This window comes from Pantoea sp. Cr_R13, assembly GCF_029222565.1.
GTDB classification, from domain to species: Bacteria; Pseudomonadota; Gammaproteobacteria; order Enterobacterales; family Enterobacteriaceae; genus Pantoea; species Pantoea eucalypti.
Genome location: NZ_JARHXL010000013.1, coordinates 1198935 through 1255987, shown reverse-complemented (window position 1 = coordinate 1255987; position 57053 = coordinate 1198935). Strand labels below are relative to the sequence as shown.

Below are 57053 nucleotides of genomic sequence, written 5' to 3'. Positions count from 1 at the left end.
TGAAGCGGCGGTGCAGCAGCTCTATCAGCAGGCATCTGAGCGCTTCGGTCAGATTGACGTCTCAATACAGAATGCGGGTGTGATCACCATCGACCGCTTTGACACCATGCCGAAGAGCGACTTTGAACGGATTCTGGCGGTGAATACGACCGGCGTCTGGCTCTGTTGTCGTGAAGCGGCAAAATATATGGTGCAGCAGCGCAGCGGCAGCCTGATCAACACGTCATCGGGGCAGGGACGCCAGGGCTTTATCTATACGCCGCACTATGCCGCCAGCAAAATGGGCGTGATTGGCATCACCCAGAGTCTGGCGCTGGAGCTGGCGCCGTGGAATATCACCGTCAACGCTTTCTGTCCCGGCATCATTGAAAGTGAGATGTGGGATTACAACGATCGCGTCTGGGGCGAGATTCTTAGCAGCGAAGAGAAAACCTACGGCAAAGGTGAGCTGATGGCGGAGTGGGTGAAAAACATTCCGCTGAAGCGCGCCGGTCAGCCGGAAGATGTTGCGGGACTGGTGGCCTTTCTTGCCTCGGACGATGCGCGCTATATCACCGGGCAGACCATTAACGTGGATGGCGGGTTAATCTTCTCCTGACAGAGGCTTTTCTGCGTTGGGCCTGCGTGAAATGCAGGCCTTATTGAGTGCGGATTTTTCTGTTATATGCACAATTTGCCGCTGCTGTCCTGCATCACCGTCACAATATGTTAAGGTAAGTGCTAATGATTTGTCTTTAATCACAGCAACGAACTGAACAATGTGCCGGGTGACATGATACGGAAAACAGGAGTTCTCTCTTTGATTGCGCTGTCGCTGACTGCGACGCAGAGTGCCCGCGCATTCCAGACTGAAACAGCGGTGTCCGAAACGCCCTTCGATGATCCGGCGCGCTACAGTGAATCGCTGCCGACGCTGGGCGGTGGCAGCGATCAGGATGAAGAGTGGAGCAAAAAGCTGGCGGCCGTGGCCAAAAGTATCGGTGAAGCCAGTAACAACAGCGACAGCAATGTCACGTTTGGTCAACAGGCGGGTGTCTGGGCGTTCAATCATCTGCGAGATGAAGTGGCGGGGCGGGTTGAGAGCGAAGGGCAGTCACTGCTTTCCCCATACGGCAACGCGCAGCTGGACCTGAAAGTCGATATGAACGGGAACTTCGCGGGCACCGGTGGTGATCTCTTCAGCGCCCTGTCCGATGAGAACAGCCTGCTCACCTTCAGCCAGCTTGGCCTGCACGATACCGATGATGGTCTGGTTGGCAACGCGGGGCTTGGACAACGCTGGGACGCGGGTGACTGGCTGCTGGGCTATAACGGTTTTATTGATCGCACCTTCAGCAGCGGCCTGCAACGTGCCTCGGTGGGCACAGAGGCGTGGAGCGATTCAATGCGCTTTTCTGCCAACTATTATCAGCCGCTTTCCGGCTGGAAAAACCTGAATGATTCACAGCAGCAGCGCATGGCGCGCGGCTATGACATCACCAGCCAGAGCTATCTGCCTTTTTATCGCCAGCTGGGTGTCTCGGTGAGCTATCAGCAATATCTGGGTGAGAATGTCGATCTGTTTAACAGCGGCAACCGTTATCACAACCCCTCCGCCATGTCGTTTGGCCTCTCCTACACGCCGGTGCCGCTGGTCACCTTTTCTGCCACTCACAAAGCCAGTAGCGCTGGTGAAAGCCAGGATCAGCTGGGGCTGAAACTCAATTATCGCTTCGGCGTGGCGCTGAGCCGTCAGCTTGATGCCGGTAATGTCGCAGAGGCGCGCTCCCTGCGCGGAAGCCGTTATGATACCGTGACCCGCAGTGATACGCCGGTGCTCTCATTCCGTCAGCGCAAAACGCTCTCCGTATTTCTGGCAACGCCGCCGTGGCAACTGAGCAGTGGCGAGAGTCTGCCGCTGAAGCTGCAGGTGCGCGCCAGCAATGACATCACGGCGGTAAGCTGGCAGGGCGATACGCAGGCACTGAGCCTGACGCCACCGGCCAATAATGCCGATCCGCAGGGCTGGAGTGTCATCTTACCGCAATGGGATCCCTCGCCAGAGGCCAGCAATGAATACCGCCTGTCGGTAACCCTGGAGGACAGCAAGCAGCAGCATGTGACCTCTAACTGGATCACCTTAAAAGTTGAGCCACCCATGGCCCTGGACACGGCTCCGCAGACCGAGCGCTATGATTTGATGGCGCCTGCTGGTGCAGCACTTTAGCGGGGAAGTTCTGCTAAAAGAGAGGAAGATGGGCGACCTGGAACGCCGTCAGGCAGAGTGATTTGATGATCAGTTAACCAGTTTTGTCACAACGCGAACGGCTTTGGCGTAAATCTCTCTCTGGCCGTTGAACGATCGTGCCTGTTGAGATTGCAGAAATGCGATGATTTCCAGTATACCCGCAGTCTGGCCTGACTTCAGCAGGCTTGATACAGCATGGCCTACAACGGCATGGACGTCATCCATATCCGCCGGTTTATCGCTACTCAAAAGAAACTCCAGCGGTAACAGGTTGGCTGAATAGCGCATAACGGAATACGCTGATTATTTAACTTGTACATTCGTTTATCAAAAGCCCTTTTCATGGCAGAGCCCTGAGCAGTTTTTCGCGCAGCATGGCGACCTGGGTTGTCAGCACACCGAGCTCACTACAGTCAGTATCCATTACCGAGACCATATCCGCCGGGACGCCAGCCGCGTCGATTTTAAGCTGGTGGCCCTGTTCTGTCAGAGAGATGAACACCCGGCGCTCATCGTTACCGGTGTCACGCTGGCGGCAGAGGATACCCGCACCTTCCAGCCGCTTCAGAAGCTGGCTAAGCGTGCCGGAATCGAGCCGAACGCGGGCACCAATCTCAGAGACGGTCAGGCCATCTTTTTCCCACAACACGAGCAGCACAAGATATTGCGGATAAGTGAGTCCCAGCGGTTTTAGCCGGGATTGATAGAGCTTTGTCATAGCAAGTGAGGCGGAATAGAGCGCAAAGCAGAGAAACTGATCAATGGTTTCAGGCGCTGCGCTGGCGGGAGGCGTCTCAGAGTTCCCCGCGGTTTCGTCATTCATACTTTTACTCATTCTGAGTCGGGGAAGATAAAGCCCGATGACGGGCAGTTTCCAGCCTTGAATTCTCGCTAAGTGTCTCAGGAGAAATGGATTGTTGCAGCCTCTCTTTCCCGGTGTCAGACATCAGATGTTCAGGCGCTATTGCGACCGAGGGAACAGGCTACAGTGCACGCCCAACTGAACGAAAGCACAGTATTGAGTCAAACTAAATTGAAGTCAATATAACCGGATGTACCTTCCGGCTTACCTCGCACGTATTGATGTAATACAGAGGAAATCGACTGCAAAATTTAAGCGTTTTAGCAGGATGACAGGAGCACATTGCCCGTGTAATCCAGCCTTTTAGGGAGACGGTTATGCTTTTAACGCGTCAGGGCGCAGCGTTCACCTGCTGGCGATTTTATTATTTCCGTTAAGTACCAGCGCGCACGAGTGTCCCGGGAAATGAGAGGTTTCACATCCTCCTGGCTCATGCGTTCCCCCTGTCGTAATCGGGTTGGTACAAATAAGCGGCCAATAGATTGATAAAACTATTTTTATCGTCTGATACCAGGGTGCGCTTTCCGCACAACATCCGCAGGCTGTGCACGCTGCATAAGCGGTTAAAACCGTCCGTGTTCACAAAATTAACTGGACTGGACTGTTAATTTTGCCAGCGCTGCCGATAGAACACTCAGTGGGATGGATGACGAAACCGACATGTTCGGGGCTCAGCCGATCGTTTGTCTTGCTGCCGTAAGGCTGAGAACGGGCGAGTGCTATGTTCAGACATAGCGGAGGCGTGCTTATTGCAGACGGCTTAACTGACAGGGTATGAGAAGTACGCCCCGGTTTTTACTGATTATTAAAACAAAACTCTGATACTTGCCATCACCGGGAACTAACGCATGCGCCTGAAACTTTTCTGGCTCGCAATGCTGAATATTGCGACCATTATTTTACTTTCCACACTGTGGGAGTTTGGGCTTGAAGCGCGGATTTGCCGCCTGCTTGGCCTGGGCTACGATACAAGTTTTGAAATCAGCGAACGATTGCGGTTTATCCTCACCTCCTCCTCGTTTGCCGGGCTGGCGATGGTTGTTCCTGCGCTGCTTATCGCGGGGCTGATTCGCAAAACCCGAAGGGCGGAGAAAAACGCACTCAGGCTAGCCGGAACCGATGAGCTGACCGGTGTCATGAACCGCCGATCTTTCAATGCACACATTGCTTCGCTTAAAGCATGCGGGGCGGCCTACACTCTGACTCTGCTGGACGTTAATCACTTCAAGAGTATCAATGATCTTAATGGCCATCGTCAGGGTGACGCGACCCTGATCGCACTGGCTGATCTGCTGACCGCTTCGGCAGGCAGCACGAGCAAGGTGTTTCGTGTGGGCGGGGATGAATTCGCCATTGTTGCCGAAGATTCACAGGCTGAGCAGGCGCAGACTTTCGCCGAAAGTTTATGCGAACAGGCAGCATCGATACGGACGGGGCCGCACACCTTTCTGAGCCTCTCAGCAGGCATTGCCAGTTCCGCCTGTACGGGGCAGGCTGATGTCATGCGGGCGGCCGATCTGGCGTTATATGAAGCGAAGCAGGATAAGTGCTCTCATCTGGCACGATTCTCCCCGGACATGGAGCTGCGCTTTCGCCAGCGTGAATGGCTGGAGCAGGAGGTGGTGGCCGCCGTCAGCGGTCACGCCATCGTTCCCTTTCTCCAGCCGCTGGTCTCTTTGCGCACCGGAAACATTACCGGTTTTGAGATACTGGCACGCTGGATCACTGCGTCAGGCCAGACGGTTTCACCCGCAGAGTTTCTGCCGGTGGTGGAGCGACTGGGGCTTATGGACAGTATGACCGTGGCGCTACTGCAGGATGCGGTCAGTGCCACCCGTGCATGGCCCGCCGGGCTCTGCCTGTCGCTGAACATCACTCCGGAACAGCTGCTGAGACCGTCACTCACCAGCTGTCTGTCTCGCATTATGCAGCATGCCGGACCGGTAATGCTGGAACTCGAAATCACCGAACAAAATGTTATGGCCATCTCCGATGATGCCCGCGAGGCGATTCGTCAGCTGAAAGAGACAGGTATCGGCGTGGTACTGGATGATTTTGGCACCGGCTATTCCAACCTGTCGGTATTGCTGGGGCTGGGTATTACCAAAATCAAAATTGATCAGTCATTTATCGCCGGCATCGTGACCGGATCGGAGCAGCGGAAAGTCGTTGAAACGCTACTGGCGCTCTGTCAGGGGTTGAATGTGGTGATCACGGCAGAGGGGATAGAAGATGTCGCCACGCTGAGATGGCTGAGAAAACGCGGCTGTGATTACGGTCAGGGCTATCTTTTCAGTCGTCCGGTGCCTGCCGGACAGGCAACCACGCTGCTGGCGTCCGCCAATGTGGAAGAACTGATGCAGGAAGCGACGGTAGCCGTCAGCTTAGTCAGGGCACTGGGGTAACGCCGCGTGACGGTATCTGAAGTGTGGCGTGAGACAATAAACGGGCCTGGCGTGAAGTGCCAGGCCCGTAATGACATCAGAACTGGTAAATCAGACCCAGCGCGGTAATGTCGTCGGTCGCCAGACCCAGCGGATTTTTATCTTTCAGCAGGTTAATGCGGTATTCACCATAAACCGACATGTTCTTGTTGAAGTAGTAAGTCGCACCCACTGCGGTGTATTTAATGATGTCGGCATCGCCGATATTCTCAATATCCTTGCCCTTTGATGAGACGTAACCCAGGGATGGACGGAAACCGTTCAGGAACTGGTACTGCGCCACAGCTTCAAAATTCTGCGCTTTGTTGGCGAAGCCACCGCTAATTGGGGTGGCATTCAGGGTCTCACCGTACATGGCGGCCAGATAAACCTGGTTCGCATCATATTTGACCGACGTCGCCCAGTGCTGGGCTTTCTCGCCTTCACCACGTGCGGCTCTGTTTTGCGCGGTCGTACGATCAAGACTGGCAAACGCGCCAGCGAAGCTTAGACCGAAATCAAAGTCATAAGACGCGGAGAGGGCGAAACCATCACCGTTGGAGCGACGCACGCCATCGATATTATTGCTGCGGTCGTTTTTGCCCTGATACTGTGCGGCAAGGTTTAATCCGTCTACCAGACCAAAGAAATCACTATTACGCCAGGTGAGCACGCCGGTTGAGCGGCCAGAGAGGAAGGCATCGGTATAACCGGAGTCGCCGCCGAAGAATGGCAGCATATCCGTGTAGCTCAGCGCGTCATACACCAGGCCATAGTTGCGGCCATAATCCAGCGATCCCGCCTGACCAAACTTCAGGCCTGCATAACCCAGACGGGTACGGTTGGTCGCCTGCGCATCACTGCCTTCGGAGTTGTGAAGGCTGTACTGATACTGCCAGAAACCATAGCCAGTGAGTTGATCAGTAATCTTTGTCTCACCTTTAAAACCAAAGCGGGCGTAAGAGGAGGTGTCACCGTTGTTATTATTATCATCTGAAAAAAGGTGAGATACGTTAATCTTGCCGACCAGATCCAGCTTATTGCCATCCTTGTTATAAACTTCTGCGGCCTGTGCGGAGGAGAGACCGATCAGCAACGGCATAACAGCCGCCAGTAAAGTACGCTTCATCATTTAATTATTATCCTGTCTTCATTAATTATTATTCCCCTGATACGGGGCGAAAAGAAAATGACACAAAAAGATAAATTTACAAAGTGGAATATAAGTAACAAAATGTTATTTAGATATTCCGCAGGCATGAAAGCGAGAGAAAAAGAAGATTAAATGAAAAGATAATAAGATTTTCTTCTTATATTAAATTATGAGCAATTTTAATTTAACCCTTTTTAATCATACAGTTGATTAGTTATCGAGTGACATTAATAAATCCATTTTGTTCATTTTTAAATCAACACGTTCAATGCTTTAATTATGATTAACAGGTGTAGAAGAATAAAATTATAATGTTTTTATTCTAACCATTAGCGTGCATATTAATATCTGAACATATTTTAATGAAAAATATTTTTATTCCATATAATCACTCCAGAAATAATCTTTCCAGTCACTGATCAAATTATCGTCTGATTGCGGATTAATTAACCAGGTTCAGATGCACGGATCTCTGCGTCAGTCGCGATAAATGAAAATATTTTGTTAAATCTAAACGATCAGCGTCTTTTTGACGGATGACGCATCGATCCCGCGCTGCACCAGTGTGAGGCAAACCGCGCTAAAACAGGGCGCCGAAGGGGGTTTTCTGGAGAGATAATTTATCAGCGATCACAAAAGCGATATTTCATCCCGTGAATGCATAATTCCGCTGTTTAAAACCCGGCTATGCCGCTGCAATCAGACAATTATTCACTATATATGCAAATTAAGTGAATATTACTGGCTTTTAAGTTATTGATATTACGTTGTGAAGACCATTTTATGCATTAATTCTCTGGCTGGCACGTTAACTGCACTCTACAGTAGGGCAGCATTACAACATCTTTTAACAATTTTAAAACATAAGCTTTACCCAGCCGGTAAAGTCACGCAGGAGAATGGGTTATGGCACTGCACGTTTCACGTCACGATTTCGATCAATGGATGATGCCGGTTTATGCACCTGCGACCTTTATACCGGTTCGCGCGGAAGGCTCCACCGTCTGGGATCAAAACGGCAAGGATTATATCGACTTTGCTGGTGGCATTGCCGTCAATGCGTTAGGACATGCGCATCCGGCTTTACAACAGGCGTTGCAGGACCAGGCCGCACGGTTATGGCACACCGGGAATGGCTACACCAACGAACCGATCCTGCGGCTGGCCAAACAGTTAATTGACGCGACTTTTGCTGACCGTGTGTTCTTCTGTAACTCTGGCGCGGAAGCGAATGAAGCAGCCCTGAAACTGGCGCGTAAAGTGGCGCATGACCGGGTCGGCCCGCATAAAAGTGGCATCGTGGCGTTCAAAAATGCGTTTCACGGACGCACCCTGTTTACTGTGTCAGCCGGAGGGCAGCCCGCTTACTCAAAAGATTTTGCACCGCTGCCGCCAGAGATTCAGCATGCGCCATTTAACGATCTGGCCGCTGCGGCTGAACTGATTAATGACCACACCTGTGCGGTGATTGTTGAACCGATTCAGGGTGAGGGCGGCGTGTTGCCTGCCGATCCGGCGTTTCTCCGCGGACTGCGTGAACTTTGTGATAAGCATCAGGCCGTGCTGATTTTTGATGAAGTGCAGAGCGGCGTTGGCCGCACCGGCTCGCTTTACGCCTACATGCATTATGGTGTCACGCCGGATGTACTCACCAGCGCTAAAGCGCTGGGCGGCGGCTTCCCGATTGGTGCGATGCTGACTCGCGAAGATCTCGCAATGGTGATGGGCGTTGGCACCCACGGCACCACTTATGGCGGCAATCCGCTGGCGGGTGCGGTGGCCGGTAAAGTGATGGAGCTAATCAATCAGCCTGAAATGATGACCGGTGTCACACAACGTCACGCGTGGATTGTTGCGGCACTGGATGAGATCAACCAGCGTCTGCATCTGTTTAAAGAGGTGCGCGGTCTGGGGCTGCTGATTGGTGCCGTACTGAGCGACAACTTTGCCGGTAAAGCCAAAGAGATCAACCTGGCCGCCGCTGAGATGGGCGTGATGGTGCTGATTGCCGGTGCCAACGTGGTGCGTTTTGCCCCGGCACTGAATATCAGCGAGCAGGAAGTGAAGCTGGGCATGGCTCGCTTTGCCGAGGTGTGTGAGCGTCTGGTCCGAGGGTCCGCATCATGATGGTAATCCGTCCCGTTGAACGCGATGACTTAAGTCAGCTGATGGCACTGGCCGGCAAAACCGGTGGCGGGCTGACCTCGCTGCCCGTCGATAGCGCCACGTTACAGGCGCGTATTGATCGAGCGCTGCAGACCTGGGAGGGTACGCTGCCCCGCGCTGAAAAGGGCTATGTCTTTGTGCTGGCGGACAGCGAAGATAACCGCGCCGTCGGCATCTGTGCCATTGAAGTGGCTGTCGGCCTGCAGGAGCCCTGGTATAACTTTCGTGTCGGCACGCAGGTGCATGCCTCAAAAGAACTGAATGTCTATGCCGCGCTGCCAACCCTGTCACTGAGTAACGATCACACTGGCAGCAGTGAACTTTGCACGCTGTTTCTCGATCCCGATTACCGTGACGGTAAAAATGGCTACCTGTTGTCGAAATCCCGCTTCCTCTTTATGGCTAATTTCCGTGAGCACTTCACGAATCGGGTTGTGGCTGAGATGCGTGGCGTCAGTGATGATCAGGGGCATTCGCCATTCTGGGAGAGCGTGGGCAGCCGCTTCTTCTCAATGGAATTCAGCAAAGCCGATTTCCTCAGCGGCACCGGCCAGAAATCCTTTATTGCTGAGCTGATGCCGAAGCATCCGCTCTATATTGATTACCTGACGCCAGAGGCGCAGGCGGTCATCGGACAGGTACATCCACAAACGGCACCTGCCCGTGCTGTGCTGGAAGCGGAGGGCTTCCGCTACCTTAACTATGTCGACATTTTTGATGGCGGCCCGACGCTGGAGTGCGATATCGACCACATCCGCGCCGTGCGTAAAAGCCGTCTGCGCAGCGCTGAACGGGGTGAAAATCCGGCGGATGCGCCACTCTGTCTGGTTGCTAATAACAATTACCGCCAGTTCCGTGTGGTGCTGATCCCGGCCCATGCCGACAGCGACAGCGTGCAACTGACGGATGAACAGATGCGGGCGCTCCACTGTCAGCCGGGCGACAGCCTGCGCGTAGTGACGCTCTGCAAAGAGGAGAAAACAGCATGACGCACCTGATAAAGGGAGAATGGGTAGACGGTGACGCGGAGGTCCTGACGAAAGCGGATCCGGTCAGCGGCGAGACGTTATGGCAGGGCAAAGCGGCATCAGTCGCACAGGTCACGGCAGCCTGTGACGCGGCGCGCGCTGCCTTTCCGGGCTGGGCCAGACGCCCGCTGGCGGAACGGCAGGCGATCATTGAGAAATTTGCGGCCGGGCTTGAGGCCCACAAAACAGACCTGGCAGAAACCATTGCCCGTGAAACCGGCAAGCCACGCTGGGAAGCACTGACCGAAGTCGGTGCGATGATCAACAAAATCGGCTTTTCAGTGAAGGCGTACCATAGCCGCACCGGTGAGCAGCATGAGGGCGAAAGCTCGCTGCGCCATCGTCCGCACGGCGTGCTGGCGGTATTTGGCCCTTACAACTTCCCCGGCCATCTGCCAAACGGTCATATTGTTCCGGCGCTGCTGGCGGGCAACTGCGTGGTCTTTAAACCCAGTGAACTGACGCCGCTGACCGCCGAAAAAACGGTTGAGATCTGGCTGGCTGCGGGTCTGCCTGCAGGTGTGCTGGCGCTGTTACAGGGTGGTCGTGAGACCGGTCAGGCGCTGGCAACCTGCAGCCAGATCGATGGCCTGCTGTTTACCGGCAGCGCCCATACCGGCTATCAGCTGCATCGCCAGTTTGCCGGTCAGCCTGAGAAGATGCTGGCGCTGGAAATGGGCGGGAACAACGCCCTGATAGTGGAAGATCCGGCTGACCTGGATGCCGCCGTCAATATTACCGTGCAGTCAGCCTTTATTACTGCGGGTCAGCGCTGCACCTGCGCCCGGCGTCTGCTGGTTAAACGTGGTGATGCGGGCGATGCCTTTCTGCAGCGGCTGACAGAGGTGGCGGGGCGACTGCAGCCGGCCGCCTGGAATGCTGAACCGCAACCCTTTATGGGCAGCGTGATCTCTACCGGCGCGGCAGAGAAGATTATAGGTGAGTGGCAACGGCGGGTTGATGCGGGTGGCGAGGTGCTGCTGGCGATGCGCTGGCCGGATCGTCACAGTGCCATTCTTACACCGGGCATTATCGATTTAACCGGTGTGCAGGGCATCCCGGATGAAGAGGTCTTTGGCCCGCTGCTCGGCGTAATCCGCTATGACACCTTTGACGAGGCGATAGCGCTGGCGAACCAGACTCGTTACGGCCTGTCGTGTGGTTTAATCTCGCCTTCACGTCAGCAGTTCGATCAGCTGCTGCTGGAAGCCCGTGCCGGTATCGTCAACTGGAACAAACCGCTGACCGGCGCAGCCAGCACCGCGCCATTTGGTGGCATCGGCGCTTCGGGCAACCATCGCGCCAGTGCCTGGTATGCGGCGGATTACTGTGCCTGGCCGATGGCCTCACTGGAGACGCCGGACCTGACGCTGCCCGCCACATTGTCGCCGGGACTCGATTTCTCCGCGCCGGAGAAGCGCTCATGAAGGCAACCGAAGCCAACTTTGATGGGCTGGTAGGATTAACGCACCACTATGCCGGGCTCTCTTTTGGGAACGAAGCCTCGACCCGCAACCAGCTGCAGCCGTCGAATCCCCGTCTGGCGGCAAAGCAGGGGTTGCTGAAGATGAAAGCGCTGGCTGATATGGGCTACGTGCAGGGCGTGATCCCGCCGCACGAGCGACCCAACATTGCGGTGCTGCGTCAGCTCGGCTTCAGCGGCAGCGATGAACAGGTGCTGGCGTCAGCCGGGAAAACCGCGCCGGGTTTACTCTCCGCCGCCAGCTCCGCGTCGGCGATGTGGGTGGCCAATGCCGCTACGGTTTCGCCGTCCGCAGACAGTCTGGATGGCCGGGTTCACCTGACGGTGGCGAACCTGAACAACAAGTTTCATCGGGCGATAGAAGCGCCAGAAACCGCCTGGCTGCTGCGTTCCATCTTCCGTGACGATCGCCATTTTGCCGTGCACGATGCGCTGCCGCAGGTGGCGATGTTTGGTGATGAAGGGGCGGCTAACCACAACCGTCTCGGCGGTGCCTATGGCGAGCGCGGCGTGCAGCTGTTTGTCTATGGCCGCGACAGCAGCCACGAAGGCAAAGCGCCGCAGCGCTATCCGGCGCGGCAAACCCGTGAGGCCAGCGAGGCGATTGCCCGCCTTCATCAGCTCTCACCCGAAAGCGTACTGTTCGCCCAACAGAATCCTGCGGTGATCGATCAGGGCGTATTTCATAATGATGTGATTGCGGTCAGCAACCAGCAGATGCTGTTCTGTCATCAGCACGCCTTTGTTGATCAGCCTGAACTGCTCGCGCAGCTTCGGGCGCGCATCCCCGGCTTTGTCGCTCTGGAAGTGCCGGCAGACAGAGTCTCGGTGAAAGATGCGGTAGAGACTTATCTGTTTAACAGCCAGCTGCTGAGCCGTCCCGACGGCACGATGATGCTGGTATTGCCGGAAGAGTCACGTCAGCATCCGGGTGTGTGGCGCTACCTGTGTGAACAGGTCGAGGCTGATACACCACTGAAAGCTCTGAAGGTGTTTGATCTGCGCGAAAGCATGTATAACGGAGGGGGGCCAGCCTGCCTGCGTTTGCGGGTCGTGCTGACGCCAGAGGAGCAGCAGGCAGTGAATCCGGCGGTGCTGATGAACGATAACCTCTTCAGCACACTGAATAGCTGGGTTGACCGTCATTACCGCGATCGCCTGACCCAGGCCGATCTGGTCGACCCACAGTTGCTGCGTGAGGGACGTGACGCGCTGGATGAACTGACGAAGCTGCTAGACTTAGGAAATGTTTACGCATTTCAGCAGTGAAGCAGAAGGCAGCACAGTCTGCCGTCTGCTCAGGGCGCAAAGGAGGAATGATGCAGGACTTTTTACAGCAAACGCTTTCCGGCGAGGTGCCGCGTAAGCGTAGTGGTGAAACGGCGCATCTTCGCTGGCAGTGGTTGTATCACGGCATACTGTTGATGGAGCCGACGGTGCCGGTTAAACAGGCGCTGGTGCTCTCTGCCGGGATCCACGGCAATGAAACGGCTCCGGTAGAAATCGTAAACCAGCTGGTTAACCCGCTGCTGCGAGGCGAAAAGCCGTTACAGCAGCGCATGCTGGTCATTCTGGGTAATCCCTCAGCGTTACGCGCCGGTAAGCGCTATGTGCGTTATGACATCAACCGGCTATTTGGCGGACGCTGGCAGCAGATTGATGACGGTGATGAGGCCCGCCGCGTGTTGCGGCTGGAGCAGGCGCTGGAAACCTTCTGGCAGTTGGGTGAGTGCGATGAGACGCGCTGGCACCTCGACATGCATACCGCCATTCGCGGCTCTTATCACCCTCAGTTCGGGGTGATGCCGCATAACGAGCGTCCCTGGCCGCCTGCGTTTTTAGACTGGCTGGCCGCTGCGGGACTGGAAGCGCTGGTGTTTCATCGCTCGCCGGGCGGTACCTTCACGCATTTCAGCTGCGAGCACTTCGGTGCGGCCAGCTGCACGCTTGAACTGGGCAAGGCGCTGCCGTTTGGCGAGAACGATCTCAGCCAGTTCAGCGCGGCGCAGCAGGCGCTGGCTTCTCTGCTCTATGGCGAAGCGATGCCTGCCGCGACGGTGAAACCGCGTCACTATCGGGTTGCGCAGCAGATCACCCGACTGAGTGAGCACTTTACGCTGCATATGTCGCCGGAAACGCTGAACTTTACCGCGTTTCCTCAAGGGACGTTGCTGGCGGAAGATGGTAATACGCGCTATTACGTGCAGCAGGCGCGGGAATATGTGCTGTTCCCCAATCCTAACGTGGCCGCCGGGCTGCGTGCCGGACTGATGCTGATTGAAGAGGGTGAACAGACTCAGGCGCTGCCGGTGTGATAACCGTTCTTAGTGTTGCAGTTCATCGGCGCTAAAAAAATCGACAGGAAAAGCGGGAGATCGCCTTCCGCTTTCCAGTCGTAACCATTACACTTCTCCATGATTTCTGCCAAATTCGCTTTAAATTCATAAACTTTTTCAATTCCTCTCGCCTTTCTTCTTATTCTCTTCATGATTGCCCGTTTTTTATCTTTTATGCTTTCACGGCTTTACTCAGGCTCTGAGTAGTTGACGTTCAGCGTCGTATGCTTGTTTCCGAAGACGCGACAGAGTGCTGTCGTCATTATCATGAATTATAAGGACACTATTATGCGCAAACTGACTTCCCTTTTACTGGCTTCTTCGCTGGCGTTTGGTGCAGCCAGCGCCGTCCATGCAGCAGCAGATAACCTGACTCCACCGCCAGCGGGCAGCGAAAAGGCGATGCACAAACCGCCAATGCGCCACGGCATGGAGATGATGTTTAAAGGTCTGAACCTGACCGACGCGCAGAAAACGCAGATGCGCGACATCATGAAAGAGAGCCACAAAGAGATGAAACGTCCGTCACTGGACGAGCGTCGCGCGGCTCACAGCATTATTGCGTCTGACAGCTTTGACCAGAGCAAAGCCGAAGCGCAGGCAGAGAAGATGTCCGCCAACGCGAAAGAGCATGCGCTGAAGATGCTGGAAACCCAGAACAAGCTCTATAACGTGCTGACGCCGGAGCAGAAGAAACAGTACAACGCGAATTTTGAAAAGCGTCTGACTGAGAAAGCCCCGCACGACGGCAAAATGGCGCCGCCAGCAGAACCGGCTGAATAATATTCGTTAAGCGAACGGTCTGAGACCGCCGACGCTGTCCACTGAACGTGAGTGGGCAGCGTCGGCGGTTTTTTTTATAGAGGAAGAATAGGGTAGACACCCGACAGAATCGGGCGGCAGAGGATTTTATAGCCGTCGTGATCAAAACCGCCTTTGGGCCGCTGCAGTTTTCTGGCCTCATCCATGCTGCTCACCGAACCGAGATAGAACCAGTGATCGATAACATGGATCTGCGTCATCTCTTTGCCTTCCTCCACCAGACCTACGGCACCCTGCCACGGCCAGCAGAAGACCCGCACATTTTCCAGTGCCTCCAGCAGCCGATCCTGATGGTCGCTGACCGGCTCTTTACCGCAACAGGCTCCGGCGCAGCGGCGCAGAGCCGAGCGGAAGCAGCCGCGGCCTGCACTCAGCGCTTCCAGACCCAGCAGCCCATGACAGAGCTGATACTCATCAGCCAGTTGCTTGAGCCGTTCCAGCGCCGCAAAGCGGCTGCGATAAAGTCCAAACAGGTTGGGTGACTGACTGAAATCGAGATCTTTTGCGTAAACCACATTCGGTTTGCCGTCGGTAATCTGCAGCGAACAGAGCTGGCGATTTTTGCGCAGTCGCTTATTGAACAGCGGCTGCTGGGTTTTGATCATCTGCGCTTCCAGCAGCAGCGCACCGAGATCGCCTGCTGTGGGGATCCAGCTTACGCGCCGTGACTGGCGCAGCATTTTCGCCTCGTCCGGCGTGCGGAAATGGGACATCACCCGCGAACGCAGATTGACACTTTTACCGATATAAAGCGGCAGTGACTCACTTTCGCCATGAAAGGTGTAGACGCCAGGATGATTCGGCAGGCCTTCCAGCCATTCACGCAGGTGTTCGGGATATTGATAAATTGTATTCGCGTCGGGTTCGGGGCGAAGAATGGCAGCACGTCTGACCAAAATGGACTCCATTTACTGGTTGTCCATACAGCATAACAGGCAGGTGAAATGATCGCCAGTTGTCTGTTAAAGGCGTCGTGTCGCCAGCCAGCAAATCAGCGAGCCCAGTGTAATCATCGCAACGCCCTGCCAGAAAGCCAGCGGCGGCGTCAGACCCAGCCACAGCGATCCCAGCAGAGCCGACAGCACTGGCGTGAAGTAGGACGCGGTGGCCAGCAGCGTCAGATTGCCCTGCTGAATCCCATGATTCCAGGCGGAATAGGCGATAGCAGTGGAGAGGCCGACAAACAGCACCTCCATTATCGGTACCAGATCGAACGTTAACGGCATAGGACGATCGCTAAAGGCATATTTCAGCCACAGCGCCAGCGCGGTCATGATAAAAAACAGCGTGACGCCGTTCGAGCCGCGGGCAAAACGGCGGGTAAGGTTGTTGTAGACCGCCCATGTCAGGGCGGCGATAAAGGCGAGTGTATAGGCGACAGGGTTGCGCAGCATATTCTGCCACAGTAGCGCGGGCGAGCTGCTGCCACTGCCTTTCATCACCCAGACGATCCCCAGCAGCGACAGCAGCAGTCCGGGCCAGAGCCAGACACGGAAGCGCTGCTGATTAAACGGAATCGCCAGCACGATGGTCAGGCAGGGCCAGAGATAATTGATCATTCCCAGCTCCAGCGACTGGGTGCGATCGCTGGCCAGCCCGATAGCCAGCGCCAGGCAGATCTCGTAACCGACAAAGAGGGCACCGCCCAGCCATAGGTAAAGAGGAGGCAGTGCGCCAGGTCTGGGCAAACCGCGGGTCAGGCAAAGCAGGATCGCCGTGGTGGTGTAGATCAGCGCCGCGCCGCCAGTGGCACCAAAGGCTTCACTGACGCTGCGCAGCAGGCCCACGGTGGTGCTCCAGAGCAAAATGGCGATAAGCCCGATGAGGGTAGCGCGTGAGACGGTGGCACGCATGCAGCGTTCAACAAATTAAATGAGTGAAGCCTCCCTTGCCGGGGCAAAGGAGGCGCAGGATTACTTCCAGAAGTCGTCGAACACAGTGATCGGCGGACGACGTTTGTGCTCAGTTTTCAGATACCAGCCTTCGATAATACGGGCGCTGTCAGGATCGATGCTTTTGCCTTCCAGGTAGTCATCAATCATCTCGTAAGTGACACCCAGCGCCACTTCATCCTGCAGGCCTGGACGATCATCTTCCAGATCGGCAGTCGGTTTCTTCAGATAAAGATGTTCCGGGCAGCCAAGATGCTTCAGCAGCTGTTTGCCCTGACGCTTATTCAGGCGGAAAAGGGGATTAATGTCTGTACCGCCATCGCCATATTTGGTGAAGAACCCGGTGACCGCTTCAGCAGCGTGGTCGGTGCCGACCACCACCCCTTTGGTCATGCCGGCGATGCTGTATTGCGCCTTCATTCGCTCGCGCGCTTTTTCGTTGCCGCGCACGAAATCAGACAACGTGATACCGGCATCTTTCAACGCGCGCTCACTGGCCAGCACGGACTCTTTGATGTTCACCGCCAGCGAACGGTCGGGCTGAATAAAGGCCAGCGCGTCCTGACAATCCTGCTCATCCGCCTGCACGCCATACGGCAGACGCACCGCAATAAAGGTGTAGTCGTTATCGCCGCTCTCCTGACGCAGCTCGCTGATCGCCGTTTGCGCCAGCTTGCCCGCAAGGGTTGAATCCTGACCGCCGCTAATCCCCAGCACCAGCGTTTTCAGTCCGCTGTGACGTTTCAGATAGGCTTTAAGAAAATCGACGCTGACACGCACTTCCTGGTCGGCGTCGATAACGGGTTTTACACCCAGTGCTTCAATAATTTCCTGCTGCAGTGACATGAACTTCTCCTCAGGTCAGTGGCCAGTCGGCTCGATGCGAACGTTTTAGTAAAGCTAACGTGCCGAAGCGAAAACAACAAGCTTAAGCGGCAACTGATTGCGGCTAAACGTTGCGAAATCAGTGAGTTTTTAATTACGACAGCGGTTTTTTCGCCAGCACGTTAAACATCAGAATCGCCATCATAAAGCAGCCAAAAACGGTGGCGCACATGCTCAGTACCGAAGTACCGCCAATGCCGGTGACCGGCACGGTAATCGCACCCAGCGTGAACATGGTGACGCCAATGACCGCAGAGGCGCTGCCAGCACGGTGGCCCTGACTCTGCATCGCCAGTGACGAGGCGGTGGTAGCGATCACGCCGTTACTGGCGATGGTAAAGAACAGCGCCAGCAGCAGCAGCGCTAACGGTGCGTGTAGCAGCGCGGCCAGCAGCAGCAGGCCTGAGGCGACAAAAGCTAGTGTCAGACCGCCTTTCAGCACCCGATATTCGCCCCACAACGGACAGAGGCGAGCACTGGTCTGCGAAGCAATGATCAGGCCAAACCCGTTGGCCGCAAAGCAGAAGCTAAAGGCCTGGGGCGACAGGCCATAGAGCTGTTGCAGCACAAACGGCGAGGCACCGATATAGGCGAACATGCCGGACATCATAAAGCCCTGAGTCAGACAGAAGCCCATAAAGGGTCGATGGGTGACCACCTGACCGAGTGCCGCGTAGGCGGAGAAAATCGAGCCCTGGTTGCGGCGGGTTTCAGGCAGGGTTTCATGCAGCTTCCAGCGCGCCAGCAGGATCAGCAGAATGGCAATGCCGCCCAGTACCATGAAGATGCCGCGCCAGTCGACTATCGTCATCAGCACACCACCCAGTACCGGCGCGCCGACTGGAGCCAGACCGTTAACCAGCATCAGCAGCGCGAAGAAGCGCGTCAGCTCATGACCACTGTACATATCGCGTGCAATCGCCCGCGACAATACTGCGCCGCCCGCCCCCGCTAATCCTTCAAACAGCCGCGCCACCAGCAGTTGGTGGATGTCCTGCGCCAGCGCACAGCCGATTGAGGCGATAAACAGCAGTATCAGTGACAGGGTTAGCGGACGCAGGCGGCCGAATTTGTCACTCATCGGGCCAAACAGCAGCTGCCCAAAGCCCAGGCCCAACAGACCGGCGGTCAGACTCAATTGCGCGGTCGCAGTTTCGGTGTGCAACTCCTGCGCCATTTGTGGCAGGGCTGGCAGATAAAGGTCGATACAGAGCGGGCCCAGTGCGGCCAGCAGGCCCAGTGTAATCGCATAAACCAGGCGGTCAGAGTGAGCAGGGGTCATTGTTCCTCGGGATAGTCAGCGATGGGTGAACAGAAGCGGGCATGACAAGCGAACAGCGTCCGAAGGGCGATAATCTCACCGCTCTGCGCGGATACCCATGAGGCAGAGGGTGTCTGAATCGGCGGGGCTATCCAAACCCTGTTTTGGCGGAAAGTATACGGCCGCATTGACAACAAAACAGCCTTCTTTACGAAATCCTGACATTTGATGCACCACTAATTGTTCCTCATAAACTTGATAAATCAGCATTTATGTTCCAGGCTTGTTTCCACATGGACAATAAATGAGGAACAACAAGATGAATAAAGTGATGGGATGTATCGCTGCGGCGCTGACACTGGCTGCACTGTCTGGTTGTACGACTTACGATCGCGCGGAAAGCTACGTGACTAAGCCAGTGGTAAAGGATGTTAAAAAGGGTATGACACGTGATCAGGTTCGTCAGATCGCGGGTGCACCTTCTACTGAAATCACCATGGTCCACGCGCGCGGCACCTGCCAGACTTATGTTCTGGGTCAGCGCGACGGTAAAGCGCAGACTTACTTCGTGAGCTACAACGATACGGGTCGTGTGATGAACTACGGCTTCCAGAGCTGTGCGGAATATGACACCGATCCGCAGGTTCAGCAGTAAGTTTTCGTCTCTCTGAATAGTTAACGGCCCGTCAAATGACGGGCCGTTTTTCGTTGTGGCACTGACTACAATCCTGCCGGGCGCGGCACCTCAACATAATCACCGTCTATCTGCCGCTGGTAGAAATGACCTGCCTGCACATAGAAGCGTTTGCCGTTAAAGTCGAGTACCCGCATCTCACTGCTGACCCGCGACTCTGCTGGCGGCTCTACCACCACATATTCATCGCCGTGGCGCTGATAGTAACTGCCATTCAGCAGGTAGTAGGTCAGTCCGCCGATCAGCACCGCCGTTGCGGCTTCAGGCAGAAAGCGAATCGGTCCAGGTCCGCCCCAGTGATGTCCGGGACCGACCCAGTGTGGATCGGGTCCGCCATGTCCACCCCATCCCGGGCCCCAGTCGCCAGGATGGGCGAAAGCCAGAACGGGTGTCAGAAGCGTCAGCGTCAGAAGCGAGGCGATTATCTTTTTCATCAGGTGTTCTCCTCATAAGACTGGATGCAGAATTCGCCTTTTACCGGGCATAGACAAGCACTAAAGCGCGGATTTTTCGCCTGTTTACCATGCTTAACGCTTTCTTAACGGCGTCGCCATCAATGGGGGAGATTATGGAGAAGAGAGACGGAAAAAACCTGGCGCGGGCGCGCCAGGTTTAGGGCAGATTAACGGTGCGCCAGCTCGGCGTTGTCGTCACTTTCCAGTACGCGTTTATCGGTCATGCCTAACCAGCGGCTGGTCAGGGAACCTGCGGTCATTGAACCGTTGACGTTCAGCGCAGTACGGCCCATATCAATCAGCGGCTCAATGGAGATCAGCAGCGCTACCAGGGTCACCGGCAGGCCCATCGCAGGCAGGACAATCAGTGCAGCAAACGTTGCACCCCCACCAACACCGGCAACACCGGCTGAGCTCAGCGTGACTATCCCAACCAGCGTGGCAATCCACAGTGGATCAAACGGGTTAATCCCGACGGTTGGCGCAACCATCACGGCCAGCATGGTCGGATAAAGACCGGCACAGCCATTCTGGCCGATTGTGGCACCAAAGGATGCCGCGAAGCTGGCAATCGACTCCGGCACGCCAAGACGACGGGTCTGGGTTTCAACGCTCATCGGAATGCTGGCTGCGCTGGAACGGCTGGTGAAGGCGAAGGTGATAACCGGCCACACTTTACGGAAGAAGCGCATTGGGTTGATACCATTAACCGACAGCAGCAGGGCGTGGACACCAAACATGATGGCCAGACCGAGGTATGAGGCGACCACAAAGCTGCCCAGTTTGATAATGTCCTGCAGGTTTGAACCGGCAACCACTTTAGTCATCAGCGCCAGCACACCATACGGCGTCAGCTTCATCACTAAACGCACCAGCTTCATCACCCACGACTGCAGCGTATCGATCGCCACCAGCACGCGCTGACCTTTCACTTCATCATCTTTAAGCAACTGCAGTGCAGCCACACCCAGGAACGCGGCAAAGATCACGACGCTGATGATTGAGGTCGGACTGGCGCCCGTCAGATCGGCAAACGGGTTTTTCGGGATAAAGGAGAGCACCAGCTGTGGCACGGTCAGGTCAGCCACTTTGCCGACATAGTTGCTCTGGATCGCACTGAGACGCGCGGTCTCCTGCACGCCCTGTACCAGACCTTCTGCGCTCAGACCAAACAGGCCGGTGACGAAGACGCCGACCAGTGCTGAGATGGCGGTGGTAAACAGCAGAACGCCGATGGTCAGTACGCTGATTTTTCCCAGCGAAGAGGCGTTATGCAGACGGGCGACCGCACTCAGAATGGAAACGAACACCAGCGGCATGACGACCATCTGCAGCAACTGGACATAGCCATTACCGACGATGTTAAACCAGCTAATCGACTCTTTAACCACTGCGCTGTTTTCGCCGTAGATCAACTGCAACACCAGGCCGAACAGTACGCCGATCACCAGACCGGTCAGCACTTTTTTCGACAGGCTCCAGTTATGACGGCTGAAGCGGGAGAGCAATACCAGCAGCACCACAAAGGCCACGATATTAAGCGTAAGAGGAAGGTCCATGCTGAAACTCCAGAGTAATGCAGCCTTCTGTCATGGGAAGGCCGCATAATGTTAATCACGAATTAAGACAGCAGGAATGGTAACAGCAGGTGCAGAGGGTGCCTTATATCCAAATGGCATGGTTTATAACTAAATGACGTTTTGCGCGCTTTTATTGCGCAGTATGACTGGAAATTAATCGCCCGACGCCATTTTGTAGCGTATCGAACAGCTGAGATGGCCAGCCGTTTGCACCAAAAGATGGCATCCCTACCGGAAACCACAGCGCATAGCCCACCAGTCCCAGACACAATGCCCGCTCCAGCTGATTGCCCTTCTGGCTGCGCAGAATCGGCAGGCGGAAGCGCCAGCGGCAGGGCCACAGCAGCGGAACCCCGGCGGGCGTCAGCATATCAGCCACTATATGGCTCAGGTAGCCGAGCGTCAGACCCTGCAGCACATCCGGTGGAATCGGTGACGACTGAGGCAGGTTAATCTGAAAAAGCCACAAACCGGCGGCAATCGCCAGCAGACTGTGGGTAAATCCCCGATGGCCGAACGCCCTGGCAATAGGATGAGAGAGCCAGCTGAGTCGCTGTCCCAGCAGAGATTTAGGATGATCGATGTCGGGCAGCAGACAGGTCAGCAGGGCTGAGGGAACAAGATGCCACCAGTCGGCCTGTGCCAGCACAGGTGTCAGCTCAGCACGCTTGGCAAAAATAGCGCTGGCAATGGCAAAAATGATGTGGCCTTCGCCCGTCATGATAGAACCTGGTTACAAAGAAAACTGTCGATGCATCCAGTATAGGGATTTATCCAGTAAATGAGAACATGTGACGCTGTAACGAAGCGTGAATTTTATTAATAAAATGGACAGTGCCATGGCACTGCCCGTTGGGGAAATTAACGCGCCAGCCAGCCGCCATCGACGGCCAGGGTATAGCCATTGACATAATCAGAGGCAGCAGAGGCCATGAAGACTATCGGGCCCATCATGTCATCAGGCACGCCCCAGCGTCCGGCCGGTATCCGGCCCAGGATCTCTTCGCTGCGGGACGCGTCATTTCTCAACTGCTCGGTATTGTTGGTCGCCATGTAGCCGGGTGCGATGGCATTGACGTTAATGCCATGCTTTGCCCACTCGTTTGCCATGAGACGGGTCAGGCCCATCACGGCACTTTTCGAAGCGGTATAAGAGGGCACCCGAATTCCGCCCTGGAAGGAGAGCATGGACGCGATATTGATAATCTTGCCGCCGTGTCCCTGCGCGATAAATTGACGGGCAACATGCTGAGACAGGAAAAACAGGCTCTTGCTATTGATATTCATCACGTCATCCCAGTCCTGCTCGCTGAAGTTCAGGGCGTCTTCCCGGCGAATAATACCGGCATTATTGACCAGAATGTCAATTTTGCCTGCAGCGGCCAGCGCCTGCTCAACCACAGAGGCCACTACGCTGGTCTGCAACAGATCGGCCTGCACCGGCCAGAAGCGGCGACCCAGCGCCTCCACCTTGCTTTGGGTGTCATCCGGGCCGTTACGGTTAACGCCGACAATATCGCAGCCCGCCTGTGCCAGACCCAGCGCCATGCCCTGACCTAAACCGGTGTTGCAGCCGGTTACCATTGCCACTTTACCTTCCAGGCTAAACGTATTCAGTACCATGGTATTTCTCCTCTGCTTAGCGCAGTTCACTGATTTTGACGTGATCCATGTCATCAAAGACCTGATTCTCACCCACCATGCCCCAGATAAAGGTGTAACGCTGGGTACCGACACCGGCGTGAATTGACCAGCTGGGTGAGATCACCGCCTGCTCGTTATGTACCAGCAGATGACGGGTCTGCTGCGGTTGCCCCATCATGTGGAAGACGGCGCTCTCTTCGCTCATATCAAAGTAGAAATAGACTTCCATGCGGCGTTCGTGGGTGTGGCAGGGCATGGTGTTCCACAGGCTGCCTTCATCCAGTTTGGTTAAGCCCATGGTGAGCTGACAGGTGGGCAGCACATCCGGCACGATGAATTTATGAATGGTGCGGCGGTTCGAGGTCGCGGCATCGCCCAGCGTGGCAGTGGCCGCCTCCTGCAGCGTGATTTTCTTGTCCGGGAAGGTGCTGTGTGCGGGCGCACTGTTGAAATAGAATTTGGCGGGCTGAGACGGATTCAGACTGCGGAACAGCAGGTTGCGGGCACCTTTGCCGATGTAGAGCGCCTCTTCGTGACCGATTTCCCACGCTTTACCGTCCACTTCCACCCGCCCCGGCCCGCCAATATTGATCATGCCCAGCTCGCGGCGCTCGAGGAAATAGCTGACGCCCAGCTGTTTTCCCATTTCATCACCCATCGTCACGGGCGCGTTTACCGGCATGACGCCGCCAATGATGATGCGGTCGATGTGGCTGTAAGTCAGGGTATAGTCATCGGCAGTGAAAATCGTTTCAATCAGGAACTCACGGCGCAGCGCATCGGTGTCGAGTTGTTTAGCGTGATCGCTGTGAATGCTTTGACGAATGTCCATCTCAGGCCTCTCTGCAGGTCAGGTTTTTATGCCCCGAATGGGGACGCTTCGGGCATCTTAGGCAGAGTGGTACTGGAATTCAATAAAAATGAAACGTTGTTTTATTTTATTGCGAGTGAGATCAAGTGAGAAGATTGCCAGGCAAAAAAAAGCCCGCATCAGGCGGGCGGTTCTTCATCCCTGCAGATGCTGCAGGCTGAGCTGTGTCAGCGCATCCAGCCGGACATCCGCCAGCGCCCAGCGAGGGTCGTCACGGTGTTCAGCGGCGGGTACCACAATTGACCGCATACGCGCCGCTTTGGTGGCGATCATGCCGTTAAAGGAATCTTCCAGCGTGACACAGTTAAGCGGATCGATTGCCAGACTGTCGGCTGCGTTGAGATAGACCTGCGGATGAGGCTTACTGTAGGGCAGGGCTTCTGCGGAAGAGAGCACATCGAAATAGTGGCGCAGATTGAACATCTCCAGCACCTGCTCAAGCATCCTGAGCGGTGAGGCTGAGGCAAGGCCGATTTTCAGCCCCTGATCACGGCACAATTGCAGCGCCGTTTCCACGCCTGGCAGCAGGGGCCGCGTCTGATCCACCAGCGTCATCGCACGGGCAATAATACGGTCAGTAACCTCCTGCTGAGAAGGACCCTGCCAGGGCAGCGTTTCGTACCACATCCGTACAGTCTGATCGATGCGCAGACCCAGAGTGTCGGGCATTTCACTGCGACGTGACAGGTCAACATCCAGCGTTGAAAAGATATCCAGCTCAGCCTGATCCCACAGCGGCTCAGAATCGATCAGTAAACCATCCATATCAAACAGGGCGGCGAGGACAGGGCGGTGATACGGCATCAGAGTTCTCCTTATAAAGTCGGCTTTACCTTAACATCATTCTCTGCGGGCGCACTCTCTGCCCGATCGACCACGCTTTATTTGGGAAATTTCACCGTTGGCAGGTAGACTGACGGCAAATTGGATTCCAGGTTCAGGAGATATCATGACCTATCAACAGGCTGGCCGTATCGCCATCCTTAAGCGCGTGGCGGGCTGGGTGCTCTTTTTAGTGGCGCTGATGTCGACCATTATTTCTGTGCTGAGCTTTATGTTTAAGCACAGCGAAAAGCAGCCCGGCATTGATGCCGTTATGCTTGATTTCGTTCATGTCATTGTCGATATGCTGCGCTTCAATACGCCGTTCCTGAACGTTTTCTGGCATAACTCGCCGGTACCCGAATTTAACGGTCAGATGAACCTGGGCTTCTGGCTGATCTACATTCTGATTTTTGTCGGGCTGGCGCTGGAGTCGTCAGGCGCGCGGATGGGACGTCAGGCGCGTCACGTTAAAGAGGGCATTGAGGACCAGATGATTCTGGAACAGGCAAAGGGCCCGGAAGGGCGCACCCGTCAGCAACTGGAAGAGAAGGTGCGCGTCCCCCGCCACACCATCTTCCTGCAGATTTTCCCGCTTTATGTGCTGCCAGTGGTGATTGCGATAGCCGGTTATTTTGCACTGTCGCTGCTGGGTTTTATCTGACGGTAAACCTCGTCAGGCCGGCCTGGCCTGACTGTTGCCGAGTGCATCTTCATCCAGCAACTCGCCAATAGCGAACTGTGCATCGCCAGGCCAGTGCCCGCCAAACACGTTAGCCCGGTTCAGCAGATAGTAAAGCTGATAAACGGGCAGGCGCTGTGAAAACCCATCGGGTAACGGCCACACCGACTGATAACCGTCGTAAATCTGGCGAGGCAGGTCGGGGTACCAGCTTAGCATCGCTAAATCACATTCACGGTCACCCCAGTAGCAGGCGGGATCGAACAGCCAGGGGCCCTGGTCGCTGCTGGCGCAGTTAGCGGGCCAGAGATCGCCATGCAACAGCGACGGTTGCGGATGATGGGACGCGAGCACCCGCTGCACGGAGGCGATAATCAACTCAGTATCGCCATACTGAATGCCTTTTTCCGCCGCCAGCTGCAATTGCCAGCCAATGCGCTGTTCGGCAAAAAACACCGACCAGCGCCGCAGCCAGCTGTTAGGTTGTGGCGTGGTGGTAATATTATTGTCGAAATCCAGTCCGAACTGGGTCTGCTCGCTCCACTGGTGAAGGCGAGCCAGTTGTTGTCCCAACTGAAACGCGCTCTGTTCATCCAGCGGCTGTGGCCGGATATATTCCAGCAGCAGAAAGCTCTCCTCACGATGATGACCCACACCATAGACCTTCGGCACCCGAACTGTGCCGGTGCGCGCCAGCAAGGCCAGCTGATCGGCTTCCCAGGTAAAAAGCGAAAGCATATCGCGGCTGTTACTTTTGACAAAGACGTCGTGTTCACCGTAGCGGATATGCCAGGCAGGATGGATATCACCACCCGCAAGGGCGTGACGTTGAGTGATTTCGGCGTTGCCTAACTGCTCGCTTAACAGACGACTAATGGCTGACCACATTGGGCTATCCTCGTTATTCGCTGCGTAAGAACGATTGTATTGCCTAAATATTCACCAAAACGCGCACGATTGCACCTCTTATTCTGGCGCGGAGGTGGCGGGGCGAGAATTCGCCGTGTTGTGCAGATACTCTTCAGCGGTCATGACAGTCACTTCAGGTTTCTGACCCAACGCGCTTTCACCGGCCGCCGTGACCTGTTGTCGCAGATCTTCAGCCTCCAGTGAACTGACAATGCCATAGCTGTTCGTTCCCAGCTCATGGGGGTGACCGTCGTTGTCAGTCAGCGTGGTGGTAAAACCGGCGGCGGTCATTGCGCTGGTCAGTTCCAGGATGTCACTCAATCCCGACTCCTGATAATGAAAGGTCACAATGTAGCGGGTTAAATCATTGCTGCTCATGCGGTACCTCCAGGGGAAAAGAAACTGAACTGAGCGTAGACCATGGCGAAAAATCAGGCGAATTATGAAGGAGATGCCGGGTATCGGACGTGACGCATAGCGTAAATCTGTGTAAGGAGCCAGGAGGGTGATGAAAAATTCTTCTGCCGTTACGTCTGGCTTTTCATTTGTGCAGCACTATAATGCGCGACGTTAATAAGATGAGTCCCAATTAACAGGGGTTGTCAGGGCAATTCCAGGCATTTTGTGTAAGTTAATAATTTTTTACAAAACTTACCGTAAATTGCATTGAATGCCTGGCAAAACGCTTCAGACTCTCCGTTTTTTAAACAGTCGCACGGATCACATTTAATGAAAGCCTATAACAAGCTGTCTGCTGTTCTTTTGCTCTCCGCCGGAGCTTTTTGTCACCAGGCACTGGCCGATAACGCCGTATTTACATCAATGGATGACCCTTCTACCGCTAAAAAGCCATTTGAAGGTTCTGCTGCTGCGGGATACCTGGCCCAAACCGGTAACACGACCAGCTCATCCACAACGGCCCAGACCAATATGACCTGGTATCAGTCATCTATGGCATACAGCTTGTGGGGTAACGCAGCTAATACCTCTTCAAATGATGAGCGCTCTTCAGAGACCTACAACATTGGTGGTCGTTCACGTTACAACCTTAACTCGTATGACTACCTGTTTGGACAGGCGAGCTGGTTAAGCGATCGTTTCAACGGTTACGATTCACGCGACGTCCTGACTGCCGGTTACGGTCGTCAGATTCTGAATGGCCCGGTACACTCGCTGCGTGCGGAATTCGGTCCGGGCGTACGTTATGATGATTACCACGCCGGTGGCCATGAGACCAAGGCGCTGGGCTATGGCGCAGTCAGCTATCAGTGGCAGCTGACCGATACCACTAAATTCATTCAGGGTGTCTCCGTGCTGAGTACCTTCGGAGAAGACACCACGGTGAACTCCGAAACCGGTCTGCAGGTGGCGATCAACAGCCATTTCGCGCTGAAACTGGCTTACAACGTGAGCTGGAACAACCATCCGGCTGAATCTGCGCCGGATCGTACGGATACCAAAACCTCAATCATGCTCTCTTACGCCATGTAAGCGCATTTTTGCCTGGGGTGTATCCGGCGGCCTGACAGTGTGTCAGGCCGCTTTTTTTTGTCCTCTCCATGGCTTAGGGAAAAGGGGATGGGTTTTTCTCAACGGGGAAAACTGCTATTATCTGCCCCGCACTAAAATCCTGGCGACATTCCGACAATGTGGGTCTGATATCACGCCAGGTCACTCATTCTACATTACATTGCATGTAGGCTTTCGTGTGGCTTACCACTGCAAATAAGGATATGAAATGCCTGTAATTACGCTTCCTGATGGCAGCCAGCGTGTCTTTGACCGCCCCGTCAGTGTGATGGATATTGCGCTGGACATCGGTCCGGGTCTGGCGAAAGCCTGCATCGCTGGCCGCGTTAACGGTGAACTGGTTGATGCTGTCGATCCCATTACCGAAGATGCTGCCGTTGCGATTATTACCGCTAAAGATGAAGCGGGCCTGGAAATCATCCGTCACTCCTGTGCGCACCTGTTAGGGCATGCGATTAAACAGCTGTGGCCGGATACCAAAATGGCGATCGGTCCGGTCATTGATAACGGCTTCTATTATGATGTCGACATCGATCGTACCCTGACTCAGGAAGATATCGACCTGCTGGAAAAACGCATGCATCAGTTGGCTGAAACCAACTACGATGTGGTAAAGAAAAAGGTCAGCTGGCAGGAAGCACGCGACGTCTTTGCGGCGCGCGGCGAGATTTACAAGACCACCATACTTGATGAAAACATCAGCCATGACGATAAACCTGGCCTGTATCATCACGAAGAATATGTCGACATGTGCCGCGGTCCGCACGTGCCGAACATGCGGTTCTGCCATCATTTTAAACTGCAGAAGATCTCCGGTGCCTACTGGCGCGGCGACAGCAGCAACAAAATGTTGCAGCGTATTTATGGCACCGCATGGGCAGACAAAAAGCAGCTGGCAGCCTATCTGCAGCGTCTGGAAGAGGCGGCGAAGCGTGACCATCGTAAGATTGGTAAGCAGCTTGATCTCTATCACATGCAGGAAGAAGCACCAGGCATGGTCTTCTGGCACAATGACGGCTGGACCATCTTCCGCGAACTGGAAGTGTTTGTCCGCAGCAAGTTAAAAGAGTACCAGTACCAGGAAGTTAAAGGTCCGTTCATGATGGATCGTGTCCTGTGGGAAAAAACCGGGCACTGGGAAAACTACAAAGAAGCGATGTTCACGACCTCGTCTGAGAACCGTGAATATTGCATCAAACCGATGAACTGTCCTGGGCATGTTCAGATCTTTAATCAGGGTCTGAAATCTTACCGTGACCTGCCATTGCGTATGGCGGAGTTCGGTAGCTGTCACCGTAATGAACCATCAGGTGCGCTGCACGGTCTGATGCGTGTACGTGGCTTTACCCAGGATGATGCGCACGTCTTCTGTACTGAAGAGCAGGTACGTGACGAAGTAAACAGCTGTATCCGCATGGTTTATGACATGTACAGCACCTTCGGCTTTGAAAAGATCGTGGTGAAGTTATCCACCCGTCCTGAGAAGCGCATCGGTACAGATGATATGTGGGATCGTGCCGAGGAAGACCTGGCTGCCGCGCTGAACGAAAACAATATTGAGTTTGAGTTCCAGCCTGGCGAAGGTGCGTTCTACGGTCCTAAAATTGAGTTCACGTTGTATGATTGCCTTGATCGCGCCTGGCAGTGCGGCACAGTTCAGCTAGACTTCTCCCTGCCAAAACGCCTTGAAGCAACGTATGTGGGTGAAAACAATGATCGTCAGACGCCAGTGATGATTCACCGTGCGATTCTGGGATCAATGGAGCGTTTCATCGGTATTCTTACCGAAGAATTTGCCGGTTTCTTCCCAACCTGGCTGGCACCGCTGCAAGTCGTGGTAATGAATATTACCGATGGACAAGCGGAATATGTTGAGTCTTTGACGCGTAAGCTGCAGAATGCTGGCATTCGTGTGAAAGCAGACTTGAGAAATGAGAAGATAGGCTTTAAAATCCGCGAGCACACATTACGTCGCGTCCCTTATATGTTGGTCTGCGGTGATAAAGAGGTGGAAGCTGGCAAAGTTGCCGTTCGCACACGCCGTGGTAAAGACCTTGGGTCGATGGATGTCGATGTGTTTGTTGCGAAATTGCAACAAGAGGTTCGCAGCCGAAATCTTCAACAATTGGAGGAATAAAGTATTAAAGGCGGAAAACGAGTACTACCTACGCGTCCGAACAAGATTAACAGTGAAATTCGCGCAACTGAAGTGCGCTTAACAGGCATGGATGGCGAGCCGATTGGCATTGTCACATTACGCGAAGCTTTGGAAAAAGCTGAGGAAGCGGGCGGCGACTTAGTCGAAATCAGCCCGAATGCCGAACCGCCGGTTTGCCGTATTATGGATTACGGCAAGTTCCTCTATGAAAAAAGCAAATCTTCTAAGGAACAGAAGAAGAAGCAGAAAGTCATTCAGGTCAAGGAAATCAAATTCCGTCCTGGAACCGATGATGGCGACTATCAGGTCAAACTACGCAACCTGATTCGCTTTCTGGAAGATGGCGATAAAGCCAAAATCACGCTGCGTTTCCGCGGTCGTGAGATGGCGCACCAGCAGATCGGTATGGAAGTGCTTAACCGCGTCCGTAAAGACCTGTGTGAAGATCTGGATTTGGCCATTGTCGAATCCTTCCCTTCGAAGATCGAAGGCCGCCAGATGATCATGGTGCTCGCTCCTAAGAAGAAACAGTAGGCTTTCAAGTAGCAGTAATCGCGCAGCGCTTGCGTTGTGCGATTGTCTGTTCGCCTGTCTGGGTCATGTTATTAACAATGCGAAGTGGATATTTTTAAAATGCCAAAGATTAAAACTGTACGTGGCGCGGCTAAGCGCTTCAAGAAGACCGCTTCTGGCGGCTTCAAGCGTAAACACGCAAACCTGCGTCATATTCTGACTAAAAAATCTACTAAGCGTAAACGTCACCTGCGTCCGAAAGGCATGGTGTCTAAAGGCGATCTGGGTCTGGTTATTGCCTGCCTGCCGTACGCATAAGTAAATTTTTTTCTTTAATTCAGAATATTAAACAGGAGAGCTAAATGGCTCGTGTAAAACGTGGTGTAGTTGCTCGCGCACGTCACAAAAAAATCTTAAAACAAGCTAAAGGCTATTACGGTGCACGTTCACGTGTTTACCGTGTTGCTTTCCAGGCTGTTATCAAAGCTGGTCAGTATGCTTACCGTGACCGTCGTCAGCGTAAGCGTCAGTTCCGTCAGCTGTGGATCGCGCGTATTAACGCAGCGGCACGTCAGAACGGCATGTCATACAGCCGTTTCATCAATGGTCTGAAGAAAGCAGCCATTGAGATTGACCGTAAGATCCTGGCCGACATCGCTGTATTCGACAAAGTGGCATTCTCTGCACTGGTCGAAAAAGCGAAATCAGCCCTGGCGTAAGTCAGATGGAAAAGGGAGCTTGCTCCCTTTTTTATTGCCTGTAACTTACGCAAATGATTGACATTTTAGTCGCTGAGCATTTCAATAGTACCCCTGTATAGCATCACAAGGTAACCGCAAGCATGAATGCTGCTATTTTCCGTTTCTTTTTTTACTTTAGCGCCTGACATTCGGGGGCTTTTGCGCATAAGAGAAGAAACGAAAAATCGCGCTGAAAGCCTCCCTCGTGGAGGCTTTTTTGTTTCTGGCGCTAGCATATTGGACCGGCAGGTCCCAACGAGAACTGACCAGCCTGACTGGAAAAAGAGGAAATTATGTCCCAACTCGCAGAACTGGTGGCCAGCGCCACGGCGGCCATCGACGGGGCGACGGATATCGCCGCCCTTGACGCGGTGCGCGTCGAATACCTGGGTAAGAAAGGACATCTGACACTGCAGATGACCACATTACGCGAGCTGCCAGCCGAAGAGCGTCCTGCAGCGGGCGCTGTTATCAACGAAGCGAAACAGCAGGTCACCGAGCGTCTCAATGCCCGCAAAGATGCGCTGGAATCCGCAGTGCTGAACGCCCGTCTTGCGGAAGAGACCATTGATGTTTCTCTGCCGGGCCGTCGTATTGAGAATGGCGGTCTGCATCCGGTGACCCGCACCATGGATCGCATTGAGATTTTCTTCGGTGAGTTAGGCTTTGCTGTCGTGACCGGACCAGAAATTGAAGATGATTATCATAACTTCGATGCGCTGAATATTCCTGCCCATCATCCGGCGCGTGCCGATCATGATACCTTCTGGTTCGACGCTACCCGCCTGCTGCGCACCCAGACCTCTGGCGTGCAGATCCGTACTATGCAGGCTCAGCAGCCGCCAATCCGCATTATTGCACCAGGCCGCGTCTATCGTAACGATTACGACCAGACGCATACGCCGATGTTCCATCAGATGGAAGGGCTGATTGTTGATAAAAACATCAGCTTTACCAATCTGAAAGGGACGCTGCACGATTTCCTGAACAACTTCTTCGAAGAAGATTTGCAGATCCGTTTCCGTCCTTCTTACTTCCCGTTTACTGAGCCGTCCGCAGAAGTGGACGTGATGGGTAAAAACGGTAAATGGCTCGAAGTGCTGGGTTGCGGCATGGTACATCCAAACGTGCTGCGTAATGTCGGCATCGATCCGGAAGTCTATTCCGGCTTCGCCTTTGGTATGGGCATGGAGCGTCTGACCATGTTGCGCTACGGCGTGACCGATCTGCGTGCTTTCTTCGAAAATGATTTACGTTTCCTCAAACAATTTAAGTAAGGGCAGGATATCCAATGAAATTCAGTGAACTCTGGTTACGCGAATGGGTAAATCCAGCCCTGGACAGCGCTGCGCTGTCTGAACAAATCACTATGGCTGGCCTGGAAGTGGACGGCGTTGAGCCGGTTGCCGGTGCGTTTCATGGCGTCGTAGTCGGTGAAGTGGTGGAGTGCGGTCAGCACCCTAATGCCGACAAGCTGCGTGTGACCAAAATCAATGTGGGCGGCGAGCGTCTGCTGGATATCGTCTGTGGCGCGCCGAACTGCCGTCAGGGACTGAAAGTCGCCGTCGCGACCGTGGGCGCCGTGCTGCCAGGTGATTTCAAAATCAAAGCGGCCAAACTGCGTGGCGAGCCGTCTGAAGGTATGCTCTGCTCGTTCTCCGAGTTGGGGATTTCCGACGACCACAACGGCATTATCGAACTGCCTGCCGATGCGCCCATTGGTACCGACATCCGCACATACCTGCAGCTGGATGACAACACCATTGAAATCAGCGTCACGCCTAACCGCGCCGACTGCCTGGGTCTGATCGGTATCGCCCGTGATGTCGCTGTGTTGAACGGTTTACCGCTGAATATGCCGCAGATGCAGCCGGTCACGGCTACGCTCAACGAAACATTCCCGATCCAGGTTGACGCAACAGAAGCCTGTCCGCGCTATCTGGGCCGCGTAGTGAAAGGGATTAACGTTGCGGCGGCGACGCCACTGTGGATGAAAGAGAAGCTGCGTCGCTGTGGCATTCGCTCAATCGATCCGGTTGTAGACATCACTAACTACGTTCTGCTGGAACTGGGTCAGCCGATGCACGCCTTCGACCTCGACCGCATTGACGGCGGTATCGTGGTGCGCATGGCGAAAGAGGGCGAAAAGCTGACACTGCTGGATGGCACTGAAGCCAGTCTGCAAAGTGATACCTTAGTGATCGCCGATCACCAGAAAGCGCTGGCCATGGCCGGTATTTTTGGTGGCGAACATTCAGGTGTGAACGGCGAAACGCAAAACATCCTGTTTGAGTGCGCATACTTTGACCCGCTTTCTATCACCGGTCGTGCACGTCGTCACGGTCTGCATACCGACGCGTCACATCGCTACGAGCGTGGCGTTGATCCGGCGCTGCAACACACCGCGCTGGAGCGTGCGACCGAGCTGCTGCTGTCAATCTGCGGCGGTGAAGCGGGCCCAGTCATCGATCAGACCCATCAGACCGCACTCCCTGTACCGGCGACGATCACCCTGCGCCGTGAAAAACTGGACCGTCTGATTGGTCACGTCATTGCGGATGATCAGGTCACTGACATCCTGACCCGCCTGGGCTGTGAAGTCACTGTGGGTGAAGGGCAGTGGCAGGCTGTGGCCCCGAGCTGGCGCTTCGATATGGCGATCGAAGAAGACCTGGTCGAAGAAGTGGCGCGTATTTACGGCTACAACAACATTCCGGATGTGCCAGTTCAGGCCGGGCTGGTGATGACCCAGCACCGCGAAGCGAACCTGTCGCTGAAGCGCGCTAAAAACATGCTGGTGGATAAAGGTTATCAGGAAGCGATTACCTACAGCTTCGTTGATCCAAAAATCCAGCAGCTGCTTCATCCGGGTGAAGAGGCGCTGCTACTGCCAAGCCCGATCTCCAGCGACATGTCGACGATGCGTCTGTCACTCTGGACTGGCCTGCTCAGTGCAGTGGTTTACAACCAGAACCGTCAGCAGAGCCGTGTACGCCTGTTCGAGAGCGGATTACGTTTTGTACCCGATACTCAGGCGGATTTAGGTATCCGTCAGGATCTTATGCTGGCTGGCGTGATCAGCGGTAACCGCGTTGAAGAGCACTGGGATCTGGCGCGTCAGACCGTTGACTTCTATGATTTGAAAGGCGATTTAGAGTCGCTGCTCGATTTAACCGGCAAACTGGATAACATCAGCTTCCGTGCTGAAGTGAATCCGGCGTTGCATCCAGGACAGAGCGCGGCGATTTATTTGCATGATGAACATATCGGTTTTATCGGCGTGGTTCATCCTGAGCTGGAACGTAAGCTTGATCTTAATGGCCGCACCTTAGTCTTTGAACTGCTTTGGAATAAGGTCGCAGACCGCGTCCTGCCTGACGCGCGCGAGATTTCTCGCTTCCCGGCGAACCGTCGTGATATTGCTGTTGTGGTGTCTGAAAACGTCCCTGCAGCAGATATCATCGCAGAGTGTAAGAAAGTTGGCGTAAATCAGGTAGTTGGCGTAAACTTGTTTGACGTGTACCGCGGTAAGGGCGTTTCTGAGGGCTACAAGAGCCTCGCAATCAGCCTGATTTTGCAGGATACCAGCCGGACACTCGAAGAAGAGGAGATTGCCGCGACCGTTGGCAAATGCGTTGCGGCATTAAAAGAGCGATTCCAGGCAACCTTGAGGGATTGAACCTATGGCGCTTACAAAAGCTGAGATGTCAGAGTACCTGTTTGAGAAACTCGGGTTAAGCAAACGCGATGCCAAAGAGTTAGTGGAGCTGTTTTTCGAAGAGGTTCGCCGCGCTTTGGAAAATGGAGAACAGGTTAAACTGTCTGGGTTTGGTAATTTCGACCTGCGTGACAAAAACCAGCGTCCTGGCAGAAACCCGAAAACGGGTGAAGATATTCCGATTACTGCGCGTCGCGTAGTAACGTTCCGCCCAGGACAGAAGCTGAAAAGCCGCGTAGAGAACGCTACACCCAAAGAGACTGACTGAATTTCAGCGTTTCAAAAAGGCCGCGAAAGCGGCCTTTTTTCATGGTTCCGGCATACAACATCACCGCTCACCGCGCCGTTAATCGCTACGACAGGCCAGCGCAAACCGCCTCATCAGCCTTTCTTTTTTCTGCAATCTCTCTACAATCAAATCACTGTTTTCTCAGCTAATCCTGCTTATGTCTCTGCTCGACACGTTCGCGCGCCAGTCCGACCAGCGCGGCCAGAAATGGCTGATTGCGCTGGCTCTTACGCTCTGTGCACTACTCTGTCTCAGCCTCTGTGCCGGAGACAGCTGGATCGCGCCCGCAGCGTGGTTCACCGAGAGCGGCAGACTCTTTGTCTGGCAGTTGCGGTTGCCCCGCAGCCTGGCGGTGGTGCTGGTGGGAGCGTCTCTGGCGATATGCGGTGTGGTGATGCAGGCGCTGTTTACCAATCCGCTGGCGGAGCCTGGCCTCCTTGGCGTCTCGAACGGCGCCGGTATTGGCCTGGTGCTCGGCGTGCTGCTGGGCAGTGGCTCACTGTGGAGCCTCGGGCTCGCGGCAATGGCCGGTGCACTGATTATTACGCTGATTCTGCTGCATTTTGCGCATCGTCAGCTCTCCGTGACCCGACTGTTACTGACCGGCGTGGCACTGGGGATTATCTGCAGCGCCATCATGACCTGGGCGGTCTACTTCAGCACCAGTCTCGATCTGCGTCAGCTTATGTACTGGATGATGGGAGGATTCAGCGGGATAGACTGGCGCTATAGCTGGATGATGCTGGCCCTGCTGCCGGTGATGCTGGCGCTGGGGGCGACCGGGCCCATCCTCAATCTGCTGGCCCTGGGCGAGACCTCTGCCCGCCAGCTCGGACTGTCACTCTTCTACTGGCGCAATCTGCTGGTGCTGGCGATGGGCTGGCTGGTGGGTATCAGCGTCGCAATGGCCGGTGCCATTGGTTTTGTCGGGCTGGTGATCCCGCATCTCCTGCGCCTGAGCGGTATCAGCGACCACCGTTATCTGCTGCCGGCCTCGGCGCTGGCGGGCGCGGCGGTGCTTCTGGCCGCCGATATCGTGGCACGTCTGGCGCTGACCTCGGCGGAATTGCCGATAGGTGTCGTGACCGCGACACTGGGCGCGCCGCTGTTTATTATTTTACTGGTGAAATCTTCGCGCTAGCTTCGGCTGGTTATTCTGGATCCACAACAGCATCCACAAAGGAAATAGCATGAACATTTATGAGACTGAACTGGTTACGCTCGATGGGGAAAAAACCACGCTGTCACAGTGGCAGGGCAAGGTTCTGCTGGTGGTCAATGTGGCCTCTAAATGTGGTCTGACGCCGCAATATGAAGAGCTGGAAAACCTGCAGAAAGCCTGGCAGGATCAGGGCTTCAGCGTACTCGGTTTCCCCTGCAATCAGTTTCTGGAGCAGGAGCCGGGCAGCAGTGAGGAGATCAAAACCTTCTGCAGCACGACCTATGGCATCACGTTCCCGATGTTTGCCAAAACCGAGGTCAACGGCGAAGGTCGTCATCCACTTTATGCGCAGATGATCGCGGCCCGTCCTGACGCGGTGCGTCCGGAAGGCAGCGGCTTTTACGAGCGTATGGAGAGTAAAGGCCGCGCGCCGAAAGCGCAGGGCGACATTCTGTGGAATTTCGAAAAATTCCTGATTGGCCGTGACGGCAGCGTGATCCAGCGTTTTGCACCTGATATGACGCCGGAAGATCCAATCATTCTGGAAACCATTAAGCAGGCGCTGGCAAAATAGATGCTGTTACGCCTGCATCAGGCTGCTGTTCCCGGGCGGCTGCTGCCAATGAACGGTGAGCTTGCCGCCGGTCAGCTGCTGCACGTGGCAGGCCCGAATGGCGCAGGTAAAAGCACCTTACTGAGTGTGATGGCGGGTCTGCAACCCGCCTCAGGGACGGTGCTGCTGGATGAAAAGCCGCTGAGTTACTGGAACGGCGCGGCACTCTCCAGGGTTCGGGGCTGGCTGCCCCAGCAGCAGGCGCCGCTGAGCCAGATGCCGGTCTGGCACTATTTGCGTCTGCATCTGAAACAAGCGGGGTCGCAGTCAGATGTCCGGCTCAGTACGCTGCTGCAACAGCTGCAGCTACAGGATAAATTAACCCGTTCCCTGACCAGACTCTCCGGCGGTGAATGGCAGCGCGTCAGGCTGGCGGCAGTCTGCGCGCAGATTGATCCTCTCATCAATCCCCACGGGCGATTGTTAATTCTCGATGAGCCAATGACGGCGCTGGATATCGGCCAGCAGAAAGCGGTAGACGATGTGATTGCGGCGCTGTGCGCGGCAGGTCTCAGCGTTATCGCCAGTAGTCACGACCTCAACCACAGCCTGCAACACGCCGATCGGGTCTGGCTGATGAACAGGGGACAGGTGGTTGCGCAGGGCGAACCGGCAAAGGTCCTGACGCCGCAGCGCCTGACTCCGCTTTACCAGATAACTTTCCGGCAGATTCAACTCGAAGGACGCACGCTACTGACCGTCCTGCCCTGACACTTGCTACATGGCGGGCTTTACCGCTACATTAAGCCGGTTGTAACTTCTGATAAGGACATTTGGCGATGCGCCTGGGTTTGCTGATTTTAGTTCTGCTGCTGACGGGATGCAGCCATCACGCTCCGCCGATTAATGGCCGTCTTTCCGATTCGATCACTGTGATAGCGGAACTGAACGATCAGCTCGGTCACTGGCGTGGCACGCCTTATCGCTATGGCGGCATGAGTCGTAACGGCGTTGACTGCTCTGGCTTTGTCTATCTGACCTTCCGCGACAAATTTTCGCTACAACTGCCGCGCACCACCTCAGCCCAAAGCGATATCGGCACCCGAATCAGTAAAGATGAACTGCTGCCAGGCGATCTGGTCTTTTTCAAAACCGGACGTGGCGAAAATGGCCTGCATGTGGGCATCTATGACACCGATAATGCCTTCATTCACGCGTCAACCAGCCAGGGCGTAGTCCGCTCTTCGCTCGACAATGTCTACTGGCGGAAAGTGTTCTGGCAGGCGCGCCGTATTTAAACGCAGTTCGCCAAACCTGACTTAAGTCCAATTTTAAATAGAGCCGAAACAGAGAGTAAAAGCTTTATTTTAAATGACAGTTATTGACTGTTGGTTTTAATAAACAGAATAAATGCTTTTTTAATTCCACTAATAAGCGGTGTTTTATCGCCTTTATTTGGCTTAAGCGTGACTGCCTGTTGTCAAACGGCGGTGGAAGGGCAAAGAAGTTCGTCTCTTCAATGATTTGGCACTATTGCCTGTACCCAACCATTACTATACGATATCTCCATCGCCGCTTATTCTGGCATCAAAATGAAAATTCATCTCTCGGCCGACTATCAGTCGGAAATCTGGTTCTATCCTGTCTGTGATGTTCACGGACGGTTGACCGCTGTCGAGCTGGTAACGCAGTTGGTGCATGAAAGTGCTCCCATCACTCTGCCGCAGGATTTGTTGCTGCCGCAGCTTGATGAGTCGCAGCAGCTGCGCCTTCTGCAAAGTCAGATTGGATTGCTGGAGCAGAATCGCGCGTTATTTGAAGCGCATTCTGTGTCAGCATTTATCCGTATTGATGAAGGGATGGCCCGGACACTGCTGGCCAGTGAATTAGTTATGCGGAAAATAAAGCAGCTGCCGTTCATTCTGTTGAATATCACTGAAACGTTTCCGCAACTGAAACTGGGCAAAAATAATCCCTTGCTGGCTGACCTGCACGCTGAATTTAATTTAGCACTTTCACATTTCGGCGCGGGTAAGACACCCTCTAATGCAGTCTACGATAATTTATTCAGTTGTATCTGTCTGGATAAAGAGTTTATTCATTCGCTGGCAAAACGCGCGTCATTCGTGCCGTTTATTCAGAGCATTATCGATAATTTTCGCGCCCATTGTGACCGACTCATTATTTGTGGCATTGACGATGAAGTGTTGTTCGATAAAGTCAGCCAGCTGAACGGTGTCGACTTCCAGGGTGCGCTCTTCCCGGTAGTAAAATCGGATGCACTGCGTTCACTGCTCTGCGCCGATGATCGTATGCCATCTTCTCAGCATCCTGGTTGATACCCTCTGTTAATCCCCGCTATCAGCGTTACACTAGAGGACTGATCTACGTACCGCTGAGCAGCGCATGGGAGAAACAATGTCTTCTGGTAAGGCCACTTTTGACAACACCTGGTTTCGGGAACTGACAGGGTGTTACACCGCGCTAAACCCCACACCGCTGACAGGCGGACGCCTGCTGTATCACAACGCACCACTTGCAACCTCAATGGGTCTGGATAGCGAACTTTTTGCCGGTAACGGCCATGACGTCTGGCACGGCGCGGCCCTGCTGCCCGGCATGCAGCCGCTGGCGCAGGTCTACAGTGGCCATCAGTTTGGCGTCTGGGCGGGCCAGCTTGGCGACGGGCGCGGCATTCTGCTGGGTGAGCAGCGCCTTGATGATGGCAGTAAACTTGACTGGCATCTCAAGGGCGCAGGCCTGACGCCTTACTCAAGGATGGGGGATGGTCGCGCTGTAATCCGTTCAAGCGTGCGAGAATTCCTTGCCTCGGAGGCGCTGCACCATCTTGGCATTCCCACCACGCGAGCATTGACCCTGTCGATAGGCGATGAGCCGGTCTACCGCGAAACCACCGAGCGTGGCGCAGTGCTGATGCGTATCTCACCGAGCCATCTGCGGTTCGGGCATTTTGAGCATTTCTTTTATAGCCAGCAGCAGGAGAAAGTGCAGCAGCTGGCCGACTACGCGATTCGTCATCACTGGCCGCATCTGGAAGCGGAAGCTGACCGCTATCAGCAATGGTTTACCGACATTGTGTCACGTACCGCGCGGCTGATTGCGCTGTGGCAGAGCGTGGGCTTTGCGCATGGGGTGATGAACACCGACAACATGTCGATTCTTGGCCTGACCATCGACTATGGCCCCTTTGGTTTTCTGGATGATTATCAGCCTGACTTTATCTGCAATCACAGCGACTATCAGGGTCGCTACAGCTTTGAAAATCAGCCGATGATTGGTCTGTGGAATCTTAACCGGCTGGCGCACGCGCTTTCGGGTCTGCTGACCACGGAGCAGTTGCGGACGGCACTGAGCGCCTATGAACCTGAACTGATGCGGGTCTGGGGCGAGCGGATGCGGGCGAAGCTCGGTCTGTTGACACAGCAGAGCAACGATAATGAGATTCTGACCGATCTGCTGGCCCTCATGACCCAGGAGCACAGTGATTACACGCTGACGTTCCGGCTGCTAAGTGAGACTCAACAGGCTGAAAGCCGTTCACCGTTGCGCGATGAGTTTATTGATCGTGAGGCGTTTGATGGCTGGTATCAGCGCTATCGCAACCGTCTGATGGACGAGCAGGTCAGCGATACGGAACGTCAGGCAGTGATGAAGGCCGCTAATCCGGCGGTGATTCTGCGCAACTATCTGGCACAGCAGGCGATTGAAGAAGCGGAGCGGGGCGAGCAGGGTGCGCTGGCACGTCTGCATCAGGCGTTACAGCAGCCCTTTAGCGATGAGACGGCCGCTGAATATCGTCAGCGGCCGCCAGACTGGGGCAAAACGTTAGAGGTGAGCTGCTCCAGTTAATTTAAACTCAGAGGCGGTGTGAAACCGCCTCGGCCAGCAGGGCGAGCACTTTTTCGCTCTCCTGCCAGCCGAGGCAGGGATCGGTAATCGACTTGCCGTAAACCAACGGTTCGCCACTCACCACTTTCTGATTGCCCTCTTCAAGGAAGCTCTCAATCATCACACCGGCAACAGCCCGCGATCCTGATTTAATCTGCTCCGCTACCTCTGCCGCCACATCCATCTGACGACGATGCTGCTTCAGGCAGTTGCCGTGACTGAAGTCGATTACCAGTTGCTCTGGCAGATTAAAGGCAGACAGACTCTCCGCCGCCGCCGCGACATCACTGGCATGATAGTTAGGCTGCTTGCCACCACGCAGGATCACATGTCCATGCGGGTTGCCGCTGGTCTGATAGATCGTCATCTGTCCCAGTTTGTCCGGCGACAGGAACATATGGCGGGCGCGCGCGGCGCGAATCGCATCCACGGCAATCTGAACGTTACCGTCGGTGCCGTTTTTAAAGCCGACCGGGCAGGAGAGGGCCGACGCCATTTCACGGTGGATCTGGCTTTCGGTGGTGCGTGCGCCAATCGCTCCCCAGCTGATCAGGTCGGCAATAAACTGGCCGATCACCATATCCAGAAACTCTGTGGCGGTAGGCAATCCCAGCGCGTTGATATCAATCAGCAGTTTGCGGGCGATACCAATGCCCCGGTTTACATCGTAGCTGCCATCCAGGTTCGGATCAGAGATTAAGCCTTTCCAGCCCACCACGGTGCGCGGCTTCTCGAAGTAGGCGCGCATCACAATCTCCAGCCGATCGTCATAGCGGCTGCGCAATGCGTTCAGACGCTCTGCATACTCCAGAGCCGCTTTCGGGTCGTGCAGTGAGCAGGGGCCAATCACCACCAGCAGGCGGGGATCTTCACCGGTCAGAATACGGGCTATACGTTTACGGGCAGCCGTGACATTGTCGGCAATGGCTGGTGAAACGGGATGGTCAGCCGCCAGGCTGGCGGGAGTAATCAGACTACCAATGCGTGCGGTACGCAGTTCGTCGGTTTTGTTCATGAGTTTCTCGAAAACGGTTCTTCGCAGCGGTGAAATACCGGGAAGTGATGGTGGTCACAATAAACCATTAGCCTGCGAATTCAACCCGGGATTTGATAATGAAATCAAAAGCGACGGCAGCATCGCTTTACAACTCAGCATCGATAACACTCTCAGTACATGCGGCGCGTCAGACCCATGATGTCGAGAATTTTGGTGGCAATCTCTTCCACCGAGTAGTTGGTGCTGTTGAGATAGCGGATCTGATGGGTGCGAAACAGCGCTTCGACTTCGCCTACTTCCAGCCGGCACTGACGCATTGAGGCGTAACGGGTATTTTCCGCACGCTCCTGACGTATCGCTGCAAGGCGTTCCGGATCGATAGTCAGCCCGAACAGTTTATTCTGATGCGCGCGCAGCGCGGGTGGCAGTTTGAGGTTATCCATGTCATCTGCGATGAACGGGTAGTTGGCGGCGCGCACACCAAACTGCATCGCCAGATAGAGGCTGGTGGGGGTTTTACCACAGCGCGAGACACCCAACAGAATAACCTGCGCATCCTCGAGTCCGCGCAGCGAGATACCGTCATCATGCGCCAGTGCGTAATCGATCGCCGCAATACGCGCATCATATTTACCCAGGTTACTGGCATCCAGTCCGTGAGTTCGGTGAGCAACCGGTGCGGGTGATAAACCCAGCTCCTGCTGCAGCGGTGCCACCAGCGCCTGCACGATATCCTGACAAAAGCCGTCGCTCTGCACGATGATGTCGCGCACTTCCGGGGTGACGATCGAGAAAAACACCAGTGGCCGCACACCGCTCTGCTGATAAAGCGCGTTAATCTGGGCTTTAACCGCCAGCGCACGCTGGACATTTTCCACGAAGGGCAGTGTCAGACTGGTGATATTAACCGGAAATTGTGACAGCACCGCATGACCCAGTACTTCAGCCGTAATGGCCGTACCATCGGAGATATAAAAAACGCTTCTGTCAGTTGTCATAACGTAATCAGCCTCAGACAAGAGTGAGCCGTTAGCATGAGCTATGCGCTTAAATAATTCATCTCTGATTTTAGTTTCTGTAATGCCTGTCCGGATTTTTTGTCTGCTGTTTCATCAGGATAATTAAAAACTAACCGCGGTTTCGCTTCACCGGGATGCTTTAACCCCTTATTACGCTGCAAATAGCCACGCAACTGTTGCGCAACAAAACAGAGGGATTAAATGGCTGAGAATCTGTCATTTCCTGCTGCATCAATCATTTAGCGAAAAATAGTGTCATTGCGCAACAGCAAAAAATTTCGCTCACAATTCCGAAACTGTTGCTGAAATTCTGCTTTAACGATTCAACACATCGTTATTGAAGGGGTGATATGCCAGGCTGAAAAGAGATAACTCCCTGTGTCCATTCATTGTTAATTGATAAAGGATAAGCGCAATGTCCATTAATGGCGAGCAGCCACTCGTGCTCTGGTATAACCAGCTTGGTATGCATGATGTTGAGCGGGTAGGCGGTAAAAATGCCTCTCTGGGTGAAATGATTACTAATCTCTCTTCGCTGGGTGTTTCTGTACCCAATGGATTCGCGACGACATCCTATGCCTTTAACCTGTTTCTTGATCAAAGCGGGCTCAATCAGCGAATTTACGCGCTGCTGGACGAGACCGATATTGATGATGTGAATGCGCTGGCATCAGCAGGTAAGCAGATTCGTCAGTGGGTGGTGGAGACCCCTTTTCTGCCGGAACTGGAGTCCGCCATTCTGGATGCCTATCAGCAACTTTCTGCCGATGATGAGGCCGCGTCGTTTGCTGTCCGCTCCTCGGCCACCGCGGAAGATATGCCCGATGCCTCCTTTGCTGGTCAGCAGGAAACCTTCCTGAATGTGCAGGGTATCGACGCCGTGATGGTGGCGGTGAAGCATGTCTTTGCTTCGCTGTTTAATGACCGCGCTATCTCTTACCGCGTGCACCAGGGCTATGATCACCGTGGCGTCGCGCTCTCTGCGGGTATTCAGCGCATGGTGCGCTCTGACCTGGCCTCTTCAGGTGTGATGTTCACCATTGATACGGAGTCTGGCTTTGATCAGGTGGTCTTTATAACTGCTGCGCTGGGACTGGGTGAAATGGTGGTGCAGGGTGCCGTTAACCCGGACGAATTCTACGTCCACAAGCCCACGCTGGCAGCGGATCGTCCCGCTATCGTGCGCCGCAATATGGGGTCGAAAAAGGTTCGCATGGTCTATGCCGATTCTCAGGCGCATGGCGAGCAGGTTCAGATCGAAGATGTGCCTGAAGCCGAACGTGATCGTTTTTGCTTAAGTGATGAGGAAGTGCAGGCCCTGGCTAAACAGGCTGTCTTAATTGAACAGCATTATCAGCGTCCGATGGATATTGAGTGGGCCAAAGATGGGCACACCGGTAAGTTGTTCATCGTTCAGGCGCGTCCTGAAACTGTGCGCTCAAATGGTCAGGTCATGGAACGTTATACGTTGCAGGGTCAGGGCAGCGTGGTGGTGGAAGGCCGTGCTATCGGTCATCGTATTGGCGCAGGCGTGGTGAAGGTCATCCACGATATCAGCGAAATGCACCGCATTGAAAAAGGTGATGTGCTGGTGACGGATATGACCGATCCGGACTGGGAACCGATCATGAAAAAGGCGTCAGCGATTGTCACTAACCGTGGCGGGCGAACCTGTCATGCGGCAATCATCGCGCGTGAACTGGGTATCCCTGCTGTCGTTGGCTGTGGCGATGCAACCGATCGTCTGAAGGAGGGTCATCAGGTCACGGTTTCCTGTGCTGAGGGCGACACCGGCTACGTCTACGATCAGTTGCTTGATTTTGATGTCACCAGTTCTCAGGTCGATTCGCTGCCTGAACTACCGCTGAAAATTATGATGAACGTGGGCAACCCCGATCGTGCCTTTGATTTCGCCTGTCTGCCTAACGAAGGTGTCGGTCTGGCGCGTCTGGAATTTATCATTAACCGTATGATTGGCGTCCACCCTAAAGCGCTACTGGAATTCGATCAACAGACACCGGAACTGCAACAGCAGATCCGTAAAATGATGAAAGGATTTGATAATCCGGTCGAGTTTTACATTGGCCGCCTGACTGAAGGAATTGCCACACTTGGCGCGGCATTTGCACCGAAACGTGTAATAGTCCGACTTTCCGACTTTAAAACGAACGAATATGCCAATCTCGTGGGCGGTGAGCGCTACGAGCCTGAAGAAGAAAACCCGATGCTGGGATTCCGTGGTGCAGGTCGCTATGTAGCGGACAGCTTCCGGGATTGTTTCGCGCTTGAGTGCGAAGCGGTGAAGCGTGTTCGCAATGAGATGGGCCTTACGAACGTTGAGATCATGGTTCCGTTTGTTCGTACCGTGGATCAGGCGCAGGCCGTGGTTGAAGAGCTGGCACGTCAGGGACTGAAGCGCGGCGAAAACGGGCTGAAGATCATTATGATGTGCGAGATTCCGTCCAATGCGCTACTGGCGGATCAGTTCCTGCAGCACTTTGATGGCTTCTCAATTGGATCTAACGACATGACCCAGCTGACGCTGGGGCTGGACCGCGACTCCGGCGTTGTCTCTGCACTGTTTGACGAGCGTAATGAAGCCGTGAAAGCGCTGCTTTCCATGGCGATCAAAGCGGCCAAAAAACAGGGTAAATATGTCGGAATCTGTGGGCAGGGACCGTCCGACCATCAGGATTTTGCCGCATGGCTGATGGAAGAGGGCATCGACAGCCTGTCGCTGAACCCGGATACCGTAGTGGAAACCTGGGTGAGTCTGGCGCAGTTAAATAAAACCGCCTGATCCCCGGTTGTAGCAAGCATAAAGGCCCGCATTGCGGGCCTTTTCTATTTATAGCTGGCTTATTTCAGGCAAAAAAAAGCCCATCACAGGGGATGGGCAAAGACTACACACAGCAATTCTTTACTCTACTCAGGGGAATAAGTTTGTCTGAAAATCATCAGGTTGATTTCGAACATAGGAAACATGTTATTCATACGGCTAGCTGTCGTCTTTAAGAATCCTCTTATTAGTTTAAAGCCGATAATCTTTTGTCATCTTTACCAGGTCATTTGGCTTAAGAAACAGTGCAGAAAGTAATCTTTTTTAGCCCTGAATGGTCGTTTTTAGGTCAAAGATGGCTTTTTTATTAAAAATCGCTAATGAAAAACAGAATTTATCTGAATGATGAAGAGAGGTGCGGTTAATCATCATTAACCGCACTAATCAATGTACATCAGGGGGATTGGCGCAAAGTGCCATTGCACCGCATCATACAGCTGGTGGGGTACCCTCGTGATCGGCCAGTGCATCAGCCGAGGCCATCGGGTCTTTATCCGGGGCGGGCGCTTCATGTACCCAGACCGAAACCAGACGGTAGGAAACCGCCAGAACCACCGGGCCGATAAACAGACCAATCATGCCGAACGCGAACAGGCCACCAATCACGCCTGAGAGGATCAGAATCATCGGCAGGTCTGCGCCCATACGGATTAACATCGGGCGCAGAACGTTATCCATCGTGCCGACCACGCAGCTCCAGACCAGCAACACGGTGCCCCAGGTGGTATCGCCGCTCCAGTAGAGATAGATGATGGCAGGAACCAGCACCAGCAGTGGACCGAGCTGTACCAGGCAGCAGAGGATCATCAGTACCGTTAACAGCGTGGCATAAGGAATACCGGAGATCGCCAGACCGATACCGCCCAGCACACCCTGCACCAGCGCCGTCACCACCACACCCAGCGCTACGGCACGAATGGATTGTGCCGCCAGCAGCACCGCAGCATCACCGCGTCGTCCCGCCATGCGAAACGCGAAGTGACGGATGCCCTGGGCAGCCTGTTCGCCACGCCAGTAAAGCAGCACGCTGAACAGTAACATCACGCCCAGATGGATCATAAAACGCCCGAAATGACCGGCCTGAGCCACAAAAAAGCCTGTGGTGCGGCCGATGTAAGGCTGTATTTTCGCCATCACACCGGCACCGCCACTCGCCACCAGCGTGTCATAACTGACATACAGCTTTTTACCCACCATCGGGATTTCCCTGAGCCACGTCAGTTTCGGCATCGTGTGGCCCTGGGTCACCCAGGCAATCACAGGCGCACTGTTATCGATCAGGCTGCTGACCAGCAGGGCGATTGGAATAATAAACAGCAAGAGCAGCAGCAGTGTCATGACGATCACCGCCAGTGAACGGCGTCCCCATAACAGTCGCTGGAATTTCAGCATCAATGGCCAGGTGGCAATCACCACCATGCTGGCCCAGGCAAAGCCCAGAATAAACGGCTGCACCACCCATAAACAGGCGACGATCAGCAGCAGAATGAACATCAGGGTGAAGAGTATTTGCGGTAAATCCATATCCCGGTACTGGCTTTTCATCATTGACTCATAACCTCGTCTTAATCCTTCATTTTCGGGCATTCGGATGCCCGTTTTTATCATGATCTATTTGCCAGGGATTAAACAGCGTCGTGGTGAAAGGTTTTTGCCTTTTCTGAAAAAAGGGCAGACGCAGGAAAAATATGATAAAACGAGAAATCGCTAACGTATAAACGCAAACGTTTACAACACCTTCGGTCAGACAATCATGATCCCACAGATTTCGCAGGCGCCGGGCCTCGTTCAACTGGTGCTGACGTTCCTTGAGTCACTGAAAGAGCAGGGTTTTACCGGTGACATGGCAACCAGCTATGCCGATCGTCTTTCACTCTCTACCGATAACAGCATCTATCAGCTGCTGCCCGACGCGGCGCTCTTTCCACGCTCAACCGCCGATGTTGCACTGCTCGCCCGCGTGGCCGGCGAAGCGCGCTTTGCCAGTCTGGTCTTTACCCCACGTGGTGGCGGCACTGGCACAAACGGGCAGTCGCTGAATCAGGGGATCGTGGTGGATATGTCGCGCTACATGAACCGCATCCTGGAGATCAATACGGATGAGGGCTGGGTTCGGGTTGAAGCCGGTGTGATTAAAGATCAGCTGAATGCCTGGCTGAAACCATTTGGCTTTTTCTTCTCGCCAGAATTATCGACCAGTAACCGTGCGACATTGGGCGGAATGATCAATACCGATGCGTCTGGTCAGGGCTCGCTGGTTTACGGCAAAACGTCGGATCACGTTCTGGGCTTGCGGGCTGTGCTGCTGGGCGGCGATATGCTTGATACGCGGCCTATGGCGACGGCGCTGGCAGAAACACTGGCACAGACGGCCACCCCGGAAGGGCGGATCTATCAGCAGGTGCTGACGCGTTGCCGCGAGCATCGTGCGCTGATTCTGGAAAAGTTTCCAAAGCTGAATCGGTTCCTGACCGGCTATGACCTGCGCCATGTGTTCAGCGACGACATGCAGACCTTTGACCTGACACGCCTGTTGTGCGGCGCTGAAGGAACGCTGGCCTTTATCACCGAAGCGCGACTCGATATCACGCCGCTGCCTAAAGTGCGGCGGCTGGTGAACATTAAATATGACTCTTTTGACTCGGCCCTGCGCAACGCGCCATTGATGGTGGAAGCGCAGGCGCTCTCAGTCGAGACTGTTGACTCTAAAGTACTGAATCTGGCTCGTGAAGATATCGTCTGGCACTCGGTGAGTGAATTAATTACTGACGTACCCGATAAAGCGATGCTGGGTCTCAATATTGTTGAATTCGCCGGTGACAACGCAGCGCTGATCGATCAGCAGATTGAACAACTTTGTGCCCGCCTTGACGCGCTGATGGCTCAGCATCAGGGCGGCGTCATTGGCTATCAGTTCTGTAACGACCTGGATGGCATTGAGCGCATTTATAACATGCGTAAAAAAGCGGTGGGTCTGCTGGGGAATGCCAAAGGCCGCGCTAAGCCGATTCCGTTTGTGGAAGACACTGCCGTTCCGCCGGAAAAACTGGCGGACTATATTGTCGAATTTCGCGCGCTGCTTGATAGCCACGGTTTGAGTTACGGTATGTTTGGTCACGTCGATGCAGGCGTCCTGCACGTGCGTCCTGCGCTGGATATGTGCGATCCGCAGCAGGAGATGATGATGAAACAGATCTCCGACGATGTGGTGGCGCTGACTGCGCGCTACGGCGGCCTGCTGTGGGGCGAACATGGCAAAGGTTTCCGCGCCCAGTATAGTCCGGCATTCTTTGGCGAGACGCTGTTTAACGAACTGCGGCGCATCAAAGCCGCCTTTGACCCGTTAAACCGTCTTAACCCAGGCAAAATCTGCACGCCCTTTAATCGTAACGACGAGATGATGCAGGTGGATGCAGTGAAGCGCGGCACCTTTGATCGGCAGATTCCGGTCACGGTGCGCGATGAATGGCGTGGGGCGATGGAGTGTAACGGCAACGGGTTGTGTTTTAACTTTGATGTTCGCAGCCCGATGTGCCCTTCCATGAAGATTACCCGCAACCGCATTCACTCTCCTAAGGGACGGGCGACGCTGACGCGGGAATGGCTGCGGCTGCTGGCCGAACAGGGTGTCGATCCCCTGGTACTGGAAAAGCAGCTGCCGGAAAACACGCTGTCGCTGCGCGGCTTGATTACCCGCACACGCAACAGCTGGCACGCCAGCAAAGGGGAGTATGACTTCTCTCACGAGGTAAAGGAGGCGATGTCGGGCTGCCTGGCCTGTAAGGCCTGCTCGACCCAGTGTCCGATCAAAATTGACGTACCCGCGTTCCGTTCGCGCTTCCTCCAGCTTTATCACACCCGCTATCTGCGTCCGGTCAGCGATCATCTGGTGGCGGCGGTTGAGAGCTATGCACCACTGATGGCGAAAGCGCCGAAGGTGTTCAATTTCTTCCTGCGTCAGCCCTGGGTGAAAGAGCTAAGTAAAACGCATATCGGTATGGTCGATCTGCCTCTGCTCTCGGCGCCAAATCTGAAACAGCAGCTCAGCGGTCATCCCGCCATGAACATGACGCTGGAACAGCTGGAGGCGTTGTCAGCTGCCGATCGCGCAAACTGTGTGCTGGTGGTGCAGGATCCGTTTACCAGCTTTTACGAAGCCCAGTTGGTAAACGATTTTGTCAGGCTGATTGAGAAGCTGGGCTACCGTCCGGTACTGCTGCCATTCTCGCCTAACGGCAAAGCGCAGCATGTGAAAGGTTTCCTGCAGCGTTTTGCACGCACGGCAGCTCGCACCGTCGATTTTCTTAATCGGGTCGCCAAACTGGAACTGCCGATGGTGGGCGTCGATCCGGCTACCGTGCTCTGCTATCGCGATGAGTATCGTCAGACGCTGGGTGAATCGCGCGGCGACTTCAGCGTATTGCTGGTGCATGAATGGTTAGAGCGTGCCCTGGCAGAACGTGAGGTGCAGGCCACGGGCGGGGAGTCCTGGTATCTGTTTGCGCACTGCACCGAGGTAACCGCGCTGCCTTCAGCGCCCACCCAGTGGCAGGCGATTTTCTCCCGTTTTGGCGCAAAGCTGGAGAACATCAATGTAGGTTGCTGCGGCATGGCGGGCACGTATGGGCACGAAAGTCAGAACCTCGAAAACTCGCTAGGGATCTATGCGCTCTCCTGGCATCCACAGCTTCAGCGACTGCCTCGTCAGCGCTGCCTGGCCACGGGTTATTCATGCCGTAGTCAGGTCAAGCGTGTAGAAGGCAATGGCATGCGCCATCCGCTTCAGGCATTGTTAGAGATAATGTAAAAAAATTGTGCGCGACGTCACGCCGTGGCTGGATTAGAATATCCAGCCTGCGTGACGCACAAAGTCACTTTGCAGCACGGTGGCTTTGTTCCATTCTCCGACCATGGCCAGTTGATGGCAGAGTCGGGTCAGGGACAATCGCGCCAGTTGATAAGCCTGAAGGCGAAACAGGCGATCGCGATCGTCGTTTCCCATCTCCTGCAGCAGTCGGTGATGCAGTTTACCCATGGCGTGCAGGTAACTCTGATCGTCACCGTTCATCTGGCAGACTTCTGCCATATCCTGACAGGCATCATTGAACTGACGTAGCTGATGGATCGTGCAGTCGGCCCGGTCAAGTTTTGCCTGTGCCATATAAAAGTCGACGGTGATATCCCGCATCGAAAACTGGTATTCGTCGATTTTATGCTGCAGCCAGGCTGAGACAGAAAGGGTCATCGCGTCGCTCTGAATGTTAATGATAATAATTATCATATTCATCCGAGCCGTGATTGCAACGGGTGAGCAGAAAAATTTATCGATTTATCCTGCCTGTCGGTATAATCGGAAATAACAATCTGTTTACATCGAAGAAAGGCGTAACCTATCAATAAGCACTTTTATCAAAAATGGTTATTTTAAAAAGAGTGATTTATTAATAGGTTATCATCCGCTTATTGACGCTGATTCTTTTACCGCAGGGTGAGCGGGAGCAACTATGCTTAATAAATAAGCAGATAAAACAGCACTAGATGATTATCCCTGCAAAACAAGAGGTTGAAGTGATTGTGTAGATCACTACCATAGGGGGATAGCCTGAAAAGGTCCGGACTCAAGAGGTATCAACATGGCATCCGTTAATACAGACTCTTTCTCACCCGACGATTTTGTCTGGAAAGGGTTGACGCTGACTGAAACCGCAGCAAAACAAATTCTCAATCTGGCGGCTCAGGATCCTGAAGTCAAGGGTCTTCGGCTTGGCGTTAAACAATCCGGTTGCGCCGGGTTTGGCTACGTCATGGATCTGGTTAAAGAGCCTGTCGAAGACGATCTGCAGTTCTCATTCCACGGCGCAACGCTGTTTGTGCCGCTTCAGGCGATGCCATTCGTTGATGGCACCGAGCTTGATTACGTTCGCGAAGGCCTGAATCAGATTTTTAAATTCAATAACCCTAAAGCTCAGCACGCCTGCGGGTGCGGTGAAAGCTTTGGCGTCGAGTAAGTGAAATATGTCACGACACAGCGAAACATCTGACGATGTACAAATCTGGGAAGGCAAGCTCAACTATAAAGAGGGCTTCTTTACCCAACTGCAGACCGAAGAATTTGCCAACGGCATCAATGAAGATGTGGTGAGGGCGATCTCGGCCAAGCGTAACGAGCCAGAGTGGATGCTGGAGTTTCGTCTAAAGGCTTTTCGTGCCTGGCTTGAAATGGAAGAGCCACACTGGCTGAAAGCCCACTACGAAAAACTCGACTACCAGGATTACAGCTACTACTCCGCGCCCTCCTGCGGCAACTGCGATGACAGCTGTGCTTCCGAGCCGGGTGCCATGCAGGCTTCAGGCAGCGCGCCAGCCAGCGACTATCTGACGCAGGAAGTGGAAAATGCGTTTAATCAGCTGGGTGTGCCGGTACGTGAAGGTCGTGAAGTGGCGGTTGACGCCATTTTCGACTCCGTGTCGGTCGCGACCACCTATCGTGGCAAGCTGGCGGAGCAGGGGATTATCTTCTGTTCATTCGGCGAAGCGATTCAGGAACATCCTGAGCTGGTGAAGCAGTACCTCGGCACGGTGGTTCCGGCGAATGATAACTTCTTTGCTGCGCTGAACTCAGCGGTCGCCTCAGACGGCACCTTCGTCTACATCCCGAAAGGGGTGCGTTGCCCGATGGAGCTGTCGACCTATTTCCGTATCAACGCCGCGAAAACCGGTCAGTTCGAGCGCACCATCCTCATCGCCGATGAAGACAGCTACGTCAGCTACATTGAAGGCTGTTCCGCGCCAGTACGTGATACTTACCAGCTGCACGCAGCCGTGGTGGAAGTGATTATCCACAAAAATGCTGAAGTGAAATATTCGACCGTTCAGAACTGGTTCCCTGGCGGCGAAGGTGAGGGCGGTATCCTTAACTTTGTGACCAAGCGTGCGCTGTGTGAAGGTGACCACAGCAAAATGTCCTGGACGCAGTCTGAAACCGGTTCTGCGATCACCTGGAAATACCCAAGCTGCATTCTGCGCGGGGACTACTCGGTAGGCGAATTCTATTCAGTGGCATTGACCAGCGGTCGTCAGCAGGCCGACACCGGCACCAAGATGATCCACATTGGTAAAAACACCAAATCGACCATTATCTCTAAGGGGATCTCGGCCGGTAAAAGTCAGAACACCTATCGCGGGCTGGTGAAGATCATGCCAACCGCCACCAATGCCCGTAACTTTACGCAGTGTGACTCGATGCTGATCGGTCCGGATTGTGGTGCACATACTTTCCCGTATGTCGAAACCCGCAACAATACCGCCCAGCTGGAGCATGAAGCTACTACCTCACGTATCGGCGAAGATCAGATGTTCTACTGTCTGCAACGCGGTATCAGTGAAGAAGATGCGATCTCAATGATCGTGAATGGCTTCTGTAAAGACGTATTCTCGGAGTTGCCACTGGAATTTGCCGTGGAAGCCCAGAAATTGTTAGCCATCAGCCTTGAGCACAGTGTGGGCTGATGCCGTCACACGCCTTGCCGGAAGCAATGTGAAGGAATAAGAATGTTAAGCATTAAAGATTTGCAGGTCAGTGTTGAAGATAAAGCCATTCTGCGTGGCCTGAATCTCGAAATTAAACCAGGCGAAGTGCATGCCATCATGGGCCCGAACGGCTCAGGTAAAAGTACGCTGTCGGCTACGCTGGCAGGCCGCGAAGATTATGAAGTCACGGGCGGTTCAGTGACCTTCAAAGGCAAAGATTTGCTGGAACTGGCGCCTGAAGAGCGTGCCGGTGAAGGCATCTTTATGGCCTTCCAGTATCCGGTCGAGATTCCTGGCGTCAGTAACCAGTTTTTCCTGCAAACCTCGGTGAACGCGGTGCGCAAATATCGTCAGCAGGAAGAGCTGGATCGCTTCGATTTCCAGGACTTCATTGAAGAGAAAATTCAGCTGCTGAAGATGCCGGAAGATTTGCTGACCCGTTCAGTTAACGTCGGCTTCTCCGGTGGTGAGAAGAAGCGTAACGATATTCTGCAGATGGCAGCGCTGGAACCTGAGCTCTGCATCCTGGATGAGACCGACTCCGGTCTGGATATTGATGCCCTGAAAATTGTTGCGAATGGCGTGAACAGCCTGCGCGACGAGAAGCGCGCCTTTATCATCGTGACGCACTACCAGCGTATTCTGGACTACATCAAGCCAGACTTCGTTCATGTGCTGTATCAGGGCAAAATCGTGAAATCTGGCGACTTCTCGCTGGTGAAACAGCTGGAGGAGCAAGGTTATGGCTGGCTTACCGACGAAGAGTGATTCTGCGCTGCAACAGTGGCATCACCTGTTTGAATCACGTGGCGACGTGCGTTCTCTGCAGGCTCAGCAGCACTGGCAGCAACTGATGCGCGTTGGCCTGCCAACACGCAAGCATGAAAACTGGAAGTACACGCCGCTGGACACGCTGCTGTCTCAGCAGTTTGTACTGCCCGATGCGCCTCAGACCCTGAGTGCCGAACAGGTTGATGCGCTTGCGCTGCCGCTGGATGCGATCCGTCTGGTATATGTTGACGGTCACTTCCAGCCTGAATTCAGTAGCCGCGACATCGAACTGTTCGAGGTTCAGCACAGCGTGGCCGCTGAGCGTCGTCCGCTCCCCGCTGCGGTTCAGCCGGAAATTTTCCTGCATCTGACAGAAAGTCTGGCGGAAGAGGTAACGACCCTGCGTCTGGCACGCGGTAAATCCGCTGCGCGTCCGATCTACCTGCTGCATATCACCAGTGGCCAGCAGACGGGCATGAATACGGTTCACTATCGTCATCATCTGCAGCTTGAAGAGAGTGCAGAAGCGGAAGTCATTGAGCACTACGTTTCCCTGGATGAGCGCGCCCATTTCACTGGCACGCGCTTTACCTTTGCGGTCGGCGACAATGCAAAGCTGACCCACACTAAGCTGGCTTTTGAAAGCAGTGCCAGCTACCACTTCGCGCACAACGATCTGGTGATTGGTAATGATGGCCAGGTCAGCAGCACCAGCTTCCTGCTGGGTGCCGGCCTGTCGCGTCACAACACCAGTACGCAGCTGAACGGCGAAAATACTACGCTGGCGATTAACAGCCTGGTGCTGCCGGTGAAACAGGAAGTGGCGGACACCCGCACCTACCTGGAGCACAACAAAGGCCACTGTATGAGCCGCCAGATGCATAAAACCATCGTGCGTGATAAAGGCCGTGCGGTGTTTAATGGTCACATCAAAGTGGCTCAGCATGCGCTGAAGACCGACGGGCAGATGACCAACAACAACCTGTTGCTGGGCAAGCTTTCTGAAGTCGATACGAAACCGCAGCTGGAAATTTACGCGGATGACGTGAAGTGCAGTCACGGTGCCACCATTGGTCGCATCGATGATGAGCAGATGTTCTACCTGCGTTCGCGCGGTATTGAACAGGATGCGGCGCAGACCATGATCATTCATGCATTTGCCGCAGAACTGACAGAAACGCTGGAAAACAGTGTGATGCGTCAGGCCGTGCTGCAGCGTATTGCTGAACGCTTTCCCGGAGGCGACGTATGATGAACTTCGATCTCGAACGCATCAGGGCTGATTTTCCTATCCTGAAGCGTGAGGTCAACGGTCATCCGCTGGCCTATCTTGACAGTGCAGCCAGCGCACAGCGTCCACTCTCGGTGATTAACGCCGAGAGTCATTTCTACCAGCATGGCTATGCGGCCGTGCATCGCGGCATCCATACGCTGAGCCAGCAGGCAACCAGCGACATGGAGAATGTGCGCGAACAGGCTGCCCGTTTCATTAATGCGCAGTCGCAGGAAGAGATCGTCTTTGTCAAAGGCACCACCGAAGGTATCAATCTGGTGGCGAACACCTGGGGCAGCAGTAACCTCCAGGCGGGCGACAACCTGATCATCACTGAGATGGAGCATCACGCCAATATCGTTCCCTGGCAAATGCTGGCACAGCGTTCGGGCGCAGAAGTGCGCGTGCTGCCATTAAATGACAATGGTGAGCTGGCGCTGGAGCATCTGGCGGGTCTGATTGACAGCCGCACCCGATTACTGGCCGTCACGCACGTTTCAAACGTACTCGGCACCGTTAACCCGGTTAAGGCGATCGTGGCCCAGGCCAAAGCTGCCGGCGTCGTCACGCTGGTGGATGGCGCGCAGGCGGTGATGCATGACAAGGTCGACATGCAGGATATCGGCTGCGACTTCTATGTCTTCTCCAGCCATAAACTCTATGGCCCGAACGGCGTCGGGATTCTTTACGGCCGCAAAGCGCTGCTGGATGAGATGCCACCGTGGGAAGGCGGCGGTTCGATGATCGGTCAGGTCATGCTGCCCACCGGCACCACCTGGAACAGTGCGCCATGGCGTTTTGAAGCGGGTACGCCGAATACCGGCGGTATCATCGGCTTTGGTGCGGCACTGGACTATGTACAGGCGCTGGGGCTGGACACCATTCATCAGCGTGAAACCGCACTGATGAACTACGCGCTCGATAAGCTGGGCACCGTACCCGATATTCAGATTTACGGCCCGCAGTCTCGTGCCGGTGTGATTGCCTTTAATCTGGGCAAACACCACGCCTACGACGTCGGCAGCTTCCTGGATCAATATGGTATTGCGATTCGCACCGGACATCACTGTGCGATGCCGCTGATGCAGCACTACAATGTTCCGGCGATGTGCCGTGCCTCCTTCACTTTCTATAACAGTGAAGAGGAAGTGGATCGTCTGGCTGCCGGTCTGACGCGCATTCATCGTCTGCTGGGCGGCTGAACAGTTTTAACGGAGTGAGTGATGGCGACTTTGCCTGAAAAAGAGAAACTGGTTCGCAACTTTAATCGTTGCGCCAACTGGGAAGAGAAGTACCTCTACATTATCGAACTGGGTTCAAAGCTTCCGGAATCTTCTGAAACTTTACACCAGCCGGAAAACGTGATTTCGGGTTGTCAGAGTCAGGTGTGGATCAGAATGACCCCGCAGGAAGATGGTTCGATTGCGTTTGAAGGCGACAGCGATGCCGCTATCGTTAAAGGACTGATGGCTATCGTATTTAGTCTTTATCAGAACCTTCAGCCCGCCGACATTCTGGCGCTGGATGTGCGCCACTGGTTTGGCGAACTGGCCTTGATGCAGCACCTGACGCCCACCCGGTCGCAGGGGCTGGAGGCGATGATTCGGTCTATTCGCCATACCGCTCAGAACCTCAGCTAAGTTACACTTCACAGACGCCATCCGGCGTCTGTTTTTTTATCTGACGAGAAAATTGCATGAAACCTGCTTTACGTTTAGCCGGTGCATTGCTGCTGACCTGTTTTGGGCTCTCTGCACCCGCGTTCGCCACCGAATATCCGCTGCCACCGCCTGACAGTCGCCTGATTGGCGAGAACGTCCTGACACAGGTTCCCGATGATAAACAACCCCTGGAATC

56 protein-coding genes, 1 other RNA gene and 1 other annotated feature (2 of these 58 cut by a window edge) are annotated in these 57053 nt (G+C 54.4%); of the genes, 35 read left to right on the top strand and 22 right to left on the bottom strand.

Annotation, left to right across the window (positions count from 1 at the left end; all coding sequences use genetic code 11):
- Together P2R09_RS13775 and P2R09_RS13770 are read left to right on the top strand one after the other, a co-directional pair.
- Positions 1–598, top strand: the 3' portion of a protein-coding gene (locus P2R09_RS13775; RefSeq protein ID WP_003848368.1) for an SDR family oxidoreductase. It extends 200 nt beyond the left edge of the window; only the last 598 of its 798 coding nucleotides appear in the window; its start codon lies beyond the left edge, outside the window; it ends in the stop codon at positions 596–598.
- 174 nt (positions 599–772) lie between these two features.
- Positions 773–2206: a YchO/YchP family invasin gene (locus tag P2R09_RS13770; RefSeq protein WP_275770494.1), complete on the top strand. Its 1434-nt coding sequence runs from the start codon at positions 773–775 to the stop codon at positions 2204–2206.
- Between the two features lie 69 nt (positions 2207–2275).
- Here the strand turns inward: P2R09_RS13770 and P2R09_RS13765 are convergent, their stop codons facing one another.
- Positions 2276–2476, bottom strand: a complete 201-nt coding sequence (locus P2R09_RS13765) for a hypothetical protein (RefSeq protein WP_275770492.1) — start codon at positions 2474–2476, stop codon at positions 2276–2278.
- A gap of 91 nt (positions 2477–2567) precedes the next feature.
- Positions 2568–3050 (bottom strand): MarR family transcriptional regulator, encoded by a 483-nt coding sequence (locus tag P2R09_RS13760; RefSeq protein ID WP_275770490.1) that lies wholly within the window; start codon positions 3048–3050, stop codon positions 2568–2570.
- Positions 3051–3937: 887 nt separating this feature from the next.
- Between P2R09_RS13760 and P2R09_RS13755 the strand changes: the two genes are divergently transcribed.
- Complete coding sequence (locus P2R09_RS13755; RefSeq protein WP_275770488.1) at positions 3938–5494, top strand: bifunctional diguanylate cyclase/phosphodiesterase; 1557 nt, start codon at positions 3938–3940, stop codon at positions 5492–5494.
- Between the two features lie 76 nt (positions 5495–5570).
- On the opposite strand, the gene P2R09_RS13750 is transcribed toward P2R09_RS13755, so the two are convergent.
- Positions 5571–6644: a porin gene (locus P2R09_RS13750; RefSeq protein WP_275770486.1), complete on the bottom strand. Its 1074-nt coding sequence runs from the start codon at positions 6642–6644 to the stop codon at positions 5571–5573.
- Between the two features lie 927 nt (positions 6645–7571).
- Between P2R09_RS13750 and P2R09_RS13745 the strand changes: the two genes are divergently transcribed.
- From P2R09_RS13745 to astE, 5 genes are read left to right on the top strand one after another with little or no spacing between them, the layout of a single operon-like run.
- A complete protein-coding gene (locus P2R09_RS13745; protein ID WP_003848361.1) occupies positions 7572–8792 on the top strand; it encodes an aspartate aminotransferase family protein in 1221 nt (406 codons plus the stop codon).
- Positions 8789–9820: an arginine N-succinyltransferase gene (gene astA, locus P2R09_RS13740; RefSeq protein ID WP_275770482.1), complete on the top strand. Its 1032-nt coding sequence runs from the start codon at positions 8789–8791 to the stop codon at positions 9818–9820. Before P2R09_RS13745 ends, astA begins: the two co-directional genes overlap by 4 nt.
- Positions 9817–11286: a succinylglutamate-semialdehyde dehydrogenase gene (gene astD / locus P2R09_RS13735; RefSeq protein WP_275770480.1), complete on the top strand. Its 1470-nt coding sequence runs from the start codon at positions 9817–9819 to the stop codon at positions 11284–11286. Before astA ends, astD begins: the two co-directional genes overlap by 4 nt.
- Positions 11283–12611, top strand: a complete 1329-nt coding sequence (astB, locus tag P2R09_RS13730) for an N-succinylarginine dihydrolase (RefSeq protein WP_275770478.1) — start codon at positions 11283–11285, stop codon at positions 12609–12611. Before astD ends, astB begins: the two co-directional genes overlap by 4 nt.
- A gap of 50 nt (positions 12612–12661) precedes the next feature.
- On the top strand, positions 12662–13657 hold the full coding sequence (gene astE / locus P2R09_RS13725) for a succinylglutamate desuccinylase (protein ID WP_105099238.1): 996 nt from the start codon (positions 12662–12664) through the stop codon (positions 13655–13657).
- Here the strand turns inward: astE and P2R09_RS13720 are convergent.
- The gene (locus P2R09_RS13720; RefSeq protein ID WP_275770477.1) at positions 13639–13830 is read right to left on the bottom strand and encodes a hypothetical protein; all 192 of its coding nucleotides are present in this window, start codon (positions 13828–13830) and stop codon (positions 13639–13641) included. The genes astE and P2R09_RS13720 overlap by 19 nt on opposite strands.
- A gap of 136 nt (positions 13831–13966) precedes the next feature.
- On the opposite strand from P2R09_RS13720, the gene spy reads away from it, so the two are divergent.
- Complete coding sequence (spy, locus tag P2R09_RS13715; RefSeq protein WP_003848356.1) at positions 13967–14461, top strand: ATP-independent periplasmic protein-refolding chaperone Spy; 495 nt, start codon at positions 13967–13969, stop codon at positions 14459–14461.
- A 74-nt stretch (positions 14462–14535) separates the two neighbouring features.
- On the opposite strand, the gene cho is transcribed toward spy, so the two are convergent.
- The 5 genes from cho to P2R09_RS13690 form a co-directional block, all read right to left on the bottom strand.
- Positions 14536–15396: an excinuclease Cho gene (gene cho / locus P2R09_RS13710; protein WP_039660501.1), complete on the bottom strand. Its 861-nt coding sequence runs from the start codon at positions 15394–15396 to the stop codon at positions 14536–14538.
- Between the two features lie 66 nt (positions 15397–15462).
- Entirely contained in the window at positions 15463–16353 is an 891-nt protein-coding gene (gene yddG, locus P2R09_RS13705) for an aromatic amino acid DMT transporter YddG (protein WP_275770473.1), read from the bottom strand.
- 60 nt (positions 16354–16413) lie between these two features.
- Positions 16414–17238, bottom strand: a complete 825-nt coding sequence (nadE, locus tag P2R09_RS13700) for an ammonia-dependent NAD(+) synthetase (protein WP_275770471.1) — start codon at positions 17236–17238, stop codon at positions 16414–16416.
- A gap of 133 nt (positions 17239–17371) precedes the next feature.
- The gene (locus P2R09_RS13695) at positions 17372–18559 is read right to left on the bottom strand and encodes a multidrug effflux MFS transporter (RefSeq protein ID WP_275770469.1); all 1188 of its coding nucleotides are present in this window, start codon (positions 18557–18559) and stop codon (positions 17372–17374) included.
- 75 nt (positions 18560–18634) lie between these two features.
- Positions 18635–18808: a hypothetical protein gene (locus P2R09_RS13690; RefSeq protein WP_275770466.1), complete on the bottom strand. Its 174-nt coding sequence runs from the start codon at positions 18806–18808 to the stop codon at positions 18635–18637.
- A 49-nt stretch (positions 18809–18857) separates the two neighbouring features.
- Between P2R09_RS13690 and osmE the strand changes: the two genes are divergently transcribed.
- On the top strand, positions 18858–19193 hold the full coding sequence (osmE, locus tag P2R09_RS13685; RefSeq protein ID WP_003848350.1) for an osmotically-inducible lipoprotein OsmE: 336 nt from the start codon (positions 18858–18860) through the stop codon (positions 19191–19193).
- A gap of 65 nt (positions 19194–19258) precedes the next feature.
- Here osmE and P2R09_RS13680 read toward each other — a convergent pair whose 3' ends face one another.
- From P2R09_RS13680 to hxpB, 6 genes are all read right to left on the bottom strand, one after another.
- Entirely contained in the window at positions 19259–19666 is a 408-nt protein-coding gene (locus tag P2R09_RS13680; protein WP_275770463.1) for a DUF6515 family protein, read from the bottom strand.
- 188 nt (positions 19667–19854) lie between these two features.
- Positions 19855–21246 (bottom strand): L-cystine transporter, encoded by a 1392-nt coding sequence (locus P2R09_RS13675; RefSeq protein WP_275770462.1) that lies wholly within the window; start codon positions 21244–21246, stop codon positions 19855–19857.
- Between the two features lie 151 nt (positions 21247–21397).
- Positions 21398–21988 (bottom strand): metal-dependent hydrolase, encoded by a 591-nt coding sequence (locus P2R09_RS13670; protein WP_003848345.1) that lies wholly within the window; start codon positions 21986–21988, stop codon positions 21398–21400.
- Positions 21989–22128: 140 nt separating this feature from the next.
- A complete protein-coding gene (gene kduD, locus P2R09_RS13665) occupies positions 22129–22890 on the bottom strand; it encodes a 2-dehydro-3-deoxy-D-gluconate 5-dehydrogenase KduD (RefSeq protein ID WP_275770459.1) in 762 nt (253 codons plus the stop codon).
- A gap of 16 nt (positions 22891–22906) precedes the next feature.
- Entirely contained in the window at positions 22907–23743 is an 837-nt protein-coding gene (kduI, locus tag P2R09_RS13660) for a 5-dehydro-4-deoxy-D-glucuronate isomerase (RefSeq protein ID WP_275770457.1), read from the bottom strand.
- Positions 23744–23917: 174 nt separating this feature from the next.
- Positions 23918–24586, bottom strand: coding sequence for a hexitol phosphatase HxpB (gene hxpB, locus P2R09_RS13655; protein ID WP_275770455.1), 669 nt, complete (start codon positions 24584–24586; stop codon positions 23918–23920).
- Between the two features lie 145 nt (positions 24587–24731).
- Here hxpB and P2R09_RS13650 point away from each other — a divergent pair, with 145 nt between their 5' ends.
- Entirely contained in the window at positions 24732–25268 is a 537-nt protein-coding gene (locus P2R09_RS13650; RefSeq protein ID WP_003848337.1) for a YniB family protein, read from the top strand.
- Between the two features lie 12 nt (positions 25269–25280).
- Here P2R09_RS13650 and P2R09_RS13645 read toward each other — a convergent pair whose 3' ends face one another.
- Positions 25281–26174, bottom strand: a complete 894-nt coding sequence (locus P2R09_RS13645; protein ID WP_008926180.1) for a fructosamine kinase family protein — start codon at positions 26172–26174, stop codon at positions 25281–25283.
- A 78-nt stretch (positions 26175–26252) separates the two neighbouring features.
- Positions 26253–26573, bottom strand: coding sequence for a type V toxin-antitoxin system endoribonuclease antitoxin GhoS (gene ghoS, locus P2R09_RS13640; protein ID WP_275770451.1), 321 nt, complete (start codon positions 26571–26573; stop codon positions 26253–26255).
- A gap of 351 nt (positions 26574–26924) precedes the next feature.
- Between ghoS and P2R09_RS13635 the strand changes: the two genes are divergently transcribed.
- From P2R09_RS13635 to P2R09_RS13565, 15 genes are all read left to right on the top strand, one after another.
- Positions 26925–27686 carry a DUF481 domain-containing protein gene (locus P2R09_RS13635; RefSeq protein WP_003848331.1) on the top strand — a complete coding sequence of 254 codons (762 nt, stop codon included), beginning with the start codon at positions 26925–26927 and terminating at the stop codon, positions 27684–27686.
- 247 nt (positions 27687–27933) lie between these two features.
- A complete protein-coding gene (thrS, locus tag P2R09_RS13630; protein ID WP_275770448.1) occupies positions 27934–29862 on the top strand; it encodes a threonine--tRNA ligase in 1929 nt (642 codons plus the stop codon).
- Between the two features lie 3 nt (positions 29863–29865).
- Positions 29866–30417 (top strand): translation initiation factor IF-3, encoded by a 552-nt coding sequence (gene infC, locus P2R09_RS13625; RefSeq protein ID WP_033732471.1) that lies wholly within the window; start codon positions 29866–29868, stop codon positions 30415–30417.
- Between the two features lie 99 nt (positions 30418–30516).
- Positions 30517–30714 (top strand): 50S ribosomal protein L35, encoded by a 198-nt coding sequence (gene rpmI / locus P2R09_RS13620; RefSeq protein WP_004157374.1) that lies wholly within the window; start codon positions 30517–30519, stop codon positions 30712–30714.
- A gap of 44 nt (positions 30715–30758) precedes the next feature.
- Complete coding sequence (gene rplT, locus P2R09_RS13615; RefSeq protein ID WP_003853267.1) at positions 30759–31115, top strand: 50S ribosomal protein L20; 357 nt, start codon at positions 30759–30761, stop codon at positions 31113–31115.
- 117 nt (positions 31116–31232) lie between these two features.
- Positions 31233–31358 (top strand) — a sequence feature (Phe leader region).
- Positions 31238–31282 carry a pheST operon leader peptide PheM gene (pheM, locus tag P2R09_RS13610; RefSeq protein WP_106120997.1) on the top strand — a complete coding sequence of 15 codons (45 nt, stop codon included), beginning with the start codon at positions 31238–31240 and terminating at the stop codon, positions 31280–31282. Its footprint overlaps the feature before it by 45 nt.
- Positions 31359–31429: 71 nt before the next feature.
- A complete protein-coding gene (gene pheS / locus P2R09_RS13605; RefSeq protein WP_275770412.1) occupies positions 31430–32413 on the top strand; it encodes a phenylalanine--tRNA ligase subunit alpha in 984 nt (327 codons plus the stop codon).
- 14 nt (positions 32414–32427) lie between these two features.
- On the top strand, positions 32428–34815 hold the full coding sequence (pheT, locus tag P2R09_RS13600) for a phenylalanine--tRNA ligase subunit beta (protein WP_275770411.1): 2388 nt from the start codon (positions 32428–32430) through the stop codon (positions 34813–34815).
- A 4-nt stretch (positions 34816–34819) separates the two neighbouring features.
- On the top strand, positions 34820–35122 hold the full coding sequence (gene ihfA, locus P2R09_RS13595) for an integration host factor subunit alpha (protein ID WP_003853259.1): 303 nt from the start codon (positions 34820–34822) through the stop codon (positions 35120–35122).
- Between the two features lie 178 nt (positions 35123–35300).
- The gene (btuC, locus tag P2R09_RS13590) at positions 35301–36284 is read left to right on the top strand and encodes a vitamin B12 ABC transporter permease BtuC (protein ID WP_275770407.1); all 984 of its coding nucleotides are present in this window, start codon (positions 35301–35303) and stop codon (positions 36282–36284) included.
- A 49-nt stretch (positions 36285–36333) separates the two neighbouring features.
- Entirely contained in the window at positions 36334–36879 is a 546-nt protein-coding gene (locus P2R09_RS13585) for a glutathione peroxidase (RefSeq protein WP_275770405.1), read from the top strand.
- Complete coding sequence (gene btuD / locus P2R09_RS13580; RefSeq protein ID WP_275770403.1) at positions 36880–37629, top strand: vitamin B12 ABC transporter ATP-binding protein BtuD; 750 nt, start codon at positions 36880–36882, stop codon at positions 37627–37629.
- Between the two features lie 68 nt (positions 37630–37697).
- Positions 37698–38156 carry an NlpC/P60 family protein gene (locus tag P2R09_RS13575; RefSeq protein WP_003853251.1) on the top strand — a complete coding sequence of 153 codons (459 nt, stop codon included), beginning with the start codon at positions 37698–37700 and terminating at the stop codon, positions 38154–38156.
- Between the two features lie 294 nt (positions 38157–38450).
- Positions 38451–39197 (top strand): EAL domain-containing protein, encoded by a 747-nt coding sequence (locus P2R09_RS13570; protein WP_003853250.1) that lies wholly within the window; start codon positions 38451–38453, stop codon positions 39195–39197.
- Between the two features lie 79 nt (positions 39198–39276).
- Positions 39277–40728 (top strand): protein adenylyltransferase SelO, encoded by a 1452-nt coding sequence (locus P2R09_RS13565; RefSeq protein ID WP_275770400.1) that lies wholly within the window; start codon positions 39277–39279, stop codon positions 40726–40728.
- Between the two features lie 7 nt (positions 40729–40735).
- Here P2R09_RS13565 and P2R09_RS13560 read toward each other — a convergent pair whose 3' ends face one another.
- The gene (locus P2R09_RS13560; protein ID WP_275770399.1) at positions 40736–41782 is read right to left on the bottom strand and encodes a 3-deoxy-7-phosphoheptulonate synthase; all 1047 of its coding nucleotides are present in this window, start codon (positions 41780–41782) and stop codon (positions 40736–40738) included.
- Between the two features lie 152 nt (positions 41783–41934).
- Positions 41935–42762: a pyruvate, water dikinase regulatory protein gene (locus tag P2R09_RS13555; protein WP_003853242.1), complete on the bottom strand. Its 828-nt coding sequence runs from the start codon at positions 42760–42762 to the stop codon at positions 41935–41937.
- Positions 42763–43198: 436 nt separating this feature from the next.
- Here P2R09_RS13555 and ppsA point away from each other — a divergent pair, with 436 nt between their 5' ends.
- Positions 43199–45583, top strand: coding sequence for a phosphoenolpyruvate synthase (gene ppsA, locus P2R09_RS13550; RefSeq protein ID WP_275770396.1), 2385 nt, complete (start codon positions 43199–43201; stop codon positions 45581–45583).
- Positions 45584–45651: 68 nt separating this feature from the next.
- Here the strand turns inward: ppsA and rprA are convergent.
- An RNA gene (rprA, locus tag P2R09_RS13545) (antisense sRNA RprA) lies at positions 45652–45759 on the bottom strand.
- Positions 45760–46051: 292 nt separating this feature from the next.
- Positions 46052–47167 carry an AI-2E family transporter YdiK gene (ydiK, locus tag P2R09_RS13540; RefSeq protein WP_110411772.1) on the bottom strand — a complete coding sequence of 372 codons (1116 nt, stop codon included), beginning with the start codon at positions 47165–47167 and terminating at the stop codon, positions 46052–46054.
- 208 nt (positions 47168–47375) lie between these two features.
- Between ydiK and P2R09_RS13535 the strand changes: the two genes are divergently transcribed.
- Positions 47376–50429 carry an FAD-binding and (Fe-S)-binding domain-containing protein gene (locus P2R09_RS13535; protein ID WP_275770394.1) on the top strand — a complete coding sequence of 1018 codons (3054 nt, stop codon included), beginning with the start codon at positions 47376–47378 and terminating at the stop codon, positions 50427–50429.
- A gap of 33 nt (positions 50430–50462) precedes the next feature.
- On the opposite strand, the gene P2R09_RS13530 is transcribed toward P2R09_RS13535, so the two are convergent.
- Positions 50463–50867, bottom strand: a complete 405-nt coding sequence (locus tag P2R09_RS13530; RefSeq protein ID WP_275770741.1) for a hypothetical protein — start codon at positions 50865–50867, stop codon at positions 50463–50465.
- A gap of 388 nt (positions 50868–51255) precedes the next feature.
- Between P2R09_RS13530 and sufA the strand changes: the two genes are divergently transcribed.
- The 7 genes in view from sufA to P2R09_RS13495 are tightly spaced (at most 56 nt apart) and all read left to right on the top strand, a layout consistent with a single transcriptional unit that may run on beyond the window.
- Positions 51256–51630: a Fe-S cluster assembly scaffold SufA gene (gene sufA / locus P2R09_RS13525; RefSeq protein WP_275770393.1), complete on the top strand. Its 375-nt coding sequence runs from the start codon at positions 51256–51258 to the stop codon at positions 51628–51630.
- A 7-nt stretch (positions 51631–51637) separates the two neighbouring features.
- Positions 51638–53131 (top strand): Fe-S cluster assembly protein SufB, encoded by a 1494-nt coding sequence (gene sufB / locus P2R09_RS13520; protein ID WP_003853227.1) that lies wholly within the window; start codon positions 51638–51640, stop codon positions 53129–53131.
- Positions 53132–53173: 42 nt separating this feature from the next.
- Positions 53174–53920 carry a Fe-S cluster assembly ATPase SufC gene (gene sufC, locus P2R09_RS13515; protein ID WP_003853225.1) on the top strand — a complete coding sequence of 249 codons (747 nt, stop codon included), beginning with the start codon at positions 53174–53176 and terminating at the stop codon, positions 53918–53920.
- Positions 53895–55175, top strand: coding sequence for a Fe-S cluster assembly protein SufD (gene sufD / locus P2R09_RS13510; RefSeq protein ID WP_275770390.1), 1281 nt, complete (start codon positions 53895–53897; stop codon positions 55173–55175). Before sufC ends, sufD begins: the two co-directional genes overlap by 26 nt.
- Positions 55175–56398, top strand: a complete 1224-nt coding sequence (gene sufS / locus P2R09_RS13505) for a cysteine desulfurase SufS (RefSeq protein ID WP_275770739.1) — start codon at positions 55175–55177, stop codon at positions 56396–56398. Before sufD ends, sufS begins: the two co-directional genes overlap by 1 nt.
- Before the next feature lie 21 nt (positions 56399–56419).
- On the top strand, positions 56420–56836 hold the full coding sequence (sufE, locus tag P2R09_RS13500) for a cysteine desulfuration protein SufE (RefSeq protein ID WP_275770387.1): 417 nt from the start codon (positions 56420–56422) through the stop codon (positions 56834–56836).
- A gap of 56 nt (positions 56837–56892) precedes the next feature.
- Positions 56893–57053 carry the 5' portion of a L,D-transpeptidase family protein gene (locus P2R09_RS13495; RefSeq protein WP_275770385.1) on the top strand. It continues 865 nt past the right edge of the window, so 161 of the gene's 1026 nt are visible here — the first part of the coding sequence; its start codon is at positions 56893–56895; its stop codon lies off the right edge, out of view.

Coding starts and splice junctions, on each gene's coding strand:
- P2R09_RS13690 (WP_275770466.1), bottom strand. CDS start 18,808: ATGCTGATTTATCAAGTTTATGAGGAACAATTAGTGGTGCATCAAATG.
- astA (WP_275770482.1), top strand. CDS start 8,789: ATGATGGTAATCCGTCCCGTTGAACGCGATGACTTAAGTCAGCTGATG.
- ydiK (WP_110411772.1), bottom strand. CDS start 47,167: ATGAAAAGCCAGTACCGGGATATGGATTTACCGCAAATACTCTTCACC.
- ghoS (WP_275770451.1), bottom strand. CDS start 26,573: ATGAGCAGCAATGATTTAACCCGCTACATTGTGACCTTTCATTATCAG.
- P2R09_RS13530 (WP_275770741.1), bottom strand. CDS start 50,867: ATGACCCTTTCTGTCTCAGCCTGGCTGCAGCATAAAATCGACGAATAC.
- P2R09_RS13535 (WP_275770394.1), top strand. CDS start 47,376: ATGATCCCACAGATTTCGCAGGCGCCGGGCCTCGTTCAACTGGTGCTG.
- kduD (WP_275770459.1), bottom strand. CDS start 22,890: ATGGTACTGAATACGTTTAGCCTGGAAGGTAAAGTGGCAATGGTAACC.
- yddG (WP_275770473.1), bottom strand. CDS start 16,353: ATGCGTGCCACCGTCTCACGCGCTACCCTCATCGGGCTTATCGCCATT.
- P2R09_RS13750 (WP_275770486.1), bottom strand. CDS start 6,644: ATGATGAAGCGTACTTTACTGGCGGCTGTTATGCCGTTGCTGATCGGT.
- P2R09_RS13695 (WP_275770469.1), bottom strand. CDS start 18,559: ATGACCCCTGCTCACTCTGACCGCCTGGTTTATGCGATTACACTGGGC.
- sufB (WP_003853227.1), top strand. CDS start 51,638: ATGTCACGACACAGCGAAACATCTGACGATGTACAAATCTGGGAAGGC.
- thrS (WP_275770448.1), top strand. CDS start 27,934: ATGCCTGTAATTACGCTTCCTGATGGCAGCCAGCGTGTCTTTGACCGC.
- P2R09_RS13560 (WP_275770399.1), bottom strand. CDS start 41,782: ATGAACAAAACCGACGAACTGCGTACCGCACGCATTGGTAGTCTGATT.
- P2R09_RS13650 (WP_003848337.1), top strand. CDS start 24,732: ATGACCTATCAACAGGCTGGCCGTATCGCCATCCTTAAGCGCGTGGCG.
- osmE (WP_003848350.1), top strand. CDS start 18,858: ATGAATAAAGTGATGGGATGTATCGCTGCGGCGCTGACACTGGCTGCA.
- P2R09_RS13555 (WP_003853242.1), bottom strand. CDS start 42,762: ATGACAACTGACAGAAGCGTTTTTTATATCTCCGATGGTACGGCCATT.
- pheT (WP_275770411.1), top strand. CDS start 32,428: ATGAAATTCAGTGAACTCTGGTTACGCGAATGGGTAAATCCAGCCCTG.
- hxpB (WP_275770455.1), bottom strand. CDS start 24,586: ATGCCGTATCACCGCCCTGTCCTCGCCGCCCTGTTTGATATGGATGGT.
- astB (WP_275770478.1), top strand. CDS start 11,283: ATGAAGGCAACCGAAGCCAACTTTGATGGGCTGGTAGGATTAACGCAC.
- P2R09_RS13585 (WP_275770405.1), top strand. CDS start 36,334: ATGAACATTTATGAGACTGAACTGGTTACGCTCGATGGGGAAAAAACC.
- spy (WP_003848356.1), top strand. CDS start 13,967: ATGCGCAAACTGACTTCCCTTTTACTGGCTTCTTCGCTGGCGTTTGGT.
- P2R09_RS13645 (WP_008926180.1), bottom strand. CDS start 26,174: ATGTGGTCAGCCATTAGTCGTCTGTTAAGCGAGCAGTTAGGCAACGCC.
- P2R09_RS13570 (WP_003853250.1), top strand. CDS start 38,451: ATGAAAATTCATCTCTCGGCCGACTATCAGTCGGAAATCTGGTTCTAT.
- btuD (WP_275770403.1), top strand. CDS start 36,880: ATGCTGTTACGCCTGCATCAGGCTGCTGTTCCCGGGCGGCTGCTGCCA.
- rpmI (WP_004157374.1), top strand. CDS start 30,517: ATGCCAAAGATTAAAACTGTACGTGGCGCGGCTAAGCGCTTCAAGAAG.
- pheS (WP_275770412.1), top strand. CDS start 31,430: ATGTCCCAACTCGCAGAACTGGTGGCCAGCGCCACGGCGGCCATCGAC.
- rplT (WP_003853267.1), top strand. CDS start 30,759: ATGGCTCGTGTAAAACGTGGTGTAGTTGCTCGCGCACGTCACAAAAAA.
- sufA (WP_275770393.1), top strand. CDS start 51,256: ATGGCATCCGTTAATACAGACTCTTTCTCACCCGACGATTTTGTCTGG.
- P2R09_RS13745 (WP_003848361.1), top strand. CDS start 7,572: ATGGCACTGCACGTTTCACGTCACGATTTCGATCAATGGATGATGCCG.
- P2R09_RS13635 (WP_003848331.1), top strand. CDS start 26,925: ATGAAAGCCTATAACAAGCTGTCTGCTGTTCTTTTGCTCTCCGCCGGA.
- astE (WP_105099238.1), top strand. CDS start 12,662: ATGCAGGACTTTTTACAGCAAACGCTTTCCGGCGAGGTGCCGCGTAAG.
- P2R09_RS13770 (WP_275770494.1), top strand. CDS start 773: ATGATACGGAAAACAGGAGTTCTCTCTTTGATTGCGCTGTCGCTGACT.
- P2R09_RS13575 (WP_003853251.1), top strand. CDS start 37,698: ATGCGCCTGGGTTTGCTGATTTTAGTTCTGCTGCTGACGGGATGCAGC.
- sufS (WP_275770739.1), top strand. CDS start 55,175: ATGAACTTCGATCTCGAACGCATCAGGGCTGATTTTCCTATCCTGAAG.
- P2R09_RS13720 (WP_275770477.1), bottom strand. CDS start 13,830: ATGAAGAGAATAAGAAGAAAGGCGAGAGGAATTGAAAAAGTTTATGAA.
- P2R09_RS13680 (WP_275770463.1), bottom strand. CDS start 19,666: ATGAAAAAGATAATCGCCTCGCTTCTGACGCTGACGCTTCTGACACCC.
- sufE (WP_275770387.1), top strand. CDS start 56,420: ATGGCGACTTTGCCTGAAAAAGAGAAACTGGTTCGCAACTTTAATCGT.
- P2R09_RS13760 (WP_275770490.1), bottom strand. CDS start 3,050: ATGAATGACGAAACCGCGGGGAACTCTGAGACGCCTCCCGCCAGCGCA.
- P2R09_RS13670 (WP_003848345.1), bottom strand. CDS start 21,988: ATGACGGGCGAAGGCCACATCATTTTTGCCATTGCCAGCGCTATTTTT.
- ihfA (WP_003853259.1), top strand. CDS start 34,820: ATGGCGCTTACAAAAGCTGAGATGTCAGAGTACCTGTTTGAGAAACTC.
- sufC (WP_003853225.1), top strand. CDS start 53,174: ATGTTAAGCATTAAAGATTTGCAGGTCAGTGTTGAAGATAAAGCCATT.
- P2R09_RS13565 (WP_275770400.1), top strand. CDS start 39,277: ATGTCTTCTGGTAAGGCCACTTTTGACAACACCTGGTTTCGGGAACTG.
- astD (WP_275770480.1), top strand. CDS start 9,817: ATGACGCACCTGATAAAGGGAGAATGGGTAGACGGTGACGCGGAGGTC.
- P2R09_RS13675 (WP_275770462.1), bottom strand. CDS start 21,246: ATGGACCTTCCTCTTACGCTTAATATCGTGGCCTTTGTGGTGCTGCTG.
- ppsA (WP_275770396.1), top strand. CDS start 43,199: ATGTCCATTAATGGCGAGCAGCCACTCGTGCTCTGGTATAACCAGCTT.
- sufD (WP_275770390.1), top strand. CDS start 53,895: ATGGCTGGCTTACCGACGAAGAGTGATTCTGCGCTGCAACAGTGGCAT.
- P2R09_RS13755 (WP_275770488.1), top strand. CDS start 3,938: ATGCGCCTGAAACTTTTCTGGCTCGCAATGCTGAATATTGCGACCATT.
- kduI (WP_275770457.1), bottom strand. CDS start 23,743: ATGGACATTCGTCAAAGCATTCACAGCGATCACGCTAAACAACTCGAC.
- nadE (WP_275770471.1), bottom strand. CDS start 17,238: ATGTCACTGCAGCAGGAAATTATTGAAGCACTGGGTGTAAAACCCGTT.
- btuC (WP_275770407.1), top strand. CDS start 35,301: ATGTCTCTGCTCGACACGTTCGCGCGCCAGTCCGACCAGCGCGGCCAG.